Origin of the sequence: Streptomyces sp. SJL17-4, assembly GCF_036826855.1 — a bacterium.
Taxonomy (GTDB): Bacteria; Actinomycetota; Actinomycetes; order Streptomycetales; family Streptomycetaceae; genus Streptomyces.
Genome location: NZ_CP104578.1, coordinates 6,692,501 through 6,749,488, shown reverse-complemented (window position 1 = coordinate 6,749,488; position 56,988 = coordinate 6,692,501). Strand labels below are relative to the sequence as shown.

The following is a 56,988-nucleotide window of genomic DNA, read 5'->3' as shown; positions in this document are numbered from 1 at the left end:
GGCATCCTCCCCGTCCGCAGTCAGGACGCCGTCGGCCGCGCCGACGGCCGCGGCGGCCTCGGCGAGCGGCACATGCAGCCGGATCGTCGCCTCGGTCGCGTACGCCGCGGTGGACACGCCCTTCGCCACATAGGCGGCCAGATCCTCGGCCGGCGGCTCACGGGGCGGGAAGCGGGGCCCGTGCGGCGGCGTGGGCACGATCCGGTCGGCGCGGAAGGTGCGCCATTCGGCCCGGTCCACGTCCCAGGCGACCAGGTACCAGCGCCGCTCGCTGCACACCAGACGGTGCGGCTCGACGTTCCGGCGGGTGGTGGCCCCGCCGTGGTCCCGGTACTCGAAACGCAGCCGCTCGGTGTCCCGGCAGGCGTTGGCGAGTTCGGTGAGGACGGCCGGGTCGATCCGCTCGCGCGGGGTGCGCAGCATCGGGACGGTGAAGGCGTTCAGCGCGCTCACCCGGCGCCGCAGCCGCCCCGGAAGCACCTGCTCCAGCTTGGCCAGGGCACGTACGGAGCTCTCGCCGATGCCCTCGACGCCCTGCCCGGCGGCGGCGCGCAGGCCGACGGCGACCGCCACGGCCTCCTCGTCGTCGAGGAGCAGCGGCGGCAGCTCGGCCCCGGCACCCAGCTGATACCCACCGCCGGTCCCGGGGCTCGCGTTGACCGGATAGCCGAGCTCACGGAGCCGGTCGACGTCCCGCCGTACGGTGCGGGGCGTGACCCCGAGCCGGTCGGCGAGGTCGGCACCGGACCACTCGCGGTGGGCCTGGAGCAACGAGAGCAGACGCAAGAGCCGTGCGGAGGTCTCCAACATGGCCCCGAGTCTGCCAGCCCTCGCGGACGACTTCTGTCCGCAATGAGCGGGCGGCACCGGGAGCACAGCGGTCAGCGGAAGCGGCGGACGAGCCGACCGACCCTCGCCTTCAGGGCGTAGACCGCGTCGATCGCCCGGCCGGTCCCGGCGTGCAGCGCCACCCGGCCCTGCGGATGGGTGCGCCGGCTCGCGCCCCGCTCGACAAGCTCCGTCCACAGCGCCTCGTGCCGGGCGGCGATCCGGACCGGGTCGAACCGCTCGGACGCGTCGAGCGCCGCCCGTGCCGTCTTGGCCCGCAGCTCGTCGTCCTCGACGAGCCGGCGCAGCGCCCGCGCGAACGCCGCCACGTCGTCGACCGGCACCAGGAATCCGTCGACCCCGTCCTCGATGATCTCGCCCGGCCCGTGCGGGCAGTCGGTGGAGACCACCGGGAGTCCGCAGCGCATCGCCTCGACGATGGTCATGCCGAAGGACTCGCGCTGCGAGGTCACCGCGGCGATCGAGCCCTTGGCCAGCTCCGGTTCCAACGGGGTCGCCGAGCCCATCAGAAAGACCTGCTCGCCGAGCCCCCGGTCCTTGATCTGCCGGGTCAGCGGCCCCTTGAGGTTCTGGACGGCGTCGCCGCTGCCGTAGATCCGCAGCTTCCAGTCGGGGTGGTCGGCGGCCACCTCGGCGAAGGCGTCGATCAGCAGGTCGTACCGCTTGACGCCGGTGAGCCGGCCCGCCGCGACGACGGTCCTCGCCGCGGGGTCGGCGGGCGGCCCCGGGGGCGCGGGCACGCTGTTGGGCACGGACTCGACGCGTACGCCGGGCAGCCCCAGCTTCCGGTAGGCGCGGGCGTCCGCCTCGGTGACGGTGGTGACGGCGTCGAGGAGCGCGTACTCGTGGCCGATGTCCCGGCGCAGCCGGAAGGTGTGGCCGTCGAGGATCAGGTGCTCCTGTCCGACGAGGACCGGCCCCCGCCGGGCCTGCCGGACGAGCTGCACGTTGAGCCCGGGGCGGGTGCCGACGAGGACGTCGGTCTCGACGCCGCGCAGGTGCTCCCCGATCCGGGCGTCGGTGAGCGCGCTGTACTGCTTCCAGCGTCCGTCGCCGCGCGGGAAGACCTCGGCGGGCCGGTGGAAGTCGGGGCGGTCGCCGTCGTATCCGGGACTGTCCTTGCGCAGGTCGACGAGGTGGCGCAGGGTCACCCCGGAGGGCAGGCCGAGGAGGGGACGGTCGCGGTGGCGGAACACCGAGACGATCTCGACCTCGTGCCGTTTCGCCAGTTCCTCGGCGAGGGTGAACGTCGTCCGGATCGTGCCGCCGTAGTGGTAGCCGTTGTGGAGCAGAAAGGAGATTCGCATCGCGCTGCCGGTTCCCCCCGGTCAGTTGATCGGTCGCCCGACTGTACTGCCGGTGGAGGGGCGCCGTTCACGGGCCGTAGCCGGGGAGGGTCACGGGCGGTAGCCGAGCTGGGGCACGGTCGCGCAGTTCTCCGTCATCTCCCCCTGGCTCACCCAGCCCCGGCCGTCCTGCCAACGGGCCACGGACAGACAGGTGTTCCGGGTCGTCGGCGGTCGCGCGAGGTGCTCGTAGCGGACGGGGAGCAACAGCCCCCGCGCGGTGTACCCCTCCGGACGGTTGAGATACGTCTCGACGCACGCACGGGTGAGTGCGCCGCCGGCGAGGCAGGAGCGGGCCGCGTCGGTGAACCACATCGCCGCCGCCCACCCCTCCAGCTGCCACTGCGACAGCGGCCGGTCCCCCATCGCCGCCCGGAACTCGCGGACCGCCGGATGCCCGGTGTCCTGGTGGTTGCGGCTGGCGCCGGTCGCCCACAGGGCGTCCCGGCAGCCGGGCGCGCGGGCGTAGTCGCGGGCGACGGACGAGGACCAGTTCTGCACGTTGGTGACCTTGGCGTCGACCCGTACACCGAGAGTCTCCATCGCCTCGCACAGGCGGACGTTGCCGTGGGTGTCCATGGCGTCGAAGACGACGTCGACGTGCTGGGCCCGCAGATCGGCGGCGACGGCGCGGAAGTTGGGCAGGGCGAAGTCCACCTGTTCCTCGACGACCCGGTAGCCCTCGGCGCGCAGCCCCCGGGTGACCAGCCGGGCGTACGCGGCGGACGCGGTCTGGTTGTAGGAGACGACGGCGGCGGTCCGAGCCCCCTTCTCCTCCTCGAACCAGCGGTAGACCTCGGTCCCGCCGTACAGGACCCCGCCCCAGCCGGGCTCCTTCCCGGTGCGCGGGGCGGAGCTGCCGTAGATCCCGTACAGATGCGGATAGGTGTCGTACGCGGGGGTGAGGGGCTGGCCGCCGATGTCGGGCACCCCGGCGCGGGAGACGAGGGGCGCGCCCGCGTAGTCCAGAGCGGTGGTGGCGACCAGGGCGAAGACTCCGCGCTCGTCGATCAGCCGGTGCACGCACGCGTTGTTGCCGACACCGCTGCCGCCGTCGTCGCAGGTCTCGACCTCGATCCGGCGCCCGTCCAGGCCACCGCGCGCGTTGAGGGCGTCGAACCAGGCGCGGGCTCCGTCACGCGTGCCCGTGAAGGCCTGCCCGCCGACGGGACTGGTGACGCTGGTGATGATCCCTACGCGGAGCGGCTCACCGCCGGAGGGGTTGGCGGTGGGCCGCGTCTCGAAGGCGCGCTCCGGGAGCCGGCTGCCGCAGGCCGTGAGGAGCAGAAGCAGCAGGGCCAGGAGCAGCGCCGCTCCCGCCTCAGCAGCCCTGAACGGTGACACCGCTCAGCTGGACCAGGCCGCACAGCGTCTTCACGGTGACCTTCCAGGTGTCGTTCTGGAGGACGGACGTGCCCTGCGAGTCGGGCAGCGCGGGGGCTCCGCCGACCAGCAGGTCGTACGTCACGTTGGCCTCGGTGGCGGAGGTGAACTCGACGCCGGTGACCTTCGCCGAGGTCATGGCCGCGTTCTTGTCCCCGCCGAAGGCGGCGAGGACCTGCTGCATCTGCTCCCCGTTCTCCAGGAGCTTCACCCGCTCGGCGGCCGGGGTCCCGGGGTCGAAGAACGCCGTCCAGTTCCTGGTGATCTCCGCCTGGGCGGCGGCGGGGTCGTCGGGTTCGTCGGCCCCGGTGGGCGCGGTGGTCGCGGTGGAGGTCCCGGTGTCGTCGTAGCGGCCCTCTCCGCCACCGGCACCGTCGTCGGAGCAGCCCGCCGCGACGGGAGTGAGCACCAGGACGGCGGCGGCCGCGAGGGCGGCCAGCCGGGGGCGTCGGCCGAGTCGTGCGAAAACCATCTGGCTCACCACCGGGTGTCCCTCCGGGCCGGCCGGCCCGATGCTTCCAGGGTGGGACGTATCGGGGCATAGTGCAAGATCAGGGCAGATCGTGAGGAAGAAGCGAGGGAGGTCGCCGTGCCGACATCCCGGATCCTGCTGTGGAGCGGTCTCGTGGCGGCCGCCGGGGGCGCGGTGCTGTGCGTGCTCGGCTGGTACGGGATCTCCGGCGAGCGGTTCGTGGAACGGCAGCTGCCCTATCTGGCCTCGTGCACGGTGCCGGGAGCGGCCCTGATCGTGGCGGGCGCGATGCTCGTGGTGGCGGCGTACGCACGTCCCGTACGCCCTCCGGAACCGCGCGGCGGGGGCACACCGGAGGACGGCCCCCTGCCGGAACACGGCCCCGTGGCGGAGGAGAATCCCCCGCCCTCCTCCGACGGCCCGCCGCTCCGCGTCCCGGGCGGGACGCTCGCGCACCGGCCGGACTGCCCGCTGATCGCGGGCAAGCCCGAGGCGACGGAGGTCGGAGCAGCGGCCCTGGCCCCCTGCCCGGTATGTGAGCCGTGGCCGCCCTGATGGACTCCCTGACGTACGAGTTGACGCTCGCCGGCCTCGCGGTCGGCAGCGCCGCCGCGCTCACCGGGATCGGGCTGATCGTCACCTACCGGGCGACCGGCGTACTGAACCTGGCGCACGGCGCGGTGGCCATGATCTGCGCGTACGTGCTCCGCCAGCTGGTGGTCGTCTGGGGCTGGCCGCTGCCGGCCGGCGCCCTCGTCACCCTCCTCGTCGTCGCCCCCGGCATCGGGCTCGTCCTGGACCTCGCGGTGTTCCGGCCGCTCGCCCGGCGGGAGGCGAACCCGGCGCAGTCCCTGGTGGCCTCCATCGGCGTCTTCGTCCTGCTCGTGGGCGCGGCGGTGCTGCTGTGGGGCCAGGGGGCCCGCGACGACGTGCCCGTGCTCCTCGGCGACGATCCCTGGACGCAGCTCGGGACGGTGGTGGCGCTCGTCTGCCTGGTGGGGGCGGTGACCCGGTGGACCCGGTTCGGCCGGGAGCTGCGGGCCGTGATCGACAACCGGCCGCTCGCGGTGCTCTCCGGGATCGACGCGGACCGGGTCGCGGCGGCCGGCTGGGCCTTCGGCTCGTTCACCGCCGGGCTCACCGGGGTGCTCCTCGCCCCGTACGTCCGGCTCGACCCGTACGGGATGCCGCTGCTCGTCCTGGAGGTGCTCGCGGTCGCCGTCATCGCCCGGATGCGGTCCCTGCCGGTGGCGGTGGTGGCCGCGCTCGCCCTCGGCATCGCCCAGGCCCAGCTCACCCGGCTGCACCCGCAGGGGTGGGCGGGGCCGCTGGTCCAGGCCGTCGGGGCGAACCTGTTCGTGGTGGCGCTCCTGGTCGCCGCGCTCGTCCTGCCGGGGATCGGCGGCAAGGGCCGGGACGCGCTGCCGCCGCCGGTGCGCTCGGGGCGGGTGCCGGGGGCCGTGTGGCTCGTCGTGGGCGTGCTGTTCCTGCTTCCGCTCGGCTTCGCCGGCTCGGACCTGCACACGGCGATCCAGGTCCCGGCGCTGGCGGTGATCCTGCTGTCCCTGGTCGTGGTGGCGGGACGGGGCGGCCAGATCGCGCTCGGGCAGGCGGCCTACGCCGGCCTGGGCGCCCTGTTCACGGCGCTGCTCACGGCACGCGGGGTCCCGGGCCTCCTGGCCCTCTGCCTGGCGGTGCCGCTGGTCGGGGCGGTGGGCCTCCTCACGGGCTGGCCCGCGATCCGCCGGCACGGCCTGGCGCTGGCGCTCGTGACGCTGGCGACGGGCGTGGCGGTGAGCCGCTTCGTCCTCACCCAGCCGTACGCGACGGCCGGCCTGTCCCTCGGGCGCCCTGCGGGCTTCGCCGACGACCGCGCCTTCTACGCCCTGGAACTGGTCGTTCTCGCGGGCTGCCTGGTCCTGGTGGCGGCACTCCGCCGGGGCCGCACGGGCCGGGCGCTCGCGGCGCTGCGGGACCATGAACCGGGCGCGGAGGCGGCGGGCGTCGCGGTCCCCGGTCTGAAGCTCCTCGCGTTCGTCCTGGGCGCGGCCCTGGCGGCCCTGGGCGGCGGCCTGCTCGGCATGGGCCTGCGCGCCTTCGACCCGGAGGCCTACGACCCGGTCCGCGGCCTGCTGTGGTTCGCCGCGGTCCTGGTCCTGGGCGCGGACAGCCTCCTGACCCCCCTGGCGGCGGCTGCCGTCCTGACGACCCTGGACGCGGGCTCGTACGCGGGTACGGCGGCGGTGGCGCTGGGCCTCCTGGCGGCCTTCACGGGGCGGGTACGCCCGCTGACGACCTTCCTCCCGCGGAAGACCGACGCGCCGAAAGCCGCCGACGGCGCCGGGCCCCGCACGGGAGAACCGGCGCTTCTCCCGATCAGCCGCGGGCGTGGTGGCGGTGGGAGCCCCCGTCCGGCCGAAGTCCGGGCGCGCCCCCACCGCCCCACACCCGCCGACGCACCCGCCGCCGCCCCCCGCGTCGCCCCCGCGAGACTCCGCGCCCACCACCTCACCCTCACCCACCCCGGCGGGGTCACCGCCCTCGACCGCGTCACCCTCGACCTCGCCCCCTCCCGCATCACCGCCCTCGTCGGCCCCAACGGCGCCGGCAAAAGCACCCTCTTCGACTGCCTCGCCGGCACCCTCCGCCCCCGCGAGGGCCGCATCACCCTCGACGGCGCCGACATCACCCACCGCTCGGCCCACGCCCGCACCCGCCTGGGCATCGCCCGGACCTTCCAGCGCCTGGCCGTCTTCCCGTCCCTCACCGTCGAGGAGAACGTCCGCCTCGGCGAGGAGCAGGGCCACGTCCGGAAGGACCCCGCCGCGGTCGAGCGGAGCCTCCGTCTGCTGGGCCTCGCCGGACCCGTACGGCACGCCCCGGCCGCGGACCTGCCCACCGGGACCCTGCGCCGGGTCGAGCTGGCGCGCGCGCTCGCGGGGCAGCCGCACACCCTGCTCCTCGACGAGCCCGCCGCCGGTCTCGACGCCGCCGAGACGGCGGCGCTCGCCCGGGTCCTCACCGCGCTGGCCGCGGACGGCCTGACCGTCCTGGTGGTCGAACACGACCCGGATCTCGTCGCGGGCATCGCCCACAGGGTGCACACCATGGAAGGCGGCCGGATCGTGTCATGAGCGCCGAGAGATGAGGCCCGGATCATGAGCGTCGAGATCGCCCTGCGCACCGCCCGGGTCCGCTACGGACCCCTGGAGGCCCTGCACGGCCTGGACCTGCCCGTCCCGGCCGGCACGGTCACCGTCCTCCTGGGCCGTAACGGCTCCGGACGTACGACGGCCCTGCGCGCACTCGCCGGCACGGTACGCCTCTCCGCCGGCCGGGTCCTGTGGCGGGGCGCCGACGTGACCCGCCTCCCGGCGCACGAACGGGCACGCCGCGGGCTGTGCTTCGTCCCGGACCTGCAGGCGGTGTACGCGGGCCTCACCGTCGCCGAGAACCTCGCGCTCACGAGCCCCGGGGCCGGCCCCCCGTACCCCGAACTCCTCCCCCTCCTGGACCGCACCGCCGGAACCCTCTCCGGCGGCGAGCGCCGCATGCTGGCCCTCTCCCGCGCCCTCCTGACCCTCCACGCGCGCGTGGTGCTGGTCGACGAGCCGTCGCTCGGCCTGGCCCCGCCGCTCGCGGCCCGTACGTACCAAGGGCTGGTCGCGCTCGCCGTGGAGGGCGGCGCCGCCGTGGTCCTGGCGGAGCAGCGGGTCCCGGACGGGCTGCCGCCCGGGACCCTCGTGCACGAGCTGCGGCGCGGTTCCCTCGCGTTCAGCGGGGAGCCGGCCGAGCTCGGGTGACGGCCCCGCGGCCCCTCACAGCGGGTCGATCCGCAGCATCGTCCCGACGACGACCCGGTTCGGGTCGGGCCCGATGAGGCTCCGGTTCGCCTCGTACAGCGCCTGCCAGCCGCCCCTGATCCCGAAGCGGCGGGCGATGGAGCTGAGGGTGTCGCCGGGCTGGACGGTGTGGGCCCGCCCGCTCAGGCCGTACCGCTTGGAGCAGACCGGCCAGGCCTCCCATCCCTGGGTGCGGAGCACCTCCTCCGCGACGGTGATCTGCTGGGGGCGGGTCGCCAGGTCGGCGCGCGGCGCGTACCGCAGTCCGCCGTGCTCGACCCAGGTCGGGTGCCAGAACTGGAGCCCTCCGTAGAAGCCGTTTCCGGTGTTGATGTGCCAGTCCCCGCTGCTCTCGCACTCGGCGACACAGCCCCACGGCCACTGGTCCCACGCGCAGGGGTAGGCGGGCACGGCGGCGGCCGCCCGAAGCCCGTCCGACACCTCCCGGAGCACGGCGGACGTGTTCCTCGGGCCGTCCGGCACGTCCCGGGCCAGGGCGGCTGCCGGGGCCAGGGTCAGCAGCGCGGCGGCGGACGCCGCCACGAGCGAACCCGTCGTCCAAAATCGGATCTTCGACATCGGGGCAGGCTAGGCAGCGCCCCGCCGCCCCCGGCCCGTGCCGCGCGGAACACTGTTCACACCCCACCCGGTCGGAGTCACCCTCCTTCGCACCCCCTTCCCGCCGCCCTCCCGCCCGTCTCCGCACGAGCCGCCGGCAAGTTGCCTCCCTTCCACGCGTGACCCCGGCCGAGCCTGACCCGTTGAACTCGGCATGAGACGACCGGGAACCGCCCGGCGTCCCCCCGTACCGAGTCCAGGGAGCCCCCCGTGCCGCGCATGCTCGACGTCAGCGAGGACGTACGCGCCGAGATCGGCGACGAAGAAGCGGACCGGCTGCTCGCCGGCGACAACGCCCCGGGCAGCTACGACTGCACCTCCTGCCGCACGCCGGGGGACTCCGAGCAGGAGCGCACCAGCACGGTGCTGTTCGTCGGCGACGAGACCGCGGTCCTCGCGTTCGCCCACGCCAGCTGCATTCCGTCGCAGGTCGTCCGGGTCGCCGAGGAGCAGCTGCAGGGCGCCGTCGCCTCCATCACGGCCTCGGACACCGCCGACGCGCTGTCCGCCGCCCACCCCGAGCAGGCCGTGCTCGGCGTCACCAGCGGTCTCGTCCTGATCGACGGCGAGCTGCACCCGGCCCTCGTCGTGGAGCCGACCGCGCCGGTGGCCCGTCCGGGTTCGGACGGTCTCACCGACGAGTTCCTGCCGCTCCTGGCCGACCAGGGCTTCCACCAGGTCATGAACCTCGACGAGAAGCCGGCGGCGCTGCCGGGCTGGTCGGTCCTGGTGGCCATGGGCCAGCTGCACTCCGTCCTCCAGCCGGGCCCCGGCGGCGCCGGGCAGGCCGCCTGGTGGCAGGCCCACCAGCCGCTCCAGGTCACCGAGGGCTGGCGTGCGGCGGCCAACAAGTCGCACACGGTGCTGGTCTTCGCCGCCCCGGTCGGCTCGATCGGCCAGCAGCCGCGAGAGGACCTGCTGCGCGACGCATTGGAGAAGGCCGCAGCGAACGGGCGGCTGGTCGCCGCCGCGATGCCGCTGGCCGGTACCTGATGGAGGACGGCCGGCCGGGCATAGGGTGGGCGCGGGTATCCGGCGTACCGGCAGGGCCTACGGGCTCCGCAGGCGCCGGGACTCCGACCGTGCCGCGCCCCCGGCACGCGCCCCTTTCGGAGAGCCGCCCGCATCCGACGGGCGGCGGGGTCGTTGGCACCTACGTGCACGCATACGACCCCTTCCTCCAGCCGTATCCGAGTCAGATCCCTTCGATGCGCCCGGCGCAGGACGTCACGGCGGGGGCCTCGCCCACGCCGATCTACGACGCCCTGTACTCGGAGTACCGCAGGTCGTTCCGCACGCTGCCGGGTGACCGCAGCGGCGAGGAGGAGCTGACGTTCCGGGCGTTCGGTACGGCGGTGAGCACGGGCGTGTACGGACACGGGCAGGGCCACCGGTACACGTCGGCGTATCCGACGGCCTGGTCGACGCCGTACCCGCCGACCCCCACGCACACGCAGGCGGCGCTGCCACCCGGGCCCCGCAGGGGCATCTAGGTCACACGGCACACCGGGGGAACGGCGGAGGGCCGGGGCGCGATCGCCCCGGCCCTCCGCCGTGTCCTCAGTCCGTGCCCGGCACGGGGGGACTACTTCTTGCGGCCGCGCTTCTCGCGCACCCGGACCGAGATGTGGATCGGGGTGCCCTCGAAGCCGAACTCCTCGCGGAGGCGGCGCTCGATGAAGCGGCGGTAGCCGGCCTCCAGGAAGCCGGAGGCGAAGAGCACGAAGCGGGGCGGCTTGGTGCCCGCCTGCGTGCCGAAGAGGATGCGGGGCTGCTTGCCGCCGCGGATCGGGTGCGGGTGGGCCGCGACGATCTCACCGAGGAAGGCGTTGAGCCGACCGGTGGGGACGCGGGTCTCCCAGCCGGCGAGGGCGGTCTCGATGGCCGGGACCAGCTTCTCCATGTGGCGGCCGGTCTTGGCGGAGACGTTGACGCGGGGCGCCCAGGCGACCTGCTGCATCTCGGTCTCGATCTCGCGCTCGAGGTAGTAGCGGCGCTCCTCGTCGAGCTCGTCCCACTTGTTGTAGGCGATGACGATGGCGCGGCCCGACTCGACCGCCATCGTGATGATGCGCTGGTCCTGGACGGAGATGTTGTCGGTGGTGTCGATGAGGATGACGGCCACCTCGGCCTTCTCGACGGCGGCGGCCGTCCGCAGGGAGGCGTAGTAGTCCGCGCCCTCCTGGAGGTGGACCTTCTTGCGGATACCGGCGGTGTCGACGAACTTCCACGTCACGCCGCCGAGCTCGATCAGCTCGTCGACCGGGTCGCGGGTGGTGCCGGCCAGCTCGTTGACGACGACGCGGTCCTCGTTCGCCACCTTGTTGAGCAGCGAGGACTTGCCGACGTTCGGGCGGCCGATGAGGGCGATACGGCGCGGGCCGCCGACGGCGTTGCCGAAGCGCTGCTCGGGGGCCTCGGGCAGCTTCTTCAGGACCTCGTCGAGGAGGTCGCCGGTGCCGCGGCCGTGCAGCGAGGAGACGGGGAACGGCTCGCCGAGGCCCAGGGACCACAGCATGGCCGCGTCAGCCTCGCCGGACTGTCCGTCGACCTTGTTGGCAGCGAGGACGACCGGCTTCCCGGCGCGGCGCAGCAGCTTGACGACGGCCTCGTCGGTGTCGGTGGCGCCGACGGTGGCGTCGACGACGAAGAGACAGGCGTCGGCGGCCTCGATGGCGAATTCGGCCTGGGCGGCGACGGAGGCGTCGATGCCGAGGACGTCCTGCTCCCAGCCGCCGGTGTCGACGACCTTGAAGCGGCGCCCGGCCCATTCGGCCTCGTAGGTGACGCGGTCGCGGGTGACGCCCGGCTTGTCCTCGACGACGGCCTCACGGCGGCCGATGATGCGGTTCACCAGGGTCGACTTGCCGACGTTCGGACGGCCGACGACGGCGAGGACGGGGAGCGGGCCGTGGCCCGCCTCCTCGATCGCGCCCTCGATCTCTTCGACGTCGAAGCCTTCTTCGGAGGCGAGCTCCATGAACTCCGCGTACTCGGCGTCGCCAAGTGCCCCGTGGTCGTGCTGGTCGTTCATGAAGTCCGTTCCTTGATCATTCGTGGTCGGTGGGTCCCCGGGCCGCGGGGCCCACTACTGAAAGTCTCGCTCAGCGCCCGGTGAGGCGCCTGGCGTTTTCCAGGTGGTCGGTGAGCTTCCCCTGGATTCGTACGGTGGCCTCGTCGAGCGCCTTGCGCGTGCGGCGGCCGGAGCCGTCACCCGCGTCGAAGGCGTCACCGAAGACGACGTCGACGCGGGCACGCAGCGGAGGCAGTGCCTTGACCAACCGTCCGCGGCGCTCGGTGCTTCCCAGGACGGCCACCGGGACGATCGGCGCGCCGCTGCGGACGGCGAAGTAGGCGAGGCCGGCGCGCAGCGAGGCGAAGTCGCCGTCGCCCCTGGTTCCCTCGGGGAAGATCCCGAGGACGCCGCCCTGCTCCAGGACGCCCAGGGCGTTGCCTATCGCGTTCCGGTCGGTGCTGTCGCGGTCCACCTTGACCTGCCCGATGCCCTCCAGGAAGGGCCCGAGGGGTCCGACGAAGGCTTCCTTCTTGATGAGGAAGTGCACCGGGCGCGGTGCGGTGCCCATGAGCATGGGGCCGTCGATGTTGTGCGCGTGGTTGACGGCGAGGATGGCGGGGCCGGAGGCCGGCACCCGCCAGGCGCCGAGGACGCGCGGCTTCCAGAAGCCGTACATCAACCCGATGCCGATGCGTCGGCCGACGGCGGCGCCCTTCTCGGAGGGCACGGTCACTTGGCGGCTCCGCGCTTCTCGTCCACCAGGGTGACGACGCACTCGATGACCTGGTCGAGGGTGAGCTCGGTGGTGTCGACCTCGACGGCGTCGTCGGCCTTGGCGAGCGGCGAGGTCTTCCGGCTGGAGTCGGCCGCGTCCCGCTTGACCAGCGCTTCCTTCGTCGCCTGTACGTCGACGCCCTTGAGCTCGCCGGAGCGGCGGGCGGCACGGGCCTCGGGCGAGGCGGTGAGGAAGATCTTGAGGTCGGCGTCGGGCAGGACGGTGGTGCCGATGTCCCGGCCCTCGACGACGATGCCGCGCTCGGCGCTGCGAGCGATGGACCGCTGGAGCTCCGTGATCAGGCTCCGCACCTCGGGGACGGCGCTGACGGCGCTGACCTTGGAGGTGACCTCTTCGGTACGGATCGGGGCGGCGGCGTCGGCGCCGTCGACGGTGATGGTGGGCCGCGCCGGGTCGGTGCCGGAGACGATGACCGGCTTGGCGGCGGCGTTGGCGACGGCCTCGGCGTCGTGGACGTCCACGCCGTTGCTGATCATCCACCAGGTGATCGCCCGGTACTGGGCGCCGGTGTCGAGGTAGCTCAGACCCAGCTTGGCGGCGACCGCCTTCGAGGTGCTGGACTTGCCCGTGCCGGAGGGCCCGTCGATGGCGACGATCACGGATTCCACGGTGGGAACACCTTCCTGGGGTGAGTGTCTGGACCCGGCGGAGATGCGGGGGACCTCCACAAGGTTACCGAGTCCCCAGCCCCCATTCGGCCCAGCCCACAGGCCCCCCACCCACCGCCGTCGCGACCACCCGCCCGGACCCGTCCCCCCGCCCACCCCGTTGTGGGCAACTGTTCCGCTGGGGCGGAACGGGTGGGCACAACGGACGGCGCCCCTTGCCGGGCCTAGGCTTCCGCGCCTGAACCCGCACCGGGTGCGCGCCGCACAACAGGGTGCGGGGCCAGGCACAAAGGGCGGAGGCGCCGCCAGAGGGCGCCGTCCCGTGTGCCCACCCGTCCCGCCCTGGGGGTCCCCCCGGACGAAGTCTGGGGGAGGGACGATTGCCCACACGGCGGTGAGTGGCGGCGCGGCCCGCACAGCGGCGGGGGCGGCGGTCCGTGCGGGCAGGGGCGCGGGTCCCGGTGCGAGGCGTGGGCGCGGTCCCGCTGCGAGGGGCGGCCCCACTGTCGGGGCCGGGCGCGTCAGGTCGTTCGGAGGGCCCAGCCGCGTTCCTGCAGCGCCGCCCCCAGCACCGCCGCCGCCGACGGATCCACCATCAGCTGGACCAGACCCGCCTGCTGCCCGGTCGCGTGCTCGATGCGGACGTCCTCGATGTTGACCCCCGCACGACCCGCGTCGGCGAAGATCCGGGCCAGCTCGCCCGGCTGGTCGCTGATGAGGACGGCGACCGTCTCGTACGCGGTGGGCGCCGCGCCGTGCTTGCCGGGGACACGGGAGCGGCCGGCGTTGCCGCGGCGCAGCACGTCCTCGACGCCCGAGGCGCCGTCCCGGCGCTTGTCCTCGTCGGCGGACTGGAGGGAGCGCAGGGCGCGGACGGTCTCGTCGAGGTCGGCGGCGACGCCGGAGAGGACGTCGGCCACGGGGCCGGGGTTCGCGGAGAGGATCTCGACCCACATGCGCGGGTCCGAGGCCGCGATCCGGGTGACGTCCCGGATGCCCTGCCCGCACAGCCGTACGGCCGACTCGTCGGCCTCCTCCAGGCGCGCGGCGACCATCGACGACACCAGCTGCGGAGTGTGGGAGACCAGGGCGACCGCGCGGTCGTGGGCGTCGGCGTCCATGACGACGGGGACGGCCCGGCACAGCGCGACGAGCTCCAGGGCGAGGTTGAGGACCTCGGTGTCGGTGTCCCGGGTCGGGGTGAGCACCCAGGGGCGTCCCTCGAAGAGGTCCGCGGTCGCGGCGAGCGGGCCCGAGCGCTCCTTGCCGGACATGGGGTGCGTACCGATGTACGGGGTGAGGTCGAGGCCCAGGGCCTCCAGCTCGCGCTTGGGGCCGCCCTTGACGCTCGCCACGTCGAGGTAGCCGCGGCCGAGCCCGGCGGTGATGGCCTCGGCGAGGGTGGCGGCGACGTGCGCCGGGGGTACGGCGACGATGACGAGGTCCACGGGGCCCTCGGGCGCCTCGTCGGTGCCGGCGCCGAGCGCGGCGGCCGTGCTGGCGCGCGCCGGGTCGTGGTCGCGCAGATGGACGGTGACGCCCCGGCCCGCGAGGGCGATCGCGGCGGAGGTGCCGATCAGTCCGGTGCCGATGACGAGCGCTGTTCTCACTGGGCGATGTCCTTGCGCAGAGCGGCCGCGGCGCCGAGGTAGACGTGCGCGATCCGGGACTTGGGAAGTTCGGTCTCGACGTGGGCGAGGAGCCGGACGACCCTCGGCATCGCGCCCTCGATGTCGAGCTCCTGCGCGCAGATCAGGGGGACGTCGACGATGCCGATGCGGCGGGCCGCGGCGGCGGGGAAGTCGCTGTGGAGGTCGGGGGTGGCCGTGAACCAGATGCTGATGAGGTCGTCGGCGTCGAGTCCGTTGCGCTCGAGGACGGCGGTGAGCAGCTCTTCGACCTGCTCGCTCATGTGTCCGGCCTCGTCCCGCTCCAGCTGGACGGCTCCTCGGACCGCTCGTACCGCCACGTCGTGCTCCTTCGCCTGCGTCAGTGCTCCGTTCAGCCTAGTCAGGGGCCGGAGGACGTGCCGGGGCGCCCGCCCTCCGAGACGGAGGACGGGCGCCCGCGAGCGCCTTCGGAGCCGAACGGGCCGGGAGGTCGGGTCAGAGCTTCTGCTCCCGGATGATGTCCTCCAGGGAGCCCTGGGGCATCGAGCCGGTCGGGGTCAGCTTGTCGACGGCCTGCGGCAGCGACTGCGCGATCTGGTCGGCGGCCTCCTGCGGGCTGACGCCGGCGTCCTGGGCGACCTGCCGCAGGGTGTCGTCCGGGAGGGCGTCGGCGATCTGGGCTCCGCTGACGGGCTGGTTCTCACCGGTGCCGACCCAGGACCGGGTCTGGTCGGTGAGGCCCGACCTGGTCAGCATGTCGAGGAGGCCGCCGAGCGGGTTCGCGCCGTCGGCGCCGCCCGTGCCCTTGCCGCCGGCGAGGGCGCCGATCAGGGAGCCGAGGATGCCGCCGGCGCCTCCGCCGCCACCACTGCCCTGCCCGCCGCCGGCACCTCCGAGGAGACTCCCGAGGAGACTGCCGAGGTCGTTTCCCGCCATGGTCCTGCCTTTCGTCCGGTCCGGAACAGGCCCAATGTCACCCGAACCGGTATGTTCCGCCACTCGGGGTAGGGGCCGGCACCGTGATCCCGCGCGATAGAACTGTCGACATGTTGCTGCACGTCGTCACCCTCGCCGACTGGTCCGCCGCCCCCGATGCCCCGTACACCCCGGCGTCCCTCGCCGCCGAGGGCTTCGTCCACTGCTCGCCGGACGAGGCCGCGGCCCTCGCGATCATCGACGCCCGCTACCAGGACGTGCCGGGCCCGCTCCTTGTGCTGGTGATCGACGAGGAGCGGCTGGCCGGGGAGGTCCGCCGGGAGGGCTCGGGAGGGACGCTCTTCCCCCATGTGTACGGGCCGATCGAGCGGGAGGCGGTGACCTCGGTCCTGGAGGTGCGGCGGGACGCGGACGGCCGTGCGAGGGAGCTGACACCCCGGGTGTAGGCGTGTTGCGGGACCCCTTGGCTCCGCGGCGCCAAGGTGGCCGTATGACTTCACACGTCACCAACCTGACTGCACGCGCCACGAGCCGCCGTACCGTCCTGGTCGCGGCCGCGGCCCTGACGGCGGGCTGCGGCTCGGACGACGGAGGCGACGGCGGTACGACCACCAGCGCCCCGGCCACCCCGAGCGCGCCCGCCGGCACGAGCGCCCCGGCGACCCCCGGCACGAGCGCCCCCGCCGAGACGAGCGCCTCCGCCGCCGCTCCGAGCGGCAAGGCCCTGGCCAAGACCGCCGACATCCCGGTCGGCGGCGGCACGGTCTTCGCCGCGGAGAAGGTGGTCGTGACCCAGCCCACGGCGGGTGAGTTCAAGGCGTTCTCCGCCGTCTGCACCCATCAGGGCTGTCTGGTGAACAAGGTCGCGGACGGCACCATCGACTGCCCCTGCCACGGCTCCAAGTACCGCATCACCGACGCCTCGGTGGTGGCGGGACCGGCTCCGCGTCCGTTGCCGGCCGAACAGATCACCGTCTCGGGGGACTCGATCACGCTGGCCTAGCCCCGCTCGATCACCCCGACACAGCCCTGACACAGCTCTGGCACAGCCCTGGCGTGCACAGCCCTGACAGGGCCTTGTCAGAGCCCTGCCGTAGCCTGACCGGCATGACTCCGGACGAGCTGGTGCGCGACCACACGATCTACTCCTGTGTGATGGGCTCGCGCGCCTTCGGTCTCGCGACCGAGGGCAGCGACACGGACGTCCGGGGCGTGTACCTCGCCCCGACGCCGTTGTTCTGGCACTTCGACAAGCCCCCCGCGCATGTGGAGGGACCGGGCGAGGAGCAGTTCAGCTGGGAGCTGGAACGCTTCTGCGAGCTGGCCCTCCGCAACAACCCGAACGTCCTGGAGTGCCTCCACTCCCCCGTGGTCGAGTACGTCGACGACCTCGGCCGCGAACTGCTCTCGCTGCGCGGCGCCTTCCTCTCCCGGCAGGCCCATCAGACCTTCGTCCGTTACGCGGGCGGGCAGCGCCGCAAGCTCGACGCGGACGTCCGCCAGTACGGCCACCCGCGCTGGAAGCACGCCATGCATCTGCTGCGGCTGCTGACCAGCTGCCGGGACCTGCTGCGCTCGGGCGAGCTGCGGATCGACGTGGGCGAGGACCGCGAGCGTCTCCTCGCGGTCAAGCGCGGCGAGGTGACCTGGCCCGAGGTCGAGTCCTGGATGAACCGCCTCCAGGAGGAGGCCGACCGCGCCCTCGACGCGACCCCGCTCCCGGCGACACCGGACCACGCGCGCGTGCAGGACTTCCTGATCCGCGCGCGCCGCTCCTCGGCGACGGACGTGCTCTAGGGGGTGTCCGAGGTGTTCGACCGCGCCCGTACGACCAGGTCGTGCAGCAGTCCGTGGGCGCGTACCGGCGTCTCCCCCAGCCCGGACGCGGCCTGTGCCTCGTCCAGGACCCCGTGCAGGGCCTCCGTCTCCGCCCGTACGTCCTCGATCGCCACCTCCGCGAGCCCGTGCTCCGCCGCCGCCTTCGCCGCGACGAGGTCGGGCAGCCGGGCGGGCGCCTCGGCGACCTCCTCGGCCAGGGTCGGCAGATGGGCCTGCACCTCGCCCGCCCGCATCAGGTGGATGCCGGTGAGCAGCGCCCGGTAGGTGTAGAGCAGCGGCTTGAGCTCGCCGCTGCGCTCGAAGAGCCGCCACTGGGTGCCGGCGAAGCCCCGGTAGTGGTGGGCGTGGTGAGGGGTGAGCACCTCGGGCACGAGCGAGACCAGCTCCGCGTGGGTCTCCGTGGTGTGCGCGACGAGCGGGGAGGTGAGCTGCTCCAGGACGTAGCCGTTGCGGCGCAGCATCAGCCGGGCGAACTTCCGCAGGTCGTGCGTGACCAGGTCCATCTCGACGCCGTCCCGGTCCCACATCCGGCTGCGGGTCTCCTCGGGCTCGCGCAGCCCGATCAGCGCGTCCACCGGCAGCAGGTGCGCGCCGCGCAGGTCCACGTCCGAGTCGCGGGAGGGGAACCCGTACAGGTGCGCGCCGGAGACGGTCGCGAAGAGCAGGGGGTCGGGCTGTTCGGCCACGACGGCGGCGAGGTCGACGTCGAGGACGGACCCCTCGGACCCGGCGGACATGAGGGAGAGCGTCATCGGTCAAGCATCCCAGAGCGCGCCGAAGGTCAGGAGGTCGCTCCGGTACTCGATGCGCTCCTCCCACTCCTTGGGCCAGGCGTCCGCGCCGAGGTGGGCGCCGGCGAAGGCGCCCGCGAGGGCGGCGATGGAGTCGGAGTCGCCCCGGGTGCAGGCGGCCCGGCGCAGCACGGTGAGGGGCTCGTCGGGGAAGAGGAGGAAGCAGAGGAGCCCGGTCGCGAGGGCCTCCTCGGCGATCCAGCCGTCACCGGTGTACGTACAGGGGTCGAGCTCGGGGTCGGCCGTGCGCTGGACGGCGTCGAGGCGCTCCAGGACGGCCAGGCACTCGTCCCAGCCGCGCCGGATGAAGGAGAGCGCGGAGGGGTCCTGGGAGCGGGTCCAGAGGTCGCCGAGCCAGTGCTCGTGGTAGCGGGAGCGGTTCTCGAACGCGTACGAGCGCAGCTGTCCGACGAGTCCGGCCGGGTCGACGCCCTGGGCGAGGAGGTACACGGCGCGGGCGGTGAGGTCGGAGGCGGCGAGCGCGGTGGGGTGGCCGTGGGTCAGGGCCGCCTGGAGCTGGGCGGCGCCGGCCCGCTGCTCCTCGCTGAGCCCGGGGACGAGGCCGATGGGGGTGACGCGCATGTTGGCGCCGCAGCCCTTGGAACCGAGCTGGCTGGCGTCCTGCCAGGGCCGGTCGCCGTCGAGGAGCCGGCAGGCGCGGAGGCAGGTGTTGCCGGGGGCGCGGTTGTTCTCCGGGGAGTGGTACCAGTCGACGAACTCGTCCCGGACGGGCCTGGCGAGCCGCAGGGGGGCGAGCACTCCCCGGTCCATCGCCGTGCGGATGCCGCGGGCGAAGGCGAGGGCCATCTGGGTGTCGTCGGTGACGTACGCCTTTCCGTTCCTGACGGGCAGCGGCATCTCCCGCCAGGGCCCGAACGAGGCCAGGATCGACGGCACGTCCTTGAACTCGGTCGGGAAGCCCAGCGCATCGCCGAGCGCCAGCCCGATCAGGGAGCCGGTCGCGGCCTGCTTGGTCGCGGTGCGGGTCGGGTTCATGTGGATCGTCCTTCCGGTCGCAGGAGGGGCGGGTGGAGGGTGGTTGCCTCACCCGCCCGGTAGAGAGCGGCCGGTTTCCCCCGTCCGCCGGTGAGGCGCGGCGGTCCTTCCACGGCCTGGACGAAGCCGGGCGTGGCGAGGACCTTGCGCCGGAAGTTGGGGCGGTCGAGCTCGACGCCCCAGACCGTCTCGTAGACCTGCCGCAGCTCGCCGAGGGTGAACTCGGGCGGGCAGAAGGCGGTCGCGAGGCAGGTGTACTCCAGCTTGGCGCCGACCCGTTCATGGGCGTCGGCGAGGATGCGGTCGTGGTCGAAGGCGAGCGGCCCGTGCTTCCCGTACGGCATCCACCGGGCCTGTGCCGCGTCTCCACCGCCGCGCGGTTCGGGTGCGTCGGGTACGAGCGCGGCGAAGGCGACGGAGACGACCCGCATCCTCGGGTCGCGGTCGGGCTCGCTGTAGGTGCGGAGCTGTTCGAGGTGGAGTCCGGCGACGGTGGCGTCGGAGAGCCCGGTCTCCTCGGCGAGTTCGCGGCGGGCGGCCCGCTCGGCGGACTCGCGGGGCAGGACGAAGCCGCCGGGGAGGGCCCAGTGTCCGGCGTACGGCTCCTGGCCGCGCTCGACGAGCAGGACGTGGAGGCGCTCCTCGCGGAGGGTGAGGACGGCGAGGTCGACGGTGACGGCGAACGGCTCGAAGGCGTACGGGTCGTAGCCCTCGGGCACGCCTGCCGGCCCCGGCCCGGGCGTGCTCCCCGGCCCTCCGCCCGGCACCTGGTCGCCGTTCACCGGCGCTCCGGCAGCGGGTCGGCGAGGTCCCAGCCCTCGGCGAGCAGCTCGTCGACGGCGGCGACCGCGGCCGCGAGCCGTTCCTCGTGCGGGCCGCTGAGGACGGCGGTGCGGCGTCCGCTGTGGGCGAGCTGGGTGAGGAAGCGCGCGGTCATCCAGGGCCGCAGGTGCTCCCCGTCGCGGAGGCCGTCGTCCTCGAAGTCGACGCCCCGGTGGTCGGTGAGCAGCCAGAGATGCTGCCGGCCGCGGGCGGCGATCTCGCCGGTGGCGGGGCTGGTGGTGCCCATGTACCGCTCGTGCCAGATGGTGGTGGCGAAGGCGTCGGTGTCGCAGAAGAGGACGGGTGAGCCGTCGCGGGCCGCCTCTTCCTCCAGTTCGGCCTGGCGCTGGGCGATGACGGGGAAGTCGGAGGAGTGGAAGGCGACGTCGGCCCATGCGGCGTCGGGGCGTTCGGCCCGGAGCTCGGCGAGTCTGAGTTCGCTGTACTCGCGTCCGTACTCCGGCACGTACCGCGTCCGGGCCCAGACGCCGCCGCGCTTGCGGTAGTGGTCGGCGAGGGCGAGGGCCATGGTGGTGGTGCCGGTGGATTCGGCGCCGAGGACGACGACGCGCCGGGTGAGCGCGGAGCGCACGGGCGGCTCCAGGAAGTCCCAGCAGCCGGCGGGGTCGGCGCGGACGGCGGTGCCGGAGACGGGGAAGCGGTCGCGCCCGGGGTCGACGCAGACGGACTCGGCACCGAAGCGGCGGGCGAGCTCCTCCCCGTACGGCTCCGAGGTGAAGACGGCGTCGACGCGCTCGGGCACGGCGGCCCGGAAGACGGCCATGTGGGCGTCCCAGACGTCGGGGTCGTGGAGGTCGACGGGGATGTCGTCGACGGCTCCGACGACGAGGGCGTCGGGGTGGACCTCGCGCATCCAGGCGACCCGGTCCTCCAGGGGGAGGCTCTCCACGGAGGAGGCACAGACGAGGACGGTGAGGCGCTCGCAGCGGTCGAGGGCCGTGTCGACGAGATGGTGGTGACCGGCGTGCGGCGGATAGAACTTGCCGAGGACGAGGCCGTGTCCGTAGCGCTTCATGCTGCCTCCACCACCGTGCGGCGGGAAACGGCGAGGTCCTTGGTCCAGCCGCGCAGGCCGAGGACGCAGAGCGTCATGAAGCCGACGTACAGCAGGGAGGTCAGGTACAGCTCCTTGTACGCGTACAGGGGTACGTAGACCACGTCGGCGGCGATCCACAGCCACCAGGACTCCAGGCGCTTCCGGCACTGGCCGTAGGTCGCCATCAGGGAGAGCGCGGTCGTCAGGGCGTCCCAGAAGGGGACGGTCGAGTCGGTGGCACGGTCGAGCAGCAGGGTGAGGGCAAGGGTCCCCACCACCCCCGCCGTGAGCAGCCACGTCCACTCGGTGCGCGTGGTGCGGCGCACCGGGAGGACGTCGGAGCCTGGTCCACCCCCGTGGGTCCAGGTCCACCAGCCGTACACGGCGAGGGTGATGAAGACGATCTGGAGCCCGGCGTCCGCGTACAACCCGGCCTGCGTGAAGAGCAGGACGAAGAACAGGTTGTTGGCGATGCCGATGGGCCAGTTCGCGAGGTGCTGACGGGCGACGAGCCAGACGCAGAGCGCCCCGCTGCCGAATCCCAGGACCTCGGTCCAGCTGACCGGGGTGTCCAGGATCGTGAAGAGCGGCTGCTGGAGCGGTTCGAGAATGCTTGCGAGGCTCACGCCCGCCTCCTTAAGAGTCATGTTGACTATAAAGGTCGACGGTCTTCGGCCACAAGCCCGAAAACCCCGGGGCGCCGAGGGCGGGCCGGGAGCCTCAGCCGGCCGTCGCCCCGCGCTGCCGCACCAGCGGCAGACAGACCTCGTCGGCGATCTCGACGAGCACCTCGTCGGGCACCGTGGGCACCCCCCGCACCACGAACTCGTTGCGGAGCAGCACGACGGCCACCGTGGCGACCCTCGGATGCAGGGCCTCCGGCGAGGCCTCGCCGCGCGCGACCGCGCGCCCCAGGACGGTCAGCCAGGTGGCGGCCACGGAATCGGTGGACTGCTCGGGCAGCTGCGCCAGGAACTCCGCCGCACCCCCGGCCGCGGCCATCAGCTCATGCAGAACCGCGCCCAGCGGGGAGCTCCAGTGCCGGTTCGCCCCGCGGAGCAGTTCGAGAACGTCGGCCCGCAGCTCCCCCGTGTCGGGCGGCTGCACCGAGGTGACCAGCCGCCGGTAGCCGGCGACGCCGAGCGCGAGCTCCGGATCATCCGGGACGACCTGCACCGCACGGCGGTCCGCGTCACCGGCGGTGATCCCGAGCGGATCGAACTGGCGGCGGCGTTCGCCCTCGATCTGGGCCTTGAGGTCTGGTTCTCGCCGTACCCGCTGGAACGCGTCGACTGGACGCCCTTCGACTTCCTGTCCGTGGATCTCTACCGCTCGGCGGGGACCGCCGAGGTCTTCGGGGCGGGGGTCCGGGAGCTCGTCGCCCAGGGCAAGCCGGTCGCGATCACCGAGTTCGGCTCCGCGACCTTCCGGGCGCGGGCGACGCCGGCGCGCGCGGACTGGAGATCGTCGAGTACGACACGGAGGACGGGCGGCCGATCCGCCTGAACGGGGAGTACGCGCGCGACGAGGCCGGCCAGGCGGCCTGCGTCCGCGAACTCCTGGAGATCTTCGACACCGAGGGCGTCGACAGCGCCTTCGTGTTCGTCTTCGCCCTCCACGACCATGTGCACCGCCCCGACGGCGACCCGTGGAACGACCTGGACCTGGCGAGCTACGGCGTCGTGAAGGTCTACGAGGACCGCGCGGGGACCGCGTACCCGGACATGGGGTGGGAGCCGAAGGCCGCGTTCGCCGCCGTCGCCGGGCACTACCGGGCGCACGAGAAAACGGAAGCCCGCGACCGACGGACGGTCGCGGGCTTCGCGCGTGGAGCAGGCCTGGGGCCTGCGGGCCTAGGGCCCTACATGCCGACTTCCTTCATCAGCATGCCGACCTCCGTGTTGGTGAGCCGGCGCAGCCAGCCCGACTTCTGGTCGCCCAGGCCGATCGGGCCGAAGGCCGTACGGACCAGCTTCTCGACCGGGAAGCCCGCCTCGGCGAGCATGCGGCGCACGATGTGCTTGCGGCCCTCGTGCAGCGTGACCTCGACCAGGTAGTTCTTGCCGGTCTGCTCGACCACGCGGAAGTGGTCGGCCTTCGCGTAGCCGTCCTCCAGCTGGATGCCGTCCTTGAGCCGCTTGCCGACCTCACGGGGCAGCGGGCCGGTGATGGCGGCCAGGTAGGTCTTCTTCACGCCGTACTTCGGGTGCGTGAGGCGGTGGGCCAGCTCACCGTGGTTGGTGAGCAGGATGATGCCCTCGGTCTCCGTGTCGAGCCGGCCGACGTGGAAGAGGCGCGTCTCACGGTTGGTGACGTAGTCGCCGAGGCACTGGCGGCCGTCCGGGTCCTCCATGGTGGAGACGACACCGGCCGGCTTGTTCAGCGCGAAGAACAGGTACGACTGGGTGGCGACGGTCAGGCCGTCCACCTTGATCTCGTCCTTCTCCGGGTCGACGCGCTTGCCCTGCTCCAGGACGATCTCGCCGTTGACCTCGACACGGGCCTGCTCGATGAGCTCCTCGCAGGCACGCCGCGAACCCATGCCGGCGCGCGCCAGGACCTTCTGCAGCCGCTCGCCCTCCTGCTCGGCGCCGGGGAAGGTCTTCGGGGTCTTGATCTCCGGCCGGTTCTCGTACCGCTCCCGGTTGCGCTGCTCGATCTTGGCGTCGAGCTCGCGCGAGCGGGCCGGGGCCTGGCGCTGGCCGTGCGGGCCACGACGGGGCGGCATGCCGCCCTGAGGGGCCTTGGGGCCGCCCTTGGCACCGCCGCGGGCCGCGGAGCCGCGACCCTTCTTCGGGGCCTCGGAGGGGGGGCTCACGTCGTAGGAGCGCTCCTCGGGGCGAGGCCGGCGCGGGTTGCTCGGGCTCTTCTGACCGTCACGGCCGCCGCCGCCCTGGTAACCACCGCCACCGGAGCCGGAGCCGCTGCCGCCGCGGTACCCGCCACCGCCGCCACCCTGGTAGCCACCGCCACCGGAGCCACTGCCGCCGCGGTAGCCGCCACCGCCCTGGTAGCCACCGCCACCGGCGCCGCTGCCACCACGGCCGCCACCGCTGCCACTGCCGCCACCGGAGCCCCGGTAGCCGCCACCGCCGGCGCCGCTGCCACCGCGGCCGCCACCGCTGCTGCCGCCGCGGCCGCCGCTGTTGCCACCACGGCTCCCGCCGTTGTTTCCGCTGCTGTTCCTGCCGCTGCTGCTTCGCATCAAACTTCCGTCTTGTCGTCGTCGTCCTCACGATCCGGTGCATCCGGATCGAACGACGGGACTCCTTCCAGTGAGTCCGGCTCGACCGCCTCGGCCTCGGGGAGGAAGGGCGCGAGCTCGGGGAGCTCGTCCAGGCCACGCAGGCCCATCCGCTCCAGGAAGTAGTTCGTCGTCCTGTACAGGATCGCACCTGTTTCGGGTTCCGCGCCCGTCTCCTCCACCAGACCCCTCTGGAGGAGGGTCCGCATCACGCCGTCGCAGTTCACTCCGCGGACCGCGGAGACCCGGGAACGGCTGACCGGCTGGCGGTACGCGACGACCGCGAGGGTCTCCAGGGCCGCCTGGGTGAGCCGGGCCTGCTGGCCCTCCAGGACGAAGGCCTCGACGGCCGCGGCGTGGGCGGCGCGGGTGTAGTAGCGCCAGCCCCCGGCCACCTGCCGCAGCTCGAAGCCGCGGCCCTGGACGGTGTACTCGTCGGCCAGCTCGCGCAGGGCGTCGGCCACCTCGCGGGGGGTGTGCTCCAGGACCTTGGCGAGATGGGCCTCGGTGGCGGGCTCGTCGACGACCATGAGGACGGCTTCGAGAGAGGGCTTGAGGTCGCTCATGCGGTGGTCTCCTGGTCGAACTCGTCGGTCACGGCCCCCGTGGGATCCGTCTCCCCGCCGGTCCAGGAGACCGTGAGGTCCCCCAGGGCGGTCTCCTGGTCGAGGGCGACGGCCTTCTCCCGGTAGAGCTCCAGGAGGGCGAGGAAGCGGGCCACGACGGTGAGGGTGTCGTCGCCGACGTCCTCGATGAGCTCCCGGAAGAGCGCCGTCCCGCGCTCCCGCAGCAGCGAGACGACCACGGCCGCCTGCTCGCGGACGCTGACGAGCGGGGCGTGGATGTGGTCGACGTACACCTGCGGCTCGGCCTTGGGCTGCATGGCCTTGACGGCCAACTTGGCGAAGCCCTCGGCACCGATGGAGATGACGACCTCGGGGAGCAGCTCGGCGTGGTGCGGTTCGAGTCCGACCGTACGGGGGTGGCGGCGGCCCTCGGCCTCCCAGCGCTCCTCGAAGATCGCCGCGATGCGCTTGTACGCGCGGTACTGGAGGAGCCGGGCGAAGAGCAGGTCGCGGGCCTCCAGGAGCGCGAGGTCGGCCTCGTCCTCGACCTCGGCGGCGGGCAGCAGCCGGGCGGCCTTGAGGTCGAGCAGGGTGGCGGCGACGACGAGGAACTCGGTGGTCTGGTCGAGGTCCCCGTCGGGCCCGAGGGCCCGCAGATGCGCCATGAACTCGTCGGTGACCTGGGAGAGCGCGACCTCGGTGACGTCGAGCTTGTGCTTGGTGATCAGCTGCAGCAGCAGATCGAAGGGCCCCTCGAAATTGGCGAGCCGCACGGTGAACCGCCCGTCGCCGGGCTCAGCGCCGGGCCCGGCCGCACCGCCGTCCCCCTCCCCCGCGACCGGAGGGCCGGCAGGAGCCGCGAAGGGCACCGGAGCCGGCTCCACAACCCCAGGAGGCACCGGACCGGGCTCCACCGGCTCAGGAGGCGCCGCAGCGTGCTCCAAGGGCCCGTGAGACGCCGGAGCCGGCTCGGTCGCCACCGCGGCCACCACCGCCCCGGATGGCGCGGGAGCCACCGGTGCGGCCGACTCCTCCGGCTCGCCCGGGCCGCGCCCCAGGACGCGGCGACGTGGCGGGCGGGACGTTTCGTCAGAGGCGTGGTGCATGGAGGTCCAGGGGAACGGGGAGCGCGGCAGCCCGCAGGCTACCGTCAGCGGCCGCGCAGACGGCGCACGAGGATGCTCGCGTCGCCGCGGGACTCCAGGTCCGCCAGGACGACCGCGACGGCCTCCCGGACGATCCGGCCCCGGTCCACGGCGAGACCGTGCTCGCCCCGGAGGACGAGCCGGGCGTGCTCCAGGTCCATCAGTTCCTCGGCGGAGACGTAGACCGTGATCTTCTCGTCGTGGCGCTCACGGCCGCTGGGCCGCCGGTTCGGGGCCCGGCCGCCGCGCCGCCGCCCCGCGGGGGCGGGCACCGCGGCGGAGGGCGTCGCGGGCTTCGGAGCGGCGGGGCCCTCGGGCTCCGCCGTCCGGGCGCGCGGCTCCGACGCCTCGGAGCCCGCCGCCGCGTGCTCCGCGGAGCCGGAGCCCTCGGCCGCCGTCGTGTCGCTCTCGCCCGCGGGTGCCGGGACGGCCCGGCGGGGTGCGGACGCCTGGAGCGCCGTCCCCCCGGTCGTACGGAAGAGTTCGTCGGCCCCGGGCAGACTCACTCGGCGTGACACCGGGCGAGCACCTCCCTGGCGAGCTGACGATAGGCGGCGGCGCCCACGGAGTTGGAGGCGTACGTGGTGATGGGCTCGCCGGCGACCGTGGTCTCCGGGAAGCGCACCGTCCGGCCGATGACCGTGTGGTACACGTGGTCGTCGAAGGCCTCGACGACGCGCGCGAGGACCTCACGGCTGTGCACGGTACGGGAGTCGTACATCGTGGCGAGGATGCCGTCGAGCTCCAGCTCGGGGTTGAGCCGCTCCTGGACCTTCTCGATGGTCTCGGTCAGCAGCGCCACTCCGCGGAGCGCGAAGAACTCGCATTCCAGCGGCACGATGACCTTGTGAGCCGCCGTCAGGGCGTTCACGGTCAGCAGACCGAGCGAGGGCTGACAGTCGATCACGATGTAGTCGTAGTCGTTCATCAGCGGCTTGAGCGCGCGCTGGAGCGTCGACTCGCGCGCGACCTCGCTGACGAGCTGGACTTCGGCGGCCGAGAGGTCGATGTTGCTCGGCAGCAGGTCCATGTTGGGTACGGCGGTCTTGAGGAGGACCTCGTCCGCCGACATGCCCCGCTCCATGAGCAGGTTGTAGACGGTGAGGTCGAGCTCCATCGGGTTCACGCCGAGGCCGACCGACAGGGCTCCCTGCGGGTCGAAGTCGACGAGCAGCACCCGCCGTCCGTACTCCGCGAGCGCGGCACCCAGGTTGATGGTCGACGTGGTCTTGCCGACGCCGCCCTTCTGGTTGCACATCGCGATGATCTTCGCGGGGCCGTGGTCCGTCAGCGGACCGGGGATCGGGAAGTACGGCAGGGGCCGTCCCGTCGGGCCGATCCGCTCGCGGCGCTGACGGGCAGCGTCGGGTGCGAGGGTGGCCGCGTACTCGGGGTCGGGCTCGTACTCGGCGTCGGGGTCGTAGAAGTGCCCCTCGGGCACCTCGTCAAAGGCGGCGAAGTGGGTGGACTCTCGGCCCATCTCGTTGCCGGCCGTGGCGTTCACGTGTAGGCCGTCCATCGTCTTCATCGTGTGGGCTGTCGTCATGGGCTGGTGCGTCGCGAAGGTCCGCACCGCGACGGAGCCGATCGGAGCACCTGGCGCACCGCTCCCGGGAGTAATTGTCGACTCATTCACAAGTCGTCTTACCTCCTTGGATGTCACCAGGAACATTTATCGATAGGTCAGCGTGGCACCATGCCGACGGTTGGCGACTCTATGGCGTGTCACCGCTCCGCAGCAACACAATCCGCCGGACCCGGCCCGATGTGTCGGCAACCGAACACCTCTCTGTCAAGGGTGCACAGGCATGCATCCACACGTTTCAGGGGTGTGCGAAACGGTTAAAGGGTTACGTTCGAGGCGAGTTGGCCGAACGTTCCGGCGGGTCCGGACACGCGTCCGGCCGGACCTTGTCGAACAAGGTCCGGCCGGGTGTGTGGCATTGACGGCACGCGTTGACGGCGGTGCCGCGAGGGTCAGCCCAGGAGGGTGCTCAGCTCGACGTGCTCGAGGCCGTGCGCCTCGGCGACCTCCTTGTAAACCACCTTGCCGTCATGGGTGTTGAGGCCCAGACCGAGCGCGGCGTCGCGGCGCAGCGCCTCGACCCAGCCGTTGTTCGCCAGCGACACGATGTAGGGCAGCGTGGCGTTGGTGAGGGCGTAGGTGGAGGTGTTCGGGACCGCGCCGGGCATGTTGGCGACGCAGTAGAAGACCGAGTTGTGGACCTGGAAGGTCGGCTCGGCGTGGGTGGTCGCGTGCGAGTCCTCGAAGCAGCCGCCCTGGTCGATCGCAATGTCGACAAGGACACTTCCGGGCTTCATCTTGGCGACGAGCTCGTTGGTGACCAGCTTCGGGGCCTTGGCGCCCGGGATGAGGACGGCGCCGATGACGAGGTCGGCCTCGACGACGGCCTTCTCCAGCTCGAAGGCGTTGGAGACGATCGTCTTCACCTTGGTGCCGAAGATCTTGTCGGCCTCGCGGAGCTTGTTGATGTCGCGGTCGAGCAGGGTCACGTGGAAGCCCATGCCGACGGCGATCTGGGTGGCGTTCCAGCCGGAGACGCCACCGCCGATGACGACGCACTCGCCGGCGTGGGTGCCGGGCACGCCGCCGGGGAGGACGCCGCGGCCGCCGACCGAGCGCATCAGGTGGTAGGCGCCGACCTGCGGGGCCAGCCGGCCCGCGACCTCGGACATCGGGGCGAGCAGCGGGAGCGCGCGGTTCGCGGTCTCGACGGTCTCGTACGCGATGGCGGTGGTGCCGGACGCCAGGAGCGCGTCCGTGCACTCCTTGGAGGCGGCGAGGTGCAGGTAGGTGAAGAGCGTCTGGTCCTTGCGGAGGCGGTGGTACTCCTCCGCGATGGGCTCCTTGACCTTGAGCAGCAGGTCGGCCGTGGCCCAGACCTCGTCGGCGGTGGGGAGGATCTCGGCGCCGGCGGCGACGTACTCCTCGTCCGTGATCGAGGAGCCGACACCGGCGTTCTGCTCGACGAAGACCTGGTGGCCGTGGCGGACGAGCTCGTGGACACCGGCAGGGGTGATGGCCACGCGGAACTCGTTGTTCTTGACCTCGCGGGGGATGCCGACCTTCATCGTCGATCACGGTCCTTGAATCAGGGGGGATACATGGGGCACTGCGATACATACCCGGATGCATTGCGGCGCACCGGGGCAGACCACGTTCGAACGCGGCGCACCCAGTCTAATGAAGGAGTTCCCGCTGTCTAGCCTTTCAAAGTACTAATCTTCGATCGACCCACTGCGGATTTCGTAGGCAGAGGATTCCGTTTCCAGCAGTCTTTCGGCCGCGGCCCTGTGCAGCCCGGCCGCGGCCGGGTCGCCGAGCCGGTCGAGGGTGTCGGCGAGCCGCAGCTGGAGCGCGGCCTGGAGCCGCTTGTCCTGGGCGCGCCGGGCCCACTCCACCGCCTCCTCGCAGGTCCGGAGGGATTCCTCGGGCCGTCCCGCGTACTCCTGGACCCGGGCGGCCTCGCTCAACGCCCGTGCGTAGCCGGGGAGATCGTCGAGTCGTCGGTAGCCGGACGCGGCGGCCCGCCAGTTCCGCAGGGCCTCGCCGTACCGGCCCGCGTAGGTCTGTACGGCGCCCAGGCGGGCGTACAGCCTGGCCTGATCCGCCCGCTCGTCCCGGGCGAGGCGCTGCGCGAGCGCCCGCCCGTACCAGTCGCCGGCCCGCTGCCAGTCCCCCAGCTCCTGATAGGAGCCACCTACGGATTCCATTGCGCGACCGGTCGCGTACGGGTCATTTGCTGCGCGTCCGGCATCCAAAGCCGACCGATATCGCAGCAGAGCGTCCTTCGTCCTGCCGGTGCGGGCGTCGAGATCGGCCAGGTTCAGCAGGGCGGCGGCCCGCTCACGGTGCAGCCCTCGCCGCTCGGCCACGTCCAGGACCAGCTGGTGCAGCCCGTACAGCTGGGGCGCGGCCGCCTCGGCCCCCCGGTGCGCGGCGAGCGCCCTGACCAGGGAGGCGACGAGCCGGCGGGCGAGGGTGTCGAGCTCCCCGTCGGCGACGGCGAGCCGGGCGGAGGCCAGCAGGAAGGGCTCCCGGGAGCGCAGCCAGTCGGCCCCTGCGGCGGCGGTGGGGAAGCGCAGGGCGCGCGGCAGGCCGGCCAGCTTCCGGCGGGCCGGCGAGCCCTCGGGTTCGGTGACCGCACGGCAGGACTGGAGGAGCCGTACGGTCCGCTCCAGCATCCGGGCCCGGGCGAGCTGCACCTCGGCGGGCCGGTCGCGCTCCTCCAGCTGAGCGCGAAGGAGGGGGACGAGATGGCCGGGGACCTCGTACTGCCCGTCCTCGCCGCCTTCGAGGAGCCCCAGGGCGGCGAAGTCGGCGAGCGTGGTGGCCGCGGCCGAGACGGAGCAGCCGGCCAGGGCGGAGGCGATGTGGGCGTCGGCCCGGCCGAGGGGGGCGAGGGAGAGGTATCGCAGTATCCGGGCGGCGGTCGCGGGCAGCGCCTCGTGGGCGAGCGAGAAGGCACGGGTCAGCGGATCGCCACTGAGCGCACGGAGCCGCTTGGCGAGGTCGGCGACGGAGGCCTTGGGCCTGGTGGAGAGCCAGCCGCCGGCCAGCACGACCGCGGCGGGCAGCCCGCCGCACTCCTCGACGAGCGTCTCGGCGGCCTGCGGATCGACCGTGATGCGTACGGAGCCGGTGAAGGCGGTGAGCAGCTCGATGGCCGACTTGGGGTCGAGCCCGCCGAGGGTGCAGGGCCGTACGTCGGGGATGCCGGTGAGCGGTCCGCGGGCGACGCCGATCACCAGTGAATCGGGGTTGTCGGGGATGAGCGGATCGGCGTGCTCGGCGTCGACGGCGTCGTCGAGGACGAGGACGGCCCGGCGCTCGCCGAGCGCCGCGCGGACCAGTTCGGTCAGCTCGTCCTCGGCGGCGCCGGGGGGCTCGGTGACCCCGAGCGCGGCGAGGAGTTCCTGGGCGGCCCGGGCGGTGGAAACGGGGGCGCCGCCGGGCTCGGTGAGCCGGGCGCGGAAGATCCCGTCGGGGTACTGGTCGGTGAGTCCGGCGGCGAGTTCCTCGGCGAGCGCGGTCCGCCCGGAGCCGGGCTTTCCGGCGATGAGGAGGACGCGGGCGCGGGGTGCCTTGCGGCCGGTCAGGGTGTCGAGGCCGGTCCGCTCGATGTCGGCGCGCAGGGCCTTCAACTCCCGCTGCCGGCCGAAGAACTGCCGGCTGCCGGCCGCCGCCACCGCCTGATCCGTCACGGGCCACGCTCCCGTCCACCTGCGCACGAGCCGATCCCGCGGGGGGCTCCGCACGGGCGATCCCGAGCGTAGTTCAGGGCGTGTACCGGACCTGGCGGAGCACGACGAACACGTCCCCCGATCGGATCAGCGGATGTTCACACCACTACCCCGCCCGTTATGGGCAATCGTTCCTCCCCCGGAGTCCGTCCGGGGGACCCCCAGGGGCGCGTTGTGGGCAATCGTTCCGCAGGGCGGAACGGGTGGGCACAACGGAACGGCGCCCCCTGCCGGGCCTAGGCTCCCGCGCCTGAACCCGCACCACAGGTGCGGCGCACAGTCGGGTGCGGGCCCGGGCACAAGGGGCGGAGGCGCCGCCAGAGGGCGCCGTCCCGTGTGCCCACCCTCCCCCAGACTCCGTCCGGGGGACCCCCACCGCTCTGCGGGACGATTGCCCACACGGGCGGTGGTGCGACGAGCGCGGGCACGCGAGGCGCACCGCCCACACGGGCCCGGGGCCACCCCCGCACAGGCCCGGGGCCTCGGCCCGCAGGGGCCCGGGAGCCACGCCCGCAGGCCCCCGGAGGGGCTACGCCTCGAAGGGGCGGGCCGGCCAGGGCGCGTTCGCCGGGCGGAGCGACTCCAGCCCCCCGCCCCCACCCGCCCGCACCGCCGCAAGCGACAGCACCCCCACCACCAGGCAGTTGTTGTGCAGCTCCCCCGCCAGGACCCCCCGCACCAGCTCCCCCAGCGGCACCCGCGCCAGCTCCATGTCCGACTCCTCGTCGGAGACCTCGTACCGCACCCCCTCCGCCTCGGAGAGCCCGCGCGCGAGGAAGATCCGTACGGCCTCGTCGCAGCCGCCCGGAGTCGTGTAGACGTCGGTCAGGACCCGCCAGTCCTCGGCCTTGACGTGCGCCTCCTCGTACAGCTCGCGCTGGGCGGCGTGCAGCGGGTTCTCACCGGGCACGTCGAGGAGTCCCGCCGGGATCTCCCAGAGCTTCTGCCGCACCGGGTGCCGGTACTGCTTCAGCAGCAGGACCCGGTCCTGGTCGTCGAGGGCCAGGACGGCCACCGAGCCGGGGTGGACCTGGTAGTCGCGGCGCGCGACCGTGCCGTCCGGCATGACCACGTCGTCCGTGCGGACACTCGTCTTGTTTCCCTGGAACGGGGTCGTCGTCGCGACGACCCGCCACTCCTCCGGGGTGTCCTGCAACTCCATGTGAACGTCCTCCCACATACGAACCACATACGAAAGCCGGGGTACAGGTCCGTCAGGACCCGTACCCCGGCAACGTTAACGCCCGGCGACTACTTGGCCGGCTTGCCCGTCTTACGCTCCACGGCCGCCTTCACCAGGCCGGCGAAGAGCGGGTGCGGACGCGTCGGACGCGAGCGCAGCTCCGGGTGCGCCTGGGTGGCGACCAGGTAGGGGTGGACCTCGCGCGGGTACTCGACGTACTCGACGAGCTTGTTGTCCGGGGAGGTGCCGGAGAAGACCAGACCGGCCTTCTTCTCCAGCTCCGCGCGGTACGCGTTGTTGACCTCGTAGCGGTGACGGTGGCGCTCGTCGACGTACGGCTGGTCGTCGTAGACCTCACGGACGATCGAACCCTCGGCGAGCTTCGCCGGGTACAGGCCCAGGCGCATCGTTCCGCCCAGGTCGCCGGCGCCCTCGACGAACGCGAGCTGCTCCTCCATCGTCGAGACGACGGGGTGCGCGGTGGCCGGGTCGAACTCGGTGGAGTTGGCCTCGGGGATGTCGGCCAGGTTCCGGGCCGCCTCGATGACGATGCACTGCAGACCGAGGCAGATGCCGAGCAGCGGCACCTTGTTCTCGCGGGCGAACTGGATCGCGCCGACCTTGCCGCTCACACCGCGGTCGCCGAAGCCACCGGGGATGAGGATCGCGTCGACGTCCCCGAGCTGCTTCTTGGCCCCGGCCGGGGTCTTGCAGTCGTCGGAGGCGACCCACTTGACCTTGACGCGGGCCTTGTTCGCGAAGCCGCCGGCCCGCATGGCCTCGGTGACCGAGAGGTACGCGTCGGGCAGGTCGATGTACTTGCCGACGAGCGCGACGGTGACCTCGTGGTCGGGGTTGTGGACGCGGTCGAGCAGGTCGTCCCAGGTCGTCCAGTCCACGTCACGGAAGGGCAGGTCGAGCTTGCGGACGACATAGGCGTCCAGGCCCTCGGTGTGCAGCACCTTCGGGATGTCGTAGATCGACTTGGCGTCGATCGCGGCGACGACCGCGGCCTCGTCGACGTCGCACATCAGCGAGATCTTGCGCTTGATGGAGGTCGGGACCTCACGGTCGGCGCGCAGCACGATCGCGTCGGGCTGGATGCCGATGTTGCGGAGGGCGGCGACGGAGTGCTGGGTCGGCTTGGTCTTCAGCTCGCCGGAGGGGCCGATGTAGGGAAGCAGCGAGATGTGCACGACGAAGACGTTGTCGCGGCCGACCTCGTGGCGGACCTGGCGGACGGTCTCCAGGAACGGCAGCGACTCGATGTCGCCGACCGTGCCGCCGACCTCGGTGATGACGACGTCGACGTCGTCGGTCGCCATGCGGCGGATCCGGGACTTGATCTCGTTGGTGATGTGCGGGATGACCTGCACGGTGTCACCGAGGTACTCGCCGCGCCGCTCCTTGGCGATGACCTGCGAGTAGACCTGGCCGGTGGTGACGTTGGCCGAGCCGTCGAGGTCGACGTCGAGGAAGCGCTCGTAGTGGCCGATGTCCAGGTCGGTCTCGGCGCCGTCGTTGGTGACGAACACCTCGCCGTGCTGGAAGGGGTTCATCGTGCCCGGGTCGACGTTCAGGTACGGGTCGAGCTTCTGCATCGTGACCCGCAGACCCCGGGCCTTGAGGAGCGCACCCAGGCTGGAGGCGGTCAGGCCCTTGCCGAGGCTGGAGGCGACACCCCCGGTGACGAAGATGTGCTTGGTCGTCGTGGTTTTGGGCGGCATCGCCAAGAGGGGGCTCCCGTGGTCGCGTTCTGGAGGTGCGTACCGGCGTCCCCTCCGGAAGAATCGGGGGGTGCCGTCGCTGCGGTTTCGGGGTCCTCGGCTGTCGCCGTTTCCCACCGGTCCACGGGGTACCAGGGTATCAGCGACATCGGGAGACCGCTTCCGGCCACACGCGGCAGTCGGGTGTTCACGGACGGCGACGCGAGGGCGGACGGGGCCTCCCGGCGAACGGGGGAAGGACCCCCGCGGAACGGGGGGAACGGCCTCCCACTGCGCGAAGGGAGGTTCTCTCACCTGCGACGGACGGACCTTTCACCGGAGAACGGGACCCGTTCACCCGATCGGAGCAACGCCGTCACCGGCGTGATCACCGGGTCACCGGCGTGCGACGTATCCTGCTCGGACAGTGCCCGCCGAGCCGGCCGGCCCGCGGCACCACCCCGCCCTCCCCCAGGGCTGACCGCAGGGGGACCCCTCACACCGGACCGAGATCTCTTGACCGCTGACACACACAGACCCGGCTGACACGCAGCCGGCGCATCTGAGCAAGCGCCCCGCGGGGCGGACGTGGCCGTTCGACTGGAGTGAAGCACGTGGCCGGGCGCATCGAGGATTACGCACTCATCGGAGACATGCAGACCGCCGCCCTGGTCTGCCGCGACGGCAGCGTCGACTGGCTGTGTCTCCCCCGATTCGACTCCCACGCGATCTTCGCCGGGCTGCTCGGCACCGAGGAACACGGATTCTGGCGGGTGGGCCCGGCCACTCCCGACGACGCCGAGCCGGCGCCGGCCGACCGGCGTCGCTACCGGGGCGACTCGCTGATCCTGGAGTCCGAGTGGGACACGCCGCGCGGCACGGTCCGGGTGACCGACTTCATGCCGCCGCGCGACGGCGCCCCGCAGCTGATCCGGATCGTGGAGGGCGTCTCCGGCCGGGTCCGGATGCGCTCCTCGCTGCGGATGCGGTTCAGCTACGGCCGGATCGTGCCGTGGGTCCACAAGGTCGGTGACCGTACGGTCGCCGTCGCCGGACCGGACTCGGTGTGGCTGGACACCGATGCCGAGACCCACGGCAAGGACCTCACGACGTACTCCGACTTCACCGTGAACCCCGGCGACCGGATCACGTTCACGCTCTCCTGGCAGCCCTCCCACAAGGAGCCGCCGGCGCTTCCGGACCCCGAGGGCTCCCTGGAGGCGACCGCCGACTTCTGGCGCGAGTGGGTCGAGCACTGCACGTACCACGGCCCCTACCGCGAGGCCGTGATCCGCTCCCTGATCACCCTCAAGGCGCTGACGTACGCGCCGACCGGCGGGATCGTGGCCGCGCCGACCACCTCGCTGCCCGAGGAGATCGGCGGCGTCCGCAACTGGGACTACCGCTACACCTGGCTGCGCGACGCGGCGATCACGCTCTCCTCCATGCTGCGCACCGGCTACCGCGAGGAGGCCCGCGCCTGGCGGGACTGGCTGCTCCGCGCGGTCGCCGGCGACCCGGAGAACCTGCAGATCATGTACGGCATCGCCGGCGAGCGGGAGCTCGGCGAGGCGGAGCTCGACTGGCTCCCGGGGTACGAGAACTCCGGCCCGGTCCGGGTCGGCAACGGCGCCGCCAACCAGCTCCAGCTGGACGTCTACGGCGAGGTCACCGAGGCCCTCCACCTCGCGCACATGACGGGCCTGTCCCGCAACGACTACGCCTCGCTCCTCCAGATCAAGCTGATCAACTACCTGGAGAAGCACTGGGACCAGCCCGACGAGGGCATCTGGGAGGTCCGCGGCCCGCGCCGGCACTTCGTCCACTCCAAGGTGATGGCGTGGGTGGCCGTCGACCGCACGATCAAGCTCATCGAGTCCGGGGACGCCGACGGCCCGCTGGAGCGCTGGCACGCGCTGCGCGACGAGATCCACCGGGACGTCTGCGAGAAGGGCTACGACCCCGAGCGGAACACCTTCACGCAGTCGTACGGCTCCAAGGAGCTGGACGCCTCGCTGCTGCTGATCCCGCAGATGGGCTTCCTGCCGCCGGACGACAAGCGGGTCATCGGCACGATCGAGGCGATCCAGCGCGAGCTGTCCACGGAGGACGGTTTCGTGCTCCGCTACCCGACCTCCGGCGAGGAGGCCGGCGTCGACGGCCTGGAGGGCGACGAGGGCGCGTTCCTGGCCTGCTCCTTCTGGCTGGCCGACGACCTGGCCATGATCGGCCGGGTGGACGAGGCACGCTCGCTCTTCGAGCGGCTGCTGGCGCTCCGCAACGACCTGGGGCTGCTCGCCGAGGAGTGGGACCCGAGGCTCCAGCGGCAGGTCGGCAACTTCCCGCAGGCCTTCAGCCACGTGCCCCTGATCGACACGGCACTGCGACTGACGGCGAGCGGGGCGTACGGCGGCTGAGGCGGGCCCGCGCGGGGGACGGTACCCGGACCTACGATGAGAAGGTCCCGTCCCCCATGTGAAAGGGGGGCTCCCATGGGTCCCCACATCTCGGAAAGCGCTCTGTCCGGGCTGGTCGAGGACCTGGCCGGGCAGGTGATCGTCCCCGGTGATCCGGGCTACGCCGCGGCCCGCGCCCTCCACAACGGCATGATCGACCACCGTCCCTCGGTGATCGCCCAGTGCGAGAGCCAGGCGGACGTGTCCAACGCGATCCTCTTCGGCCGCGCGTGCGACCTCCCCATCGCGGTGCGCGGCGGTGGCCACAGCGTCGCCGGGACCTCCGTGATCGACGGCTCGCTCGTGGTCGACCTGCGGCGGATGCACACGGTCGTGGTGGACCCGGAGGACATGACGGTACGGGTCGGGGGCGGGACGACGATGGGGCAGATGGACCACGCCTGCCAGCCGTTCCATGTCGCGACCACCGGCGGGCGGGTGTCCACCACCGGGGTCGGCGGCTTCACGCTGGGCGGCGGATCCGGCTGGCTGGAGCGGAAGTTCGGACTCGCCAGCGACAACCTGCTGGCCGCCGACCTGATCACGGCCGAGGGAAAGCACGTCCATACGGACGCGGAGGAGCACCCGGACCTGTTCTGGGCGCTGCACGGCGGCGGTGGCAACTTCGGGGTGGCGACCTCGCTGACCCTGCGGCTGCACGAACTGCCGCGGATGAGCATCGTGATGCTGTTCTTCCTGCCCGCCGACGCGCCCGAGGTGGTACGCACCTTCCGGGACGTCTCCGAGACCGCGCCGGACGAGGTGGGCGGCGGGGCGATCTACATGCCGGCGCCGCCCGAGCCGTTCGTCCCGCCGGACCTGGTCGGCAGGCTGGTCTGCGGGACGCTGTTCACGTACGCCGGTCCGGTCGACGAGCTGCGGGAGCTGGCGGCGCCGCTGTTCGCGCTCAAGCCGGTGATCGAGGTCGTCGCGGACCTCCCGTACACGGAGCTGCAGTCCATGCTCGACGATCCGCCGGGACTGCGGAACTACTGGTCGGCCGAGTACCTGAACGGCTTCCCCGACGAGGCCGTCGACGTGTTCTGCGAGCGCGGCGCGGCGATCCCGATGCCCGCGGCCATCCAGCACGTGCTGTTCATGATGGGCGGCGCGGTGGCGGCCGGGGCGGAGCCGTATCCGCAGCCGTGGCGCACCGCGGCCTGGGCCGTCCACCCGTTCGCGACCTGGGAGGACCCGGCGATGGACGGGCAGGCGATCCAGTGGGTGCGGGATGTGCGGGCCGACGCGCGGCCGTGGTCGATCGACACCGTGTACCTGAACTTCGTCGGCGCCGAGGGCGAGCAGCGGATCGTCTCCTCGTTCGGCGAGGAGAACTACCGCAGGCTCGCCGCCGTCAAGGCCGCGTACGACCCCGACAACGTGTTCCGCTTCAACCACAACATCGCGCCGGCCGCCGCCTGAGCACCGGCCCGCCCGGGGCTCATCTCAGCGCGTCGATCACCTCCTTGGCGGCCCGCTCGCCCTCGGTCGCTCCGCCTTCCATGAAGCCCTGGAAGTCGTAGCTGCAGTGCTCGCCGCCGATGTGGACGTTGCCCTGCGCGGTGCCCTCGTAACCGGCGTACCGGTGGAGGTAGCCGACGGGCCAGCAGGAGTACGCGCCGAGTGAGTACGGGTTCCGGTGCCAGGCGGAGAGCTGGGCGCGCCCCGTGTACGCCCGCGAGGTGCCGGGGAAGAAGGCGTCGATGCCGGCCAGGTGACGGCTGACGAGGGTCCGTACGTACGGGTCCGACTCGGTGGAGAACGGTCCGGCGGGCGTGAGCGACCTGGCGAGGCTGCCGCCGCCGTACTGGAGGAGGATGCCGCCGGTCCCACCCTGGATCTTGGTGGTGTCCCAGGTCTGCTGGACCTCGGTGTCGGTGAAGCAGTCACCGGCCGAGACGCCCGGCCAGGGGCCGGTGCCGCGCCACGGGCGGGTGCCGAACTGCATGTTGAGTTTGGTGCAGTGGCCCATCCGCGCGTCCCTCAGCAGGTTCCTCATCAGCGGGTCGAACCCGGCCTGGGAGGTGTCGAGCTGCTGGAGGACGGGGAGCGGCAGGCAGAGGACCGTGTGGTCGGCGGTGACGGTCCGGGTGGCGCCGGCCTCGGTGAAGGTCAGCGTCTGGGTGCCGTCGGCGTTGGCCCGTACGGCGGTCAGGGACCAGCCGGGGCGCAGGGTGCCGGGGGTGAGTGCCCCGGCGATGGCGTGGGGAAGCCGGTCGTTGCCGCCGACGATGTGGTACCGCTCGTTGGACAGGCCCCAGATGTTGAAGTTGCCCGGATTGGTCTGGTAGCCCATGAGCAGCACGAGGGCGAGCGAGGACTGTTCGGTGGTGTCGGCGCCGTACTCGACGTTGTAGGCGACGTCGATGAACTTGCCGAGCGGGGAGGTGTGCCCGCCGGGCACGCGGGTCTCGATCCACTCGTACACCGACATGTTGTCGAGTGCGGTGCCGGTGGGAGTGGTCTGGTTCCAGAGGACCTCCCCCGCCTCGGAGAGGTCGCGGCGCAGGGCCTGGTAGACCGCCTTGAAGTCCTCGTCGGCCTGGTGGCGCGGGTAGTAGGCGCCGTCGAACCAGAGGACCTCCTCGGCCCCGATGGGACCGCCGCCGAGGAAGTCCTCGACGTCGAGGCCGAAGCGGCGGCAGAGTTCCAGGATCTTCTTGTGGCTGGTGTCGATCAGCTCGCCGCCGATCTCGGAGGTCTGTCCGTAGGCCCAGTGGGCGCGCTGGGTCCACATGCGGCCGCCGACCCGGGAGGGGTTCGCCTCGTAGAGCGCCGGGCTCAGGCCGGCGTCCTGGAGGGTGAGGGCGGCGGTGAGGCCGGAGATCCCGGCGCCGACGACGGCGACCCGTGCGGTGGTCCTGACGGGCGGGTCGGGGGTGGCGGCGCGGGCGGGGACGGCCCCGCCCAGGCCCACGCCGGCGGTGACACCGGCAGCGGCGGCGTACTTGAGGAGCGAGCGACGCCCGAGGGCGTCGGCTCTCATGCCCCTCAGCGCGTCGACGGGGAGGTTCAGCCGGCGGGCGTCGGCGTGCTCGGCGGCGAGGGTCTTCAGGAGGTGCATCGGGTTGGTGCGTGCCATGGGGCTCTCCTGGGGCTTGAGGTGGGAACTCAGTGCCGGGGTACGGAAGTGGGGGACGAGGAACTCAGCTCTGCGGTACGGGAGCGGGGGACGAGGAACTCAGCTCTGGGGTACGGGAGCGGGGGCCGGGGCCTCGTCGGCGGGGCGCTCGGTGGCGTCCTCCAGCACGATCCGGCCGATGATCTCGTAGCGCTCGGGCCGCTGGGCCTTGAGGTAGAGGCCCAGGCCGAGGCCGCCGAAGAAGACCGCGCCGACGATCCAGGGGATCGCCTTGAAGAAGAGCGAGTCGGCGGCGAGACCGGCCGCCGTCTCCATGTTCATGATCAGCAGCACGACGACGGCGATCATGCCGACACCGCCGAGGAGCGGGGCCGTGAGCGTCCTGAACCAGTGCCGGTCCTCGGGGTGGTTCTTCCGGAAGTAGCCGATGACGGCGAAGGAACAGAGGGTCTGGACGATGAGGATCGCCATCGTGCCGAGGATCGCGAGCAGCGTGTAGAGGTGGATGTACGGGTCCTGGCCGGTGAGCCAGAAGGCGCCGACGAGGAGGACGGCGATCGCGCTCTGCACGTACGAGGCGATGTACGGCGAGCCGTGCTTCACGTGCGTCCGGCCGAGCGCCGGGTGGAGGAAGCCCTCCCGGCCGATGGCGTACAGATAGCGCGAGGCGCACTGGTGGAAGGCCATGCCGCAGGCGAAGGAGCCGGTGAGCAGCAGCCACTGGAAGGCGTCGACGGCCCACGCGCCGATGAAGCTCTGGGTGGGCGCGAAGAACAGGTCGAGCGGCGAGGCGGAGGAGGACAGCTTCACCGATCCGGCGAGTCCGTTCCCCGCGATCGTCATCCACGACACGTAGATGTAGAAGACGCCGACGCCGATGACGGAGATCAGGGTGGCGCGCGGGATGACCCGCTTGGGGTCGCGGGACTCCTCCCCGTACATCGCGGTCGACTCGAAGCCGACCCAGGACCAGAAGGCGAAGAAGAGGCCGAGGCCGGCGGAGGTGCCGGTGAAGGCGTTCGCGGGGTTGATCGGCTCGACGGGGATGCCGTCGGGGCCGCCGCCGGCGATCAGGACGGCGGTGGCGACCGCGAAGAGGACCGCGATCTCCGCGATGAGCATCACGCCGAGCGCCTTGGCGGTCAGGTTGATGTCGAAGTACGAGAGGCCGGCGGTCACGGCCAGCATGACCGCCGCGTACAGGATCCACGGAATGTCGACGCCGAGCTGATCGGCGACCGTCGTCTTGGCGAAGTACGCGAAGACGCCGACGATCGAGGCCTCGAAGACGATGTACGCGAGGACGGCGAGCATCCCGGAGGCCATGCCCGCGATCCGGCCGAGGCCGTGCGAGATGTAGCCGTAGAAGGCGCCGGCGGCCGTGATCCGCTTGGCCATGGCGACATAGCCGACCGAGAAGACGGTCAGGACGAGCGTCGCGAAGAGATATCCGGCAGGGGCGCCGGTGCCGTTGCCGAAGCCGACGGCGATGGGGAGGTTGCCGGTCATCGCGGTGATCGGTGCCGCGGTGGCGACGGCCATGAAGACGACGCCGACAAGACCGACCGAGTTCGCCTTGAGCCGGTGGACCTCTGGAGTGGGGTTCTCTGCCATGGGGCGAGAGGATCCTCGCGGGTGACGTAGGCCACAATCGACAGGCGGTCGCACAATTTCCGCCCAGGGGCGACGAGTTGTCGCCCCTGTGTGCGAACTGTCCGGTCCTGTGACCGTGGGGTGATGTCGCCGGAACACGGACGCGGGTAGCGTCCGGCCCCATGGACAATCAGGGCGGGATCACCGTGCAGCGGGCGCTCGAACTCCCGGGCCTGCGCGGCGGGCTCCCGGAGGTCGTCGCCGGCGCGGACCGGCTGCACCGCACGGTGCGCTGGGTGCACGCGGGTGAGGTGCCGAACATCGCGTCACTGCTCAAGGGCGGTGAGCTGCTGCTGACCACGGGGCTCGGGCTCGGCACCCGGCCGGCCGAGCAGCGTGCCTTCGTACGGCGACTCGCCGACCGGGGCATCGCGGCGCTCGTGGTGGAGCTGGGGCCTCGGTTCGCCCGCCTCCCGGCGACGATAGTGGAGGCCGCGCGGGCCGCCGGTCTGCCCCTGGTGCAGTTGCACCGCGAGGTGCCTTTCGTTGCGGTGACGGAGGAGATCCACACCGAGATCGTCAACGGCCACTACGCGCTCCTGCGCCAGGCCGAGGAGGTCCACAGGCAGTGCACGGAGGCGCTGCTCGGCGGCGGGGGGATCCCGCAGGTCCTGCGGATCCTCTCGGACTTCGCGGCCAACCCCGTCTTCCTGGAGACCGCCGACGGACAGCTGCTGTACGCGGCGGGCACCGAGTCCGCGCCCGTCGACCCGCTCCAGGTCTGGGACGGGCTGCGCGGCGGGCGGGCGGCCCGCGAATCCGGTCCGCCCTCCGGCACGGTCCTGGTGGACGTGCCCGGCGGCGGCCCCGGCACGGCCTCCGTACGGGCCCGGCTCGTCCTCCTGTCCGTCTCCGGCGCCCTCTCCCCCGTCCACCGGATGGCGGCCGAGCGCGCGGCGGGCCTCCTCGCGGTCGTCCTCATGCAGGCACGGCAGGAGGAGGAGCTGGCGGCGCGCGGCCGGGGCGACTTCCTGACGGACCTGGCGGAGGGCAGGATCACGGCCGAGGACGCACCGGCGCAGGCGCGGGTCCTCGGCTTCAAGCCGGGCGACGGTCCGCTCCTGCCGGTGGTGATGCGCCTTGCCTCCGAACTCTCCCCCTCGGGCAACTGGGCCCTGCTTGCCCGTGCGGTCCTGGAGGAGCTGGCCTCCGTCGGGGTCCCGGTCCTCCTGGGCGTCCGCCCGGTCGAGGGCCGGGTGCCTCTCCTGCTCGGCCTGCGCTCGGAATCGGAGCGTACGGCGGTCGCGGACCGGGTCGCGGCGGCGCTCCGCGCGGGCGTGGAACGCGCCGGCCTCGAACGCGCCGGGGCGCATCCGCCGGTCGTCGTGGTGGGCGTCGCCGGCAGCTGGGCGGCGGCCTCGGCGGGGCTGCGGCACGCGGCGGAGACGGCGACGGCCGCACAGGGCCTCTCGGACCTCCCCTGGTACGACGCCCGGCGCCTCGACATCGACCTGCTGCTGTGGCGGCTGCACTTCCACGGGGACACGGTCCTCGCGGCGTTCGTGGACCGCGCGATCGGCCCCTTGCGGGACCACGACCGCACGTCCCGCCCCCCGCTCCTGCCGACCCTGGAGACGTACCTGGCGCACGCGGGCCGCAAGGCGGAGACGGCCCGGGAACTCCACCTCAACCGCCAGACGCTCTACAACCGGCTGGCCCGCATCTCCGAACTCCTGGGCACGGACCTGGACGACCCGCAGACCGTCCTGGCCCTCTCCCTGGCCCTGAGGGCACGCCGCCACACGCCGTAGGGGCCCACACCCCGGTCGCCGGGGGGCGGGTGCCTACCGCCCCACCAACTCGTCGTACACGCTCAGCACGTGCGCCACCGTCTCGTCCTCCGTGGGCCAGGTCCCCGCCTGCACCCGCCCCGCGGCCGCGAGGTCCATCCGCCGGTCCACGTCCTCGATCAGCCCGCGCACGGCCCCGGCGAGCGCCGTCGCGTCCCCGTACGGCACCAGCTCGGCCGCGTCACCGACGAGCTCCGGTACGCCGCCCACCGCCGTGGCGACCAGCGGCACGCCGAGCCGCAGCGCCTCCTGCGCGAGCAGGGACCGTGCCTCCCACCGCGAGGGCAGCACCGCCACGTCGGCCGCCGCGAGCAGCTCGGCGACGTCCTCCCGGCGACCGATCAACCGCACGGGCAGCCCCTCGGCCACGATCCGCCGCTGGAGGGCGGCCCGTTCGCTCCCCTCCCCGGCGATGACGAGCAGCGGCTGCGGATCGAGTTCCCGCCACGACCGGGCCGCGTCGAGCAGCGTCCGGTACCCCCGGCCCCGCTCCAGCGCTCCGACCGCCATCAGCAAGGGCCGGTCGACCGCGCCCAGTTCGGCACGGGCCTTGCCGTCGTGGAGGCAGACGGGCCCCCGCGCGGGCGGCACGGTGACGGGCGCGAGCCGGGCGTCCCGGGCCCCGCGGCGACGGGCCCGGTCGACGAGTTCGGAGGAGGTGGCGAGGACAACGGTCGCGGCCCGCACGGTCCTTCGCTCCAGGAGCCGCAGCATCCCGCCCCGCGCCGCCCCGTGGACCTGGTTGCGGGTGTCCCAGGTCGTCACGAGCGGGGCGCGGTCGCCGTTCCCGCCGCCGGACAGCGCGAGCGCGGCCCGCACGGACGCCTCAAGGCCGTGCGCGTGGACCACGTCGGCGCCGATGCAGGCGTTGCGGAGCGCGGCGACCGTCGCGGGGTCGCCGAGGCGCGGCAGCGGCACGAAGTGCGCGCCGGCACCCAGGTAGTCGTAGACGCGGTCGAGTTCGGCCGGGGCGCACACGGTCACCCGCACGCCCCTCGCCACCAGCCCCGAGGCGAGTGATCGGACGTGAGCGCTGCTGCCCGCGCTGCCGCCGCCCAGCACTTGGACCGTACGGAGCTGTGTCACGCGCCCAAGGATGCCAGCCCGTACCGCCGACCGTACGCACGTTCCGGCACCGAATCGGCGTCGTTCCCCTGTACGGAAGGCGTACGGCTCCGGGACCCATGCCACGGGTTCACCCACTCGGGTGAGCGCACAAGGCGAACGCGCGCTCCCCCGGGATCCCTCGGCGCCCCCCGGGTCCCCTCGGCGCTACCCCGGTTCCCTCGGCGCTCCTCAGGGTCCCTCGGCGCCTGCCGACCCCTGCCGATCCCTTGCGACCGGCTTCAGCCGTCCGCGCGGGCCGTCGCCAGCAGCTCCTCCGCGTGCGCCCTGGCCGTCTCGGAGTCCTCCTGGCCGGCGAGCATCCGGGACAGCTCCCGTACGCGCTCCTCGCCCTCCAGGACCGTGACACCGGACCGGGTCACGGACCCGTCGTTGGTCTTCTCGACGAGCAGCTGCCGGTCCGCGAAGGCCGCGACCTGCGGCAGATGGGTGACGACCACGACCTGCGCGCTCCTGGCGAGCTTGGCGAGCCGACGGCCGATCTCGACCGCCGCCTTGCCGCCGACACCCGCGTCGACCTCGTCGAAGAGGTACGTCGGCACCGGGTCGACCCCGGCGAAGACGACCTCGACCGCGAGCATCACCCGGGACAGCTCACCGCCGGACGCGCCCTTGGCGATCGGCCGCGGCGGGGCCCCGGGGTGCGGGGCGAGCAGCAGCTCGACCTCGTCGGCCCCGGAGGGGCTGTAGGCGACCCGGCGGCCGCCCACCTCGACGCCGTCGGGGTCCTCGGTCTGCCGGATGTCGAAGGACACGCGCGCGTGGGGCATGGCGAGCGAGGCGAGTTCGGCGGTGACCGCGTCGGCGAACCGGTCGGCGGCCTCCGTACGGGCGTCGGTGAGCCGCTGCGCGAGCACCGACAGATCGTCGCGCAGCCGATCGCGCTCGGCGGTGAGTTCCTCGATGCGGTCGTCGTCGCCGTCCAGCTCTCCGAGCCGGCCGGCACTCTCCTCCGCCCAGGCGAGGACGGAGGCGATGTCCTCCCCGTACTTCCGGGTCAGCTGCGTCAGCGCCGCCCGCCGCTCCTCCACGGCGGCGAGCCGCAGCGGGTCGGCGTCCAGGTCGTCGGCGTATCCGGCGAGCTCGGTGGCCACGTCGCCGAGCAGGATGGAGATCTCCCCCATCCGGTCGGCGAGCGCGGCGAGGGCCGGGTCGTGCGACCGTACGGCCTCCAGGGCCCGGCCGGCGCCCGCGACGAGCGTCGTGGCGTCGACGGACTCGGGATCCTCGGGAACGCCCGCGAGCGCGGCGTGCGCGAGCGCGGCCGCGGAGGCGAGGGCCTCGGCGTGGCCGAGCCGTTCCGCCTCGGCGGCGAGTTCGGTGTCCTCCCCCGCGCGCGGGGCGACGGCCTCGATCTCGCCGAGCCCGAACCGCAGCAGATCGGCCTCCTGGGCCCGCTCCCGCGCCCGCGTGGTGATCTCGTCCAGCTCGCCGGTGACGGCACGCAGCCGCCGGTACGCCTCCGCGTAGGCGGCGAGCGGCACGGAGACGGCCTCGCCCGCGTACCGGTCGAGCGCCCCGCGCTGCCGGGCCGGCTTGAGCAGGCCCTGCTGGTCGGTCTGGCCGTGGACGGCGACGAGTTCGTCGGCGAGCTCGGCGAGCAGCCCGACGGGCACGGAACGCCCGCCGAGGTGGGCCCGCGAGCGTCCCTCGGCCGAGACGGTACGGCTGACGAGCAGCACCCCGTCCTCCAGCTCCGCCCCGGCTTCCTCGGCGCGTACGGCGGCGGGCGCGCCCGCGGGCACGCTGATCCGCCCCTCGACGACGGCCGAGGCCGCGCCGATCCGCACCAGGGCCGGATCGGCCCTGCCGCCGAGCAGCAGGCCCAGGCTGGTCACCACCATGGTCTTGCCCGCACCGGTCTCACCGGTCACCGCGGTGAAGCCGGGCGACAGCTCGACCACCGCGTCGTCGATGACCCCGAGCGACCGTATCCGCATCTCCTCCAGCACGCCCCAGACCATACGAGGTTTCCCTGGTGCGATGCGACATCACCCCCGGGCGTAACTCTCCGGCGTGCCGATCGTTCGCTCCCGCCGGAGCCGGCCGGCCGGGGTGTACGCCGGCCGGCGCCCTCCCACCGGAGCGGGCGGACGCGGGAGGCTGCGTCAGCGAGCCCCGCCCCGCCACCCCGACACGGGCAGGGCGAACTTCGCGACGAGCCGGTCCGTGAAGGAGGCGTGGTGGAGCCGGGCGAGCCGGACCGGTACGGCACCCCGCCGCACCTCGACCCGCGCCCCCGCAGGGAGTTCCACCGTCCGCCGCCCGTCGCACCACAGGACCCCGTGCGGGGTGTGCGGCTCGACCTCGACGGCGAGCACCGACTCGGGGGTGGTGATGAGCGGCTTGGCGAACAGGGCGTGGGCCCCGATCGGGACCATGAGCAGCGCCTCGACCTCGGGCCAGACGACCGGGCCGCCCGCCGAGAAGGCGTACGCGGTGGATCCGGTCGGTGTCGCGCAGATCACCCCGTCGCAGCCGAAGCCGGTCACCGGCCGCCCGTCGATCGCGAGGACGACCTCCAGCATCCGTTCCGGGGACACCTTCTGCACGGCGGCCTCGTTGAGCGCCCAGTCGCGGTGCAGGACGTCGCCGTTCTCGTACACGACGACGTCGAGGGTCATCCGCTCCTCGACCTCGTACGCCTTCGTCACGACCCGGTCGACGACCTTGTCGAGGTCGTCCCGCTCGGCCTCCGCGAGGAAGCCGACGCGGCCGAGGTTGACGCCGAGCATCGGGACGCCGGAGGCGCGGGAGAACTCGGCGCCGCGCAGCAGGGTGCCGTCGCCGCCGAGGACGACGAGGAGTTCACAGCCGTCGAGGGCGTCGGAGCAGGCCTCCTTCACCTTCTCGACGGACGGCGGCAGCGGCAGGTCCTCCGCCTCGGCCTCCAGGACGCGGACGCCGATGCCGCAGCGCAGCAGTCCGAGGACGACCAGTTCGGCGCTGCGCACGGCGGCGGGCCTGCCGGTGTGCGCGAGCAGGAAGACGGTACGTGGTGCGGTCTCTGGTGCTGCTGCCGTTGAGCTCAACGAGGTCCTTCCGCCACGGCGCGGTCGACATCCGCCGGATCCAGCGCGGGCGCCCCTGCCCGCAGCCACAGAAAGTACTCGACGTTGCCGGAGGGGCCGGGCAGCGGGCTCGCGGTGACGCCCAGGACGCCGAGGCCGAGCTCGGCGGCCCGCCGGGCGACGTTCTTCACGGCGTCGGCGCGAAGTTCGGTGCTCCGGACGACTCCGCCCGTACCGAGCCGCTCCTTACCCACCTCGAACTGCGGCTTCACCATCAGGACGAGGTCGGCGTCGGGCGCCGTGCAGGCCGCGAGGGCCGGCAGGACGAGGCCGAGCGGGATGAACGAGAGGTCACCGACGACAAGATCGACGGGCACGCCGTCGATCGCGTCGAGTGTCAACTCCCGTACGTTCGTCCGGTCCTTCACGGTGACCCGCTCGTCGCTCTGCAGCGACCAGGCGAGCTGCCCGTAGCCGACGTCGACGGCGACGACATGGGCGGCGCCGGCCCGCAGCAGCACGTCGGTGAAGCCGCCGGTGGAGGCCCCGGCGTCGAGGGCGCGCCGGCCCTCGACCTGCAGCCCGAGCGGGACGAAGGCCTCGAAGGCCCCGGCGAGCTTGTGGCCGCCGCGCGAGACGTAGTCGGGGTCGGAGTCGTCCTGGACGACGACGATGGCCGCGGCGGTCTCGACCTGGGTGGCGGGCTTGGTGGCGACGGTCTTGCCGACGGTCACCCGGCCCGCGGCGATCAGCTGGCTGGCGTGCTCGCGCGAGCGCGCGAGCTTGCGCCGGACCAGCTCGGCGTCGAGGCGGCGTCGTGCCACTCCTGCCACGTTCGGTTCAGCTCCTGTTTTCGTACGGACGGGGGGCGGGGTGCGCGTCGAGCGAGGTCAGCTCGGCGCGCAGTCCACGGTGTACATCCTCGTACACCTCCAGGTGTCCGTCCGCCGGGAGGTCGTCCACCTCGGCGAGACGCGCCAGGTGGGTGTCGACCCCGGGGTGCCCGGTGAGCTCCCGTACGACCTCCAGCGGCGCGGCCGCGGCGGGCTCGTGGCCGCCGTCCCGCGGGGGCACCGTCTCGGGTTCGGGCATCGCGTCCGCAGGCTCGGGCATCGCGTCGTTCATGCTCCCGACGCTACCGCGAACCCCTGGGGTACGGTCGACGGCGATGGCGACGATCACGGAGTGCCGCGACGCACTCGACACACTCTCGGACAACCTCGCGCGGGCGGACGGCGACGTACGCGGCGCGGCCGCGCTCGACCGCACCCTGAGCTGCCACATCACCGACCTGGACACCACGTTCACGGGCCGTCTCGCGGGCGGCCGGATCGAGGTCGAGTCCACGGTGACGGGCCCGCCGCCGGCCAAGGCGCAGATCCGGCTGGCGATGACCGGCGACGACCTGGTGGCGATGGTGGGCGGGGAACTGAACTTCGCGAAGGCCTGGGCCTCGGGCCGGGTCAAGTTGGAGGCCGGCTTCCGCGACCTGCTCCGCCTCCGCTCCCTCCTCTAGCTCAGGTACGGAGCCACCTCAGGTACGGAGCGCGGGCTCCGGCGACGCCGACGCCGAGACGGGCCGCGGGACACGGGCCTTCCGCCCGGCCGGCACGACCAGCGGCGTCCCGGTCTCGGGGTCGTCGATGACCTGGCAGCGCAGCCCGAAGACCCGCTCCACGAGCTCGGCGGTCACCACCTCGGCCGGCGGCCCCTCGGCGACCACCTCGCCGTCCCGTACGGCGATGAGGTGGGTCGCGTACCGCGCCGCGTGGTTGAGGTCGTGCAGCACGGCGACGAGCGTCCGGCCCTGGGTCTCGTGCAGCTCGGCGCACAGGTCGAGCACGTCGATCTGGTGCTGGATGTCGAGATACGTCGTCGGCTCGTCGAGCAGCAGCAGCGGGGTCTGCTGGGCGAGCGCCATGGCGATCCAGACGCGCTGCCGCTGACCGCCGGAGAGCTCGTCGACGTACCGCTCGGCCAGCTCGGCGACACCGGTCGCCTCCATCGACTCCCGGGTGATGCGCTCGTCCTCCGGCGACCACTGGCGCAGCAGCCCCTGGTGCGGGTAGCGGCCACGGGCGACGAGGTCGGCGACGGTGATGCCGTCGGGCGCCACGGAGGTCTGGGGCAGCAGCCCGAGGGTCTTGGCGACCTTCTTGGCGGGCATGGTCTGGATCGACTGCCCGTCGAGCAGGACACGCCCCTGGCTGGGCTTCAGCATCCGGGAGAGGGCACGGAGCAGGGTGGACTTGCCGCAGGCGTTCGGCCCGACGATGACGGTGAACGAGTTGTCGGGGATCTCGACGGACAGATCGCGGGCGATGACCCGCTGCTCGTACGCCAGGGTGACCGATTCCGCGCTCAGCCGCTGCTGCCGACCATCCATGCCCGTACTCCCGTGCCCGCTGCCCAAATGAAGTTAGGTTAGCCTACCCAATTTCCCAGCCGGGCCGCTGTCACAGCCCGAGCCGTGCGAGCACCTTCCCCGCGTCCGGCACCCCGCCGCCCACGGCGTCCGCCGCCGACCAGGCCGCCCCGCACAGGGCCCGCACGGCGTCCATGGGGTCCGCCGCATCGGGCTCCCCTTCCGCCGGCCCCTCGATCACCAGCTCGCCGCCGCTCGGAGCGCTCACCGAAGCCCGCCAGCCCCCGCACACGAAGCTCCCGTCCTCCTCCGCGACGACCTCCGGCTGCCCCACGAGCAGCCCCCGAAGATCGGCCGCGACATAGGTCGGCCGGTGCTCCGGCACCGCCCGCAGCAGCTGCGCCGCGTCCGCCACCCCGGTGAAGACGAGCAGCGAGTCCACCCCGCCGTTGAACGCGCCCTCGATGTCCGTGTCCAGCCGGTCCCCGACCACCAGCGGCCGCCGCGCGCCCGTCCGCAGCACCGTCTCCCGGTGCATCGGCGGCAGCGGCTTCCCCGCGACCTTCGGCTCCACCCGGCCGCCCGTGGCGATCCGTACGACCTCCACCGCCGCCCCGTTCCCGGGACCGATCCCCCGCGCACCGGGAATCGTCAGGTCCGTGTTCGACACGTACCAGGGAAGCCCCCGCGCCACCGCGTAGCTCGCCTCCGCGAACCGCCCCCACGGCATCTCGGGCCCGCCGTACCCCTGCACGACGGCCACCGGCTCGTCCTCCGCCGAGTCCACCGGCACCAGACCCCGCTCGCGCAACGCCACCCGCAGCCCCTCGCCACCGATGACCAGCACCCGGGAACCGGGCGGCACGTCGTCGGCGATCAGCCGGGCCACGGCCTGCGCCGAGGTGATCACGTCCCCGGCCTCGGCGGGCACCCCGAGCTCGGTAAGGTGCTCGGCCACCGCGTCGGGCGTCCGCAACGCGTTGTTGGTGACGTACGCCAGGTGCATCCCGCCGCCCCGGGCGACCCGGAGCGCCTCCACGGCGTGAGGAACGGCCTCCCCGCCCGCGTACACGACCCCGTCCAGGTCCAGGAGCGCCGTGTCGTACGCCTCGCTCAACGGCACCGCACTGCCACGAGGCCGCCGCCTGCCCACGCCCTGCTGCCCTTGGCCGTTCCGCACCGTCACCGCACACTCCTCGCCTCACCGGATGGGTTCCCCACTCCCCCGATCATCGCGCATCCCAGCGGCCACATACGATGACGAGATGAACACCTCAGGTCACGCGGCCGACGACGTCCGCGACGACGCAGCCGGGCTGCACCTGGCGCCGTTCCGCGGGCTCCGCTACGTCCCCGAGCGGGTCGGCAGCCTGGCCGCCGTGACGTCCCCGCCCTACGACGTCGTCGTACGACCTGACGGACTTCTCCATCTCGAGTCCGCGGATCCCCACAACATCGTCCGGCTGATCCTGCCCCAGGCGATCACCGCCGGCACCCGGCACCGCAAGGCCGCCGTCACCCTCGACCGCTGGCTCGCGGACGGCGTCCTCGCCCCCGACCCGGAGCCCGCGCTCTACGTGTACGAGCAGCACGGCGACGGCATCCTCCAGCGCGGCATCATCGGCGCCCTGGAGCTCTCCACCCCGGCCGAGGGCGTCGTCCTCCCGCACGAGGACGTCATGCCGCATGTCGTCGAGGACCGCGCCGCCCTGATGCGGACCACCGCGGCCAATCTGGAGCCGCTGCTCCTCACGTACGTCGGCGACGGCGACGGCGCTGCCGAGGTCGTCGAACGCACCGTCCAGCGCCCCCCGCTGCTCGCCACCACGACGGAGGACGGCTTCCACCACCGCCTCTGGGCGGTGACCGACCCGGCCGAGCAGGCCGCCGTCTCCGCCGGGCTCGCCCGCCACCAGGCACTCATCGCCGACGGCCACCACCGCTGGGCGACCTATCTGCGCCTCCGCGAGGAGCACCCGTCGCCCGGCCCGTGGAACTACGGCCTGGTCCTCCTGATCGACACCGCCCGCTACCCGCTCCGGGTGCGCGCGATCCACCGCCTCCTCAACCGCCTTCCGGTCGCCGACGCCCTCGCGGCCCTCGACGGCGCCTTCCGGGTACGCCGCATCGAGCAGCCCCTGCCGGCGGCCATGGAGGCCCTCGCCGAGGCCTCGGCCGAGGGCAACGCCTTCCTCCTGGCCGGCGACGGCGGTTTCCACCTCGTCGACCGTCCGGACCCCGCCCTCCTCGACCGTACGATCCGCGCGGACCGCCCGGACGCCTGGCGCACCCTGGACGCCACGGTCCTGCACTCGACCCTCCTGGAGCACGTCTGGCACATCCCGGACGCTCCCGAGGACATCGCCTACATCCACGACACGGAGGCCGCGGTCGAACAGGCGGAACGCCGCGGCGGTACGGCGGTCCTCATGCACCCGGTACGCGAAGAAGTCGTCCGGGACCTGGCCCGCCAGGGCGTCACCATGCCCCGCAAGTCCACCTCCTTCGGCCCGAAGCCGGCGACGGGCCTGGTCCTGAGAAGCCTGGCGCTGGACTGAGAGACCCCGGAGAACGAAGAAGGGCGGCACCCGCAGGGGTGCCGCCCTTCTCATCGGTCAACCGAGTCAGCTCTTGTCGCCGACGCTGTCGTCGCTGTCGTCCTCGTCGAAGTCGTCGTCCTCGTCGTCCTCGTCATCGAGGTCGACATCATCATCGAGAACGTCGACACGACCCGGCTCCTCTGCGGCCTCGGCGTCGGCCTCGTCCTCGTCGAACGCGTCGACGAACTCGACCCCGTCCATCTCGGCCAGCCGGTCCGAGGCGTCCGTGGCCCCGTCCTTGTCGGCCTCGAGGGCCTTGGCGAACCACTCCCGCGCCTCGCGCTCACGGCCGGCGGCGAGCAGCGCGTCGGCGTAGGCGTAGCGCAGGCGTGCGGTCCACGGGTGAACGGCGCTGGAAGCGAGCTCGGGGCTCTGCAGCGTCACGATGGCCGCGTCGAGCTGACCGAGGTCCCGGCGGGCGCCGGCGGCCACGAGCCGCATCTCGACCTGACCGGCCTTGTCCAGCTTCTGCACCTCGGGCTCACCGGCCATCGCCAGCGCACGCTCGGGCCGGTTGAGGCCGCGCTCGCAGTCGGCCATGACGGGCCACAGCTCGACGCCACCGCTCATCCGGCGCGCGGCACGGAACTCGGCCAGCGCCTCGGAGTACTTCTGCGTCGCGTACGCGGCGAAGCCGGCGGCCTCGCGCACGGCGGCGACACGGGACGCGAGCCGCAGGGCGACCCTGGAGTACCCGTACGCCTTCTCCGGGTCCTCGTCGATCAGCTGGGCGACCATGACGAGGTTGCGCGAGACGTCCTCGGCGAGCCCCTTGGGCAGGCTCATGAGCTCCTGGCGCACATCCGGGTCGATCTCCTCACCGGTGACCTCCGGCGGGATCGGCAGGCGCTTGATGGGCGCGCGGTCGCTGCGCTCGCGGTCGCCACGGTCGTCACGACGCCCGTAGCCACCGCGGTCGTCCCGCCCACGGAACCCACCGCGGCTGTCGCCCCCGCGGTCGTCACGACGGAAGCCGCCACCGCGGTTGTCCCCACCGCGGTCATCCCGACGGAACCCGCCGCCGCCACGGCTGTCGTCCCGACGGAACGAGGACGGACGCTCATCACGCCGGTCGTCACGGCGGAAGCCGCCACCGCGGTTGTCGCCGCCACGGTCGTCACGCGAGGGGTACGAAGGCCGGTCGTCCCGACGGAACGACGAAGGACGCTCATCACGCCGGTCATCGCGACGGAAGCCGCCACCGCGGTTGTCGCCGCCACGGTCGTCACGCGAGGGGTACGAAGGCCGGTCGTCCCGACGGAACGACGAAGGACGCTCATCACGCCGATCGTCCCGACGGAACCCACCACCACGGTTGTCCCCACCACGATCGTCACGACGGAAACCACCGCCACCACCGCGGTTGTCGCCACCACGGTCATCGCGACGGAAGCCGCCACCACGGTTGTCGCCACCGCGGTCGTCGCGGCGGAAGCCGCCACCACGGTTGTCGCCACCACGGTCATCGCGCGGGAAGGAGGGCCGGTCGTCCCGACGGAACGACGAAGGACGCTCATCACGCCGATCGTCCCGACGGAACCCACCACCACGGTTGTCCCCACCACGATCGTCACGACGGAAGCCACCGCCGCCACCGCGGTTGTCGCCACCGCGGTCATCGCGACGGAAGCCACCGCCGCCGCCACGGTTGTCGCCACCACGATCGTCACGGCGGAAACCACCGCCGCCGCCACGGTTGTCGCCCCCACGGTCATCGCGACGGAAACCACCGCCACCACCGCGGCTGTCGCCACCACGATCGTCACGGCGGAAACCACCGCCGCCGCCACGGTTGTCGCCCCCACGGTCATCGCGACGGAAACCACCGCCGCCACCGCGGTTGTCGCCACCACGGTTGTCGTCGCGACGGAAGCCACCCCCACGGTTGTCGCCACCGCGGTTGTCGTCCCGGCGCGGGCCACGGAAGCCGCCCCGGTCACCGCCGGCGCCGGCACCGTCCCTGCGACGCGGCTCGCGCTCCGGACGGTCGTCGGGAGAGTTGGTGGACATCGACGTGACTCCTGTCTTCGGGTACTGCAGTCATTCTCGCGCAGCCGGCACTCGGCCGCGCATCGGAAAAAGTCAAGCAAAAAACAAAAGGACCCCTGGTCCCAGCGTGAACGCTGGGACCAGGGGTCCTGAAGATTTGTTCGGCGGCGTCCTACTCTCCCACAGGGTCCCCCCTGCAGTACCATCGGCGCTGAAAGGCTTAGCTTCCGGGTTCGGAATGTAACCGGGCGTTTCCCTAACGCTATGACCACCGAAACCCTATCGGTTTCGAGCGAACAAGCACACTCTGTAGTTGTGTTCCAGCTCTAGAAACCAGCAACCGTTCGTTGCTTCAGAACTAACACAGTGGACGCGAGCAACTGAGGACAAGCCCTCGGCCTATTAGTACCGGTCAGCTCCACCCATTACTGGGCTTCCACATCCGGCCTATCAACCCAGTCGTCTACTGGGAGCCTTACCCTCTCAAGGAGGTGGGAATACTCATCTCGAAGCAGGCTTCCCGCTTAGATGCTTTCAGCGGTTATCCCTCCCGAACGTAGCCAACCAGCCATGCCCTTGGCAGGACAACTGGCACACCAGAGGTTCGTCCGTCCCGGTCCTCTCGTACTAGGGACAGCCCTTCTCAATATTCCTACGCGCACAGCGGATAGGGACCGAACTGTCTCACGACGTTCTAAACCCAGCTCGCGTACCGCTTTAATGGGCGAACAGCCCAACCCTTGGGACCGACTCCAGCCCCAGGATGCGACGAGCCGACATCGAGGTGCCAAACCATCCCGTCGATATGGACTCTTGGGGAAGATCAGCCTGTTATCCCCGGGGTACCTTTTATCCGTTGAGCGACGGCGCTTCCACAAGCCACCGCCGGATCACTAGTCCCGACTTTCGTCCCTGCTCGACCCGTCGGTCTCACAGTCAAGCTCCCTTGTGCACTTACACTCAACACCTGATTGCCAACCAGGCTGAGGGAACCTTTGGGCGCCTCCGTTACCCTTTGGGAGGCAACCGCCCCAGTTAAACTACCCATCAGACACTGTCCCTGATCCGGATCACGGACCGAGGTTAGACATCCAGCACGACCAGAGTGGTATTTCAACGGCGACTCCACCATGACTGGCGTCACGGCTTCAAAGTCTCCCACCTATCCTACACAAGCCGAACCGAACACCAATATCAAACTGTAGTAAAGGTCCCGGGGTCTTTCCGTCCTGCTGCGCGAAACGAGCATCTTTACTCGTAGTGCAATTTCACCGGGCCTATGGTTGAGACAGTCGAGAAGTCGTTACGCCATTCGTGCAGGTCGGAACTTACCCGACAAGGAATTTCGCTACCTTAGGATGGTTATAGTTACCACCGCCGTTTACTGGCGCTTAAGTTCTCAGCTTCGCCACACCGAAATGTGACTAACCGGTCCCCTTAACGTTCCAGCACCGGGCAGGCGTCAGTCCGTATACATCGCCTTACGGCTTCGCACGGACCTGTGTTTTTAGTAAACAGTCGCTTCTCGCTGGTCTCTGCGGCCACCCCCAGCTCACGGAGTAAATCCGATCACCAGACGTGGCCCCCCTTCTCCCGAAGTTACGGGGGCATTTTGCCGAGTTCCTTAACCATAGTTCACCCGAACGCCTCGGTATTCTCTACCTGACCACCTGAGTCGGTTTAGGGTACGGGCCGCCATGAAACTCGCTAGAGGCTTTTCTCGACAGCATAGGATCATCCACTTCACCACAATCGGCTCGGCATCAGGTCTCAGGCTATGTGCTGTCCGGATTTACCTGGACAACGCCCTACACCCTTACCCCGGGACTACCACCGCCCGGGCTGGACTACCTTCCTGCGTCACCCCATCGCTTACCTACTACCACCTTGGGTCAGCGGCTCCACCACTTTCCTTTCCCCGAAGGGTCCGGAACGGCTTCACGGCCTTAGCATTAATGGGCTCGATATTGGGCGTTTCAAAGCGGGTACCGGAATATCAACCGGTTGTCCATCGACTACGCCTGTCGGCCTCGCCTTAGGTCCCGACTTACCCTGGGCAGATCAGCTTGACCCAGGAACCCTTAGTCAATCGGCGCACACGTTTCTCACGTGTGTATCGCTACTCATGCCTGCATTCTCACTCGTGAACCGTCCACAACTCGCTTCCGCGGCTGCTTCACCCGGCACACGACGCTCCCCTACCCATCACAGCGGGCGTTGGCCCTATTGCTGCAATGACACGACTTCGGCGGTACGCTTGAGCCCCGCTACATTGTCGGCGCGGAATCACTTGACCAGTGAGCTATTACGCACTCTTTCAAGGGTGGCTGCTTCTAAGCCAACCTCCTGGTTGTCTCTGCGACTCCACATCCTTTCCCACTTAGCGTACGCTTAGGGGCCTTAGTCGATGCTCTGGGCTGTTTCCCTCTCGACCATGGAGCTTATCCCCCACAGTCTCACTGCCGTGCTCTCACTTACCGGCATTCGGAGTTTGGCTAAGGTCAGTAACCCGGTAGGGCCCATCGCCTATCCAGTGCTCTACCTCCGGCAAGAAACACACGACGCTGCACCTAAATGCATTTCGGGGAGAACCAGCTATCACGGAGTTTGATTGGCCTTTCACCCCTAACCACAGGTCATCCCCCAGGTTTTCAACCCTGGTGGGTTCGGTCCTCCACGAAGTCTTACCTCCGCTTCAACCTGCCCATGGCTAGATCACTCCGCTTCGGGTCTTGAGCGCGCTACTGAATCGCCCTATTCGGACTCGCTTTCGCTACGGCTTCCCCACACGGGTTAACCTCGCAACGCACCGCAAACTCGCAGGCTC

At 72.1% G+C, this 56,988-nt stretch carries 49 protein-coding genes, 2 rRNA genes and 2 pseudogenes (2 of these 53 only partly in view); 14 read left to right on the top strand and 39 right to left on the bottom strand.

Features of this window, described 5'->3' with window-relative positions; translation table 11 throughout:
• From N5875_RS30370 to N5875_RS30355, 4 genes are all read right to left on the bottom strand, one after another.
• On the bottom strand, positions 1-810 hold the 5' portion of the coding sequence (locus tag N5875_RS30370; RefSeq protein ID WP_338497357.1) for a YafY family protein. Its footprint begins 177 nt before the window's first position; 810 of the gene's 987 nt are visible here — the first part of the coding sequence; it begins with the start codon at positions 808-810; the stop codon falls past the left edge of the window.
• A gap of 71 nt (positions 811-881) precedes the next feature.
• Positions 882-2,156: a glycosyltransferase family 4 protein gene (locus N5875_RS30365; RefSeq protein WP_338497355.1), complete on the bottom strand. Its 1,275-nt coding sequence runs from the start codon at positions 2,154-2,156 to the stop codon at positions 882-884.
• A gap of 90 nt (positions 2,157-2,246) precedes the next feature.
• Positions 2,247-3,539, bottom strand: a complete 1,293-nt coding sequence (locus N5875_RS30360) for an ABC transporter substrate-binding protein (protein WP_338497353.1) — start codon at positions 3,537-3,539, stop codon at positions 2,247-2,249.
• Complete coding sequence (locus N5875_RS30355; protein ID WP_318207022.1) at positions 3,517-4,050, bottom strand: hypothetical protein; 534 nt, start codon at positions 4,048-4,050, stop codon at positions 3,517-3,519. Before N5875_RS30355 ends, N5875_RS30360 begins: the two co-directional genes overlap by 23 nt.
• Positions 4,051-4,167: 117 nt before the next feature.
• Here N5875_RS30355 and N5875_RS30350 point away from each other — a divergent pair, with 117 nt between their 5' ends.
• The 3 genes from N5875_RS30350 to N5875_RS30340 are packed head-to-tail and all read left to right on the top strand — an operon-like array spanning position 4,168 to position 7,853.
• Positions 4,168-4,605, top strand: a complete 438-nt coding sequence (locus N5875_RS30350; protein WP_318207023.1) for a hypothetical protein — start codon at positions 4,168-4,170, stop codon at positions 4,603-4,605.
• Positions 4,605-7,184 carry an ATP-binding cassette domain-containing protein gene (locus N5875_RS30345; protein ID WP_318207374.1) on the top strand — a complete coding sequence of 860 codons (2,580 nt, stop codon included), beginning with the start codon at positions 4,605-4,607 and terminating at the stop codon, positions 7,182-7,184. The genes N5875_RS30350 and N5875_RS30345 overlap by 1 nt, the downstream gene beginning before the upstream one ends.
• Positions 7,185-7,208: 24 nt before the next feature.
• A complete protein-coding gene (locus tag N5875_RS30340) occupies positions 7,209-7,853 on the top strand; it encodes an ATP-binding cassette domain-containing protein (RefSeq protein WP_318207024.1) in 645 nt (214 codons plus the stop codon).
• A 15-nt stretch (positions 7,854-7,868) separates the two neighbouring features.
• On the opposite strand, the gene N5875_RS30335 is transcribed toward N5875_RS30340, so the two are convergent.
• On the bottom strand, positions 7,869-8,471 hold the full coding sequence (locus N5875_RS30335; protein ID WP_318207025.1) for a transglycosylase family protein: 603 nt from the start codon (positions 8,469-8,471) through the stop codon (positions 7,869-7,871).
• 249 nt (positions 8,472-8,720) lie between these two features.
• Between N5875_RS30335 and N5875_RS30330 the strand changes: the two genes are divergently transcribed.
• Together N5875_RS30330 and N5875_RS30325 are read left to right on the top strand one after the other, a co-directional pair.
• Entirely contained in the window at positions 8,721-9,503 is a 783-nt protein-coding gene (locus N5875_RS30330) for a hypothetical protein (RefSeq protein ID WP_318207026.1), read from the top strand.
• 164 nt (positions 9,504-9,667) lie between these two features.
• Entirely contained in the window at positions 9,668-10,003 is a 336-nt protein-coding gene (locus N5875_RS30325; protein ID WP_318207027.1) for a hypothetical protein, read from the top strand.
• 92 nt (positions 10,004-10,095) lie between these two features.
• On the opposite strand, the gene der is transcribed toward N5875_RS30325, so the two are convergent.
• The 6 genes from der to N5875_RS30295 form a co-directional block, all read right to left on the bottom strand.
• Positions 10,096-11,544: a ribosome biogenesis GTPase Der gene (gene der / locus N5875_RS30320; RefSeq protein WP_318207028.1), complete on the bottom strand. Its 1,449-nt coding sequence runs from the start codon at positions 11,542-11,544 to the stop codon at positions 10,096-10,098.
• 70 nt (positions 11,545-11,614) lie between these two features.
• On the bottom strand, positions 11,615-12,202 hold the full coding sequence (locus N5875_RS30315) for a lysophospholipid acyltransferase family protein (protein ID WP_318207375.1): 588 nt from the start codon (positions 12,200-12,202) through the stop codon (positions 11,615-11,617).
• Between the two features lie 53 nt (positions 12,203-12,255).
• On the bottom strand, positions 12,256-12,930 hold the full coding sequence (gene cmk / locus N5875_RS30310) for a (d)CMP kinase (protein ID WP_338497350.1): 675 nt from the start codon (positions 12,928-12,930) through the stop codon (positions 12,256-12,258).
• 521 nt (positions 12,931-13,451) lie between these two features.
• The gene (locus N5875_RS30305; RefSeq protein WP_318207030.1) at positions 13,452-14,540 is read right to left on the bottom strand and encodes a prephenate dehydrogenase; all 1,089 of its coding nucleotides are present in this window, start codon (positions 14,538-14,540) and stop codon (positions 13,452-13,454) included.
• Positions 14,537-14,899 (bottom strand): chorismate mutase, encoded by a 363-nt coding sequence (gene aroH / locus N5875_RS30300; protein WP_030315684.1) that lies wholly within the window; start codon positions 14,897-14,899, stop codon positions 14,537-14,539. The genes N5875_RS30305 and aroH overlap by 4 nt, the downstream gene beginning before the upstream one ends.
• 136 nt (positions 14,900-15,035) lie before the next feature.
• Positions 15,036-15,476: a YidB family protein gene (locus N5875_RS30295; protein ID WP_318207031.1), complete on the bottom strand. Its 441-nt coding sequence runs from the start codon at positions 15,474-15,476 to the stop codon at positions 15,036-15,038.
• 110 nt (positions 15,477-15,586) lie between these two features.
• Between N5875_RS30295 and N5875_RS30290 the strand changes: the two genes are divergently transcribed.
• From N5875_RS30290 to N5875_RS30280, 3 genes are all read left to right on the top strand, one after another.
• Positions 15,587-15,922 carry a DUF952 domain-containing protein gene (locus N5875_RS30290; RefSeq protein ID WP_318207032.1) on the top strand — a complete coding sequence of 112 codons (336 nt, stop codon included), beginning with the start codon at positions 15,587-15,589 and terminating at the stop codon, positions 15,920-15,922.
• A gap of 65 nt (positions 15,923-15,987) precedes the next feature.
• The gene (locus N5875_RS30285; RefSeq protein WP_338499312.1) at positions 15,988-16,479 is read left to right on the top strand and encodes a Rieske 2Fe-2S domain-containing protein; all 492 of its coding nucleotides are present in this window, start codon (positions 15,988-15,990) and stop codon (positions 16,477-16,479) included.
• Positions 16,480-16,583: 104 nt separating this feature from the next.
• Positions 16,584-17,273 carry a nucleotidyltransferase domain-containing protein gene (locus N5875_RS30280; protein WP_338497345.1) on the top strand — a complete coding sequence of 230 codons (690 nt, stop codon included), beginning with the start codon at positions 16,584-16,586 and terminating at the stop codon, positions 17,271-17,273.
• Here the strand turns inward: N5875_RS30280 and N5875_RS30275 are convergent.
• The 6 genes from N5875_RS30275 to N5875_RS30250 form a co-directional block, all read right to left on the bottom strand.
• The gene (locus tag N5875_RS30275) at positions 17,270-18,067 is read right to left on the bottom strand and encodes a nucleotidyltransferase domain-containing protein (RefSeq protein WP_318207034.1); all 798 of its coding nucleotides are present in this window, start codon (positions 18,065-18,067) and stop codon (positions 17,270-17,272) included. The genes N5875_RS30280 and N5875_RS30275 overlap by 4 nt on opposite strands.
• A gap of 3 nt (positions 18,068-18,070) precedes the next feature.
• Positions 18,071-19,102 (bottom strand): ADP-ribosylglycohydrolase family protein, encoded by a 1,032-nt coding sequence (locus N5875_RS30270; protein WP_338497343.1) that lies wholly within the window; start codon positions 19,100-19,102, stop codon positions 18,071-18,073.
• Complete coding sequence (locus N5875_RS30265; protein WP_318207036.1) at positions 19,099-19,821, bottom strand: NUDIX domain-containing protein; 723 nt, start codon at positions 19,819-19,821, stop codon at positions 19,099-19,101. Before N5875_RS30265 ends, N5875_RS30270 begins: the two co-directional genes overlap by 4 nt.
• Positions 19,822-19,880: 59 nt before the next feature.
• Positions 19,881-20,960: an AAA family ATPase gene (locus N5875_RS30260; protein ID WP_338497341.1), complete on the bottom strand. Its 1,080-nt coding sequence runs from the start codon at positions 20,958-20,960 to the stop codon at positions 19,881-19,883.
• Entirely contained in the window at positions 20,957-21,607 is a 651-nt protein-coding gene (pnuC, locus tag N5875_RS30255) for a nicotinamide riboside transporter PnuC (RefSeq protein WP_338497339.1), read from the bottom strand. Before pnuC ends, N5875_RS30260 begins: the two co-directional genes overlap by 4 nt.
• Before the next feature lie 94 nt (positions 21,608-21,701).
• Complete coding sequence (locus N5875_RS30250; protein ID WP_338497337.1) at positions 21,702-22,088, bottom strand: TetR-like C-terminal domain-containing protein; 387 nt, start codon at positions 22,086-22,088, stop codon at positions 21,702-21,704.
• A gap of 36 nt (positions 22,089-22,124) precedes the next feature.
• On the opposite strand from N5875_RS30250, the pseudogene N5875_RS30245 reads away from it, so the two are divergent.
• A pseudogene (locus tag N5875_RS30245) lies at positions 22,125-22,756 on the top strand (hypothetical protein); the annotation flags it as partial.
• Between the two features lie 86 nt (positions 22,757-22,842).
• Here N5875_RS30245 and N5875_RS30240 read toward each other — a convergent pair.
• The 9 genes from N5875_RS30240 to N5875_RS30200 all read right to left on the bottom strand — a co-directional run bounded on the left by N5875_RS30240 (position 22,843) and on the right by N5875_RS30200 (position 34,111).
• Entirely contained in the window at positions 22,843-24,186 is a 1,344-nt protein-coding gene (locus N5875_RS30240) for a pseudouridine synthase (RefSeq protein ID WP_338497335.1), read from the bottom strand.
• A complete protein-coding gene (scpB, locus tag N5875_RS30235) occupies positions 24,186-24,791 on the bottom strand; it encodes an SMC-Scp complex subunit ScpB (RefSeq protein WP_338497333.1) in 606 nt (201 codons plus the stop codon). The genes N5875_RS30240 and scpB overlap by 1 nt, the downstream gene beginning before the upstream one ends.
• Positions 24,788-25,897 carry a segregation/condensation protein A gene (locus N5875_RS30230; protein ID WP_318207041.1) on the bottom strand — a complete coding sequence of 370 codons (1,110 nt, stop codon included), beginning with the start codon at positions 25,895-25,897 and terminating at the stop codon, positions 24,788-24,790. The genes scpB and N5875_RS30230 overlap by 4 nt, the downstream gene beginning before the upstream one ends.
• 44 nt (positions 25,898-25,941) lie before the next feature.
• A complete protein-coding gene (locus N5875_RS30225; RefSeq protein ID WP_318207042.1) occupies positions 25,942-26,454 on the bottom strand; it encodes a hypothetical protein in 513 nt (170 codons plus the stop codon).
• Positions 26,439-27,464 (bottom strand): ParA family protein, encoded by a 1,026-nt coding sequence (locus N5875_RS30220; protein WP_037637819.1) that lies wholly within the window; start codon positions 27,462-27,464, stop codon positions 26,439-26,441. The genes N5875_RS30225 and N5875_RS30220 overlap by 16 nt, the downstream gene beginning before the upstream one ends.
• 449 nt (positions 27,465-27,913) lie before the next feature.
• A complete protein-coding gene (ald, locus tag N5875_RS30215; protein WP_318207043.1) occupies positions 27,914-29,029 on the bottom strand; it encodes an alanine dehydrogenase in 1,116 nt (371 codons plus the stop codon).
• Between the two features lie 147 nt (positions 29,030-29,176).
• Entirely contained in the window at positions 29,177-31,162 is a 1,986-nt protein-coding gene (locus tag N5875_RS30210; RefSeq protein ID WP_338497330.1) for a tetratricopeptide repeat protein, read from the bottom strand.
• 568 nt (positions 31,163-31,730) lie between these two features.
• The gene (locus N5875_RS30205; RefSeq protein WP_338497327.1) at positions 31,731-32,363 is read right to left on the bottom strand and encodes an NUDIX hydrolase; all 633 of its coding nucleotides are present in this window, start codon (positions 32,361-32,363) and stop codon (positions 31,731-31,733) included.
• An 89-nt stretch (positions 32,364-32,452) separates the two neighbouring features.
• Entirely contained in the window at positions 32,453-34,111 is a 1,659-nt protein-coding gene (locus N5875_RS30200) for a CTP synthase (protein WP_318207046.1), read from the bottom strand.
• Between the two features lie 593 nt (positions 34,112-34,704).
• Between N5875_RS30200 and N5875_RS30195 the strand changes: the two genes are divergently transcribed.
• Both N5875_RS30195 and N5875_RS30190 read left to right on the top strand, forming a co-directional pair.
• Positions 34,705-36,507 (top strand): glycoside hydrolase family 15 protein, encoded by a 1,803-nt coding sequence (locus N5875_RS30195; protein ID WP_318207047.1) that lies wholly within the window; start codon positions 34,705-34,707, stop codon positions 36,505-36,507.
• A 75-nt stretch (positions 36,508-36,582) separates the two neighbouring features.
• Positions 36,583-37,968, top strand: coding sequence for an FAD-binding oxidoreductase (locus N5875_RS30190; RefSeq protein WP_318207048.1), 1,386 nt, complete (start codon positions 36,583-36,585; stop codon positions 37,966-37,968).
• A 19-nt stretch (positions 37,969-37,987) separates the two neighbouring features.
• Here N5875_RS30190 and N5875_RS30185 read toward each other — a convergent pair whose 3' ends face one another.
• Both N5875_RS30185 and N5875_RS30180 read right to left on the bottom strand, forming a co-directional pair.
• Positions 37,988-39,628, bottom strand: coding sequence for an FAD-dependent oxidoreductase (locus N5875_RS30185; RefSeq protein ID WP_338497325.1), 1,641 nt, complete (start codon positions 39,626-39,628; stop codon positions 37,988-37,990).
• A 99-nt stretch (positions 39,629-39,727) separates the two neighbouring features.
• Positions 39,728-41,242, bottom strand: a complete 1,515-nt coding sequence (locus N5875_RS30180; protein WP_318207050.1) for an APC family permease — start codon at positions 41,240-41,242, stop codon at positions 39,728-39,730.
• A 161-nt stretch (positions 41,243-41,403) separates the two neighbouring features.
• On the opposite strand from N5875_RS30180, the gene N5875_RS30175 reads away from it, so the two are divergent.
• Entirely contained in the window at positions 41,404-43,032 is a 1,629-nt protein-coding gene (locus tag N5875_RS30175) for a PucR family transcriptional regulator (protein WP_318207051.1), read from the top strand.
• 33 nt (positions 43,033-43,065) lie between these two features.
• Here N5875_RS30175 and N5875_RS30170 read toward each other — a convergent pair whose 3' ends face one another.
• From N5875_RS30170 to N5875_RS30150, 5 genes are all read right to left on the bottom strand, one after another.
• Complete coding sequence (locus N5875_RS30170) at positions 43,066-44,157, bottom strand: glycosyltransferase family 4 protein (protein ID WP_318207052.1); 1,092 nt, start codon at positions 44,155-44,157, stop codon at positions 43,066-43,068.
• A 260-nt stretch (positions 44,158-44,417) separates the two neighbouring features.
• Positions 44,418-46,160, bottom strand: coding sequence for a DNA repair protein RecN (gene recN / locus N5875_RS30165; RefSeq protein WP_318207053.1), 1,743 nt, complete (start codon positions 46,158-46,160; stop codon positions 44,418-44,420).
• Between the two features lie 144 nt (positions 46,161-46,304).
• Positions 46,305-47,228, bottom strand: coding sequence for an NAD kinase (locus N5875_RS30160; protein WP_318207054.1), 924 nt, complete (start codon positions 47,226-47,228; stop codon positions 46,305-46,307).
• Positions 47,225-48,040 (bottom strand): TlyA family RNA methyltransferase, encoded by an 816-nt coding sequence (locus N5875_RS30155; protein ID WP_318207055.1) that lies wholly within the window; start codon positions 48,038-48,040, stop codon positions 47,225-47,227. The genes N5875_RS30160 and N5875_RS30155 overlap by 4 nt, the downstream gene beginning before the upstream one ends.
• Before the next feature lie 7 nt (positions 48,041-48,047).
• Positions 48,048-48,299, bottom strand: coding sequence for a hypothetical protein (locus N5875_RS30150; protein WP_318207377.1), 252 nt, complete (start codon positions 48,297-48,299; stop codon positions 48,048-48,050).
• Positions 48,300-48,375: 76 nt separating this feature from the next.
• Between N5875_RS30150 and N5875_RS30145 the strand changes: the two genes are divergently transcribed.
• Positions 48,376-48,723, top strand: a complete 348-nt coding sequence (locus tag N5875_RS30145) for an SCP2 sterol-binding domain-containing protein (RefSeq protein ID WP_318207056.1) — start codon at positions 48,376-48,378, stop codon at positions 48,721-48,723.
• 18 nt (positions 48,724-48,741) lie between these two features.
• On the opposite strand, the gene N5875_RS30140 is transcribed toward N5875_RS30145, so the two are convergent.
• Both N5875_RS30140 and N5875_RS30135 read right to left on the bottom strand, forming a co-directional pair.
• The gene (locus tag N5875_RS30140; protein WP_338497322.1) at positions 48,742-49,593 is read right to left on the bottom strand and encodes an ABC transporter ATP-binding protein; all 852 of its coding nucleotides are present in this window, start codon (positions 49,591-49,593) and stop codon (positions 48,742-48,744) included.
• A 70-nt stretch (positions 49,594-49,663) separates the two neighbouring features.
• Positions 49,664-50,725 carry an HAD hydrolase-like protein gene (locus tag N5875_RS30135; protein ID WP_338499308.1) on the bottom strand — a complete coding sequence of 354 codons (1,062 nt, stop codon included), beginning with the start codon at positions 50,723-50,725 and terminating at the stop codon, positions 49,664-49,666.
• Positions 50,726-50,837: 112 nt separating this feature from the next.
• Here N5875_RS30135 and N5875_RS30130 point away from each other — a divergent pair, with 112 nt between their 5' ends.
• Positions 50,838-52,130, top strand: a complete 1,293-nt coding sequence (locus tag N5875_RS30130; RefSeq protein WP_338497320.1) for a DUF1015 domain-containing protein — start codon at positions 50,838-50,840, stop codon at positions 52,128-52,130.
• Positions 52,131-52,196: 66 nt separating this feature from the next.
• Here the strand turns inward: N5875_RS30130 and N5875_RS30125 are convergent, their stop codons facing one another.
• The 4 genes and pseudogenes from N5875_RS30125 to N5875_RS30110 form a co-directional block, all read right to left on the bottom strand.
• Complete coding sequence (locus tag N5875_RS30125; protein WP_338499306.1) at positions 52,197-53,018, bottom strand: hypothetical protein; 822 nt, start codon at positions 53,016-53,018, stop codon at positions 52,197-52,199.
• Positions 53,019-53,411: 393 nt separating this feature from the next.
• A pseudogene (locus tag N5875_RS30120) lies at positions 53,412-54,083 on the bottom strand (hypothetical protein); the annotation flags it as partial.
• 237 nt (positions 54,084-54,320) lie between these two features.
• Positions 54,321-54,437 (bottom strand): 5S ribosomal RNA (gene rrf, locus N5875_RS30115).
• Between the two features lie 106 nt (positions 54,438-54,543).
• Positions 54,544-56,988: ribosomal RNA gene (locus tag N5875_RS30110) — 23S ribosomal RNA — on the bottom strand; it runs 674 nt beyond the window's last position.

Excerpts from the sequence above, each read along its gene's own strand:
- N5875_RS30365 (WP_338497355.1), bottom strand. The coding sequence starts at position 2,156 with ATGCGAATCTCCTTTCTGCTCCACAACGGCTACCACTACGGCGGCACG.
- N5875_RS30355 (WP_318207022.1), bottom strand. The coding sequence starts at position 4,050 with ATGGTTTTCGCACGACTCGGCCGACGCCCCCGGCTGGCCGCCCTCGCG.
- N5875_RS30345 (WP_318207374.1), top strand. The coding sequence starts at position 4,605 with ATGGACTCCCTGACGTACGAGTTGACGCTCGCCGGCCTCGCGGTCGGC.
- N5875_RS30340 (WP_318207024.1), top strand. The coding sequence starts at position 7,209 with ATGAGCGTCGAGATCGCCCTGCGCACCGCCCGGGTCCGCTACGGACCC.
- N5875_RS30335 (WP_318207025.1), bottom strand. The coding sequence starts at position 8,471 with ATGTCGAAGATCCGATTTTGGACGACGGGTTCGCTCGTGGCGGCGTCC.
- der (WP_318207028.1), bottom strand. The coding sequence starts at position 11,544 with ATGAACGACCAGCACGACCACGGGGCACTTGGCGACGCCGAGTACGCG.
- N5875_RS30315 (WP_318207375.1), bottom strand. The coding sequence starts at position 12,202 with ATGTACGGCTTCTGGAAGCCGCGCGTCCTCGGCGCCTGGCGGGTGCCG.
- N5875_RS30295 (WP_318207031.1), bottom strand. The coding sequence starts at position 15,476 with ATGGCGGGAAACGACCTCGGCAGTCTCCTCGGGAGTCTCCTCGGAGGT.
- N5875_RS30290 (WP_318207032.1), top strand. The coding sequence starts at position 15,587 with ATGTTGCTGCACGTCGTCACCCTCGCCGACTGGTCCGCCGCCCCCGAT.
- N5875_RS30280 (WP_338497345.1), top strand. The coding sequence starts at position 16,584 with ATGACTCCGGACGAGCTGGTGCGCGACCACACGATCTACTCCTGTGTG.
- N5875_RS30275 (WP_318207034.1), bottom strand. The coding sequence starts at position 18,067 with ATGACGCTCTCCCTCATGTCCGCCGGGTCCGAGGGGTCCGTCCTCGAC.
- N5875_RS30270 (WP_338497343.1), bottom strand. The coding sequence starts at position 19,102 with ATGAACCCGACCCGCACCGCGACCAAGCAGGCCGCGACCGGCTCCCTG.
- N5875_RS30260 (WP_338497341.1), bottom strand. The coding sequence starts at position 20,960 with ATGAAGCGCTACGGACACGGCCTCGTCCTCGGCAAGTTCTATCCGCCG.
- N5875_RS30240 (WP_338497335.1), bottom strand. The coding sequence starts at position 24,186 with ATGCGAAGCAGCAGCGGCAGGAACAGCAGCGGAAACAACGGCGGGAGC.
- scpB (WP_338497333.1), bottom strand. The coding sequence starts at position 24,791 with ATGAGCGACCTCAAGCCCTCTCTCGAAGCCGTCCTCATGGTCGTCGAC.
- N5875_RS30230 (WP_318207041.1), bottom strand. The coding sequence starts at position 25,897 with ATGCACCACGCCTCTGACGAAACGTCCCGCCCGCCACGTCGCCGCGTC.
- N5875_RS30220 (WP_037637819.1), bottom strand. The coding sequence starts at position 27,464 with ATGAAGACGATGGACGGCCTACACGTGAACGCCACGGCCGGCAACGAG.
- ald (WP_318207043.1), bottom strand. The coding sequence starts at position 29,029 with ATGAAGGTCGGCATCCCCCGCGAGGTCAAGAACAACGAGTTCCGCGTG.
- N5875_RS30205 (WP_338497327.1), bottom strand. The coding sequence starts at position 32,363 with ATGGAGTTGCAGGACACCCCGGAGGAGTGGCGGGTCGTCGCGACGACG.
- N5875_RS30200 (WP_318207046.1), bottom strand. The coding sequence starts at position 34,111 with ATGCCGCCCAAAACCACGACGACCAAGCACATCTTCGTCACCGGGGGT.
- N5875_RS30190 (WP_318207048.1), top strand. The coding sequence starts at position 36,583 with ATGGGTCCCCACATCTCGGAAAGCGCTCTGTCCGGGCTGGTCGAGGAC.
- N5875_RS30185 (WP_338497325.1), bottom strand. The coding sequence starts at position 39,628 with ATGGCACGCACCAACCCGATGCACCTCCTGAAGACCCTCGCCGCCGAG.
- N5875_RS30180 (WP_318207050.1), bottom strand. The coding sequence starts at position 41,242 with ATGGCAGAGAACCCCACTCCAGAGGTCCACCGGCTCAAGGCGAACTCG.
- N5875_RS30175 (WP_318207051.1), top strand. The coding sequence starts at position 41,404 with ATGGACAATCAGGGCGGGATCACCGTGCAGCGGGCGCTCGAACTCCCG.
- recN (WP_318207053.1), bottom strand. The coding sequence starts at position 46,160 with ATGGTCTGGGGCGTGCTGGAGGAGATGCGGATACGGTCGCTCGGGGTC.
- N5875_RS30150 (WP_318207377.1), bottom strand. The coding sequence starts at position 48,299 with ATGCCCGAACCCGAGACGGTGCCCCCGCGGGACGGCGGCCACGAGCCC.
- N5875_RS30145 (WP_318207056.1), top strand. The coding sequence starts at position 48,376 with ATGGCGACGATCACGGAGTGCCGCGACGCACTCGACACACTCTCGGAC.
- N5875_RS30140 (WP_338497322.1), bottom strand. The coding sequence starts at position 49,593 with ATGGATGGTCGGCAGCAGCGGCTGAGCGCGGAATCGGTCACCCTGGCG.
- N5875_RS30130 (WP_338497320.1), top strand. The coding sequence starts at position 50,838 with ATGAACACCTCAGGTCACGCGGCCGACGACGTCCGCGACGACGCAGCC.